A 57671-nucleotide genomic window follows, 5' to 3' on the forward strand; every position below is an offset into this window, starting at 1 on the left:
GTCTAAAATTAAAAAAACTTATCGATCGCACAATATTCATACAAAACGAGCCGGTGAAGCGTATTTTCGCCTGGTTTTTAAACAAAAACGAGCCCCGCAGGGCTCGTTTTCTTCGTTTTGTGAATTACTGCACGGCAACTATTTGCTCATCTTTAACCACCAGCTGGATGGTTTTGCCAGGAATAAGCTCCCCGGACAAGATTTGCTGTGCCAGCGGGTTCTCAATCTGCTGCTGGATGGCACGTTTTAATGGCCGCGCCCCATAAACCGGATCAAACCCATTGGCGCTGAGCAATTTCAGTGCCTCATCGGAGATATGCACATCATAGCCCCGATCTTCCAGACGCTGATACAGACGTTGCAGCTGGATCTTCGCAATAGAAGCAATATGGTTTTCACCGAGCGGATGGAAGACCACCACTTCATCAATACGGTTTAGAAATTCCGGACGGAAGTTCTGGCTGACCACGCCCAGCACCACATCCTTCATATGACTGTAGTCCAGCTCGCCGAAACGCTCCTGAATCAGATCGGATCCCAGGTTCGAGGTCATAATGACTACCGTGTTACGGAAGTCGACTGTCCGCCCCTGTCCGTCTGTCAGGCGTCCGTCGTCAAGTACCTGCAATAAGATGTTGAACACATCCGGATGCGCCTTCTCGATTTCATCCAGCAGGATCACAGAGTAAGGACGACGACGAACCGCTTCGGTTAAGTAACCGCCTTCTTCATAACCGACATATCCCGGAGGCGCGCCCACCAGACGTGATACCGAATGTTTCTCCATAAACTCGGACATATCGATACGCACCATGGCGTCATCACTGTCGAACATAAAGTTAGCCAGCGTTTTACAGAGTTCGGTTTTACCCACCCCGGTCGGCCCGAGGAACAGGAACGAACCAATCGGGCGATTCGGATCTGATAATCCGGCGCGGCTACGACGAATAGCGTTAGATACGGCTTCAACCGCTTCGTTCTGGCCGATTACGCGCCCGTGCAACTCCTGCTCCATACGCAGTAATTTGTCACGCTCACCTTCCAGCATTCTGGCTACCGGGATGCCGGTCCAGCGCGCCAGCACTTCTGCGATTTCCGCATCCGTGACTTTATTACGCAGCAGACGCATGGTTTTGCCTTCTGACTGTGTGGCGGCTTCAAGCTGTTTTTCAAGCTCAGGTATTTTACCGTACTGAAGTTCAGACATCCGCGCCAGATCGCCGACACGACGCGCCTGTTCAATGGCGATTTTCGTCTGCTCCAGCTCCGATTTAATGGTCTGCGTGCCAGAAAGCGAGGCTTTCTCCGCTTTCCACTCTTCTTCCAGTTCAGAATACTGACGCTCTTTGTCGGACAGCTCATCATTGAGAATTTCCAGACGTTTTTTACTCGCCTCGTCAGATTCTTTCAGCAGCGCCTGCTGTTCCAGCTTCAGCTGGATAATACGCCGGTCGAGACGATCCAGCTCTTCGGGTTTGGAGTCGATCTGCATACGGATGCTGGACGCCGCTTCATCGATCAGGTCGATGGCTTTATCCGGCAACTGGCGATCGGCGATATAGCGGTGTGACAGGGTCGCCGCGGCGACAATCGCCGGGTCCGTGATCTGCACATGGTGGTGCAGCTCATAGCGCTCTTTCAAACCACGCAGGATCGCAATGGTGTCTTCGACAGAAGGCTCAGCGACAAACACTTTCTGGAAACGACGCTCCAGCGCGGCATCTTTTTCAATGTACTGACGATATTCATCAAGCGTGGTCGCCCCGACGCAGTGCAGTTCACCGCGTGCGAGCGCCGGTTTCAGCATGTTCCCGGCATCCATCGCACCGTCGGCTTTACCTGCGCCCACCATGGTGTGCAGTTCGTCAATAAACAGGATCACATTACCTTCCTGTTTAGAGAGATCGTTAAGCACCCCCTTCAGGCGTTCTTCAAACTCTCCGCGATATTTCGCGCCCGCCACCAGCGACCCCATATCCAGCGCCAGTACGCGGCGACCTTTCAGCCCTTCCGGCACTTCACCATTGACGATACGCTGCGCCAGCCCTTCGACAATGGCGGTTTTACCGACGCCAGGCTCACCGATCAGCACCGGGTTGTTTTTGGTACGACGTTGTAACACCTGGATAGTGCGGCGGATCTCTTCATCACGACCGATCACCGGATCGAGCTTGCCCTGCTCCGCCCGTTCGGTCAGGTCGACAGTAAATTTTTTCAGGGCCTGACGCTGGTCTTCTGCCCCCTGGTCATTCACGCTTTCGCCTCCACGCATTTGTTCGATTGCCTGCGTCACATTAGCGGTATTCGCACCGGCGGCTTTCAGTAAGTCTGCCAGCGTACCGCGCGACTCCAGCGCCGCCAGAACAAAGAGTTCTGAGGAAATAAAATTGTCGCCGCGCTTTTGCGCCAGTTTGTCGCACAGGTTCAGTACGCGAACCAGATCCTGCGACGGCTGCACATCGCCGCCGGTGCCTTCCACCTGCGGTAAACGGCTTAACGCCTGCTCAATAGCGGTGCGCAGTTGGCCCGCATTGACGCCAGCAGAGGTTAATAAAGGACGTACCGATCCCCCTTCCTGATTCAGCAAGGCGCTCATAAGATGAAGAGGTTCGATAAATTGATTGTCTTGCCCCAGCGCCAGAGACTGGGCATCGGCAAGAGCAAGCTGGAACTTATTGGTAAGACGATCCAGACGCATAACTCCTCCCATAGAAAACAGGTCAAATTTGCTACTGGAGATTAAATGAGGTCATCCCTCAATTATTCAAGGTTAATGACCTGAATAATATGGAAAGAAAATGACGCGCACTGGATCGTCTTGATTCTTTAGGTTATCTCAGCCAAATGAAACTTGCCATACGCCCGGTGGTCTTGTCGCGGCGATATGAGTAAAATTCGTTCGTTTCTGTGAAGGTGCACCGGTCACCGCCGAAGATCTGGCTAACGCCTGCGCGCGCCAGACGCTGACGCGCCAGCAGGTAGATATCGGCAAGATACTTTTCATCGCGGGCGACAAATGCGGCGTCCGCATTCGGATCTACTGCCATGAAAGCCTCACGGACTTCCGGCCCCACTTCAAACGCCTGCGGACCAATCGCCGGGCCAAGCCAGGCCATAATATTGTCCGGGCTATCGTCAAAGCAGGCCAGGGTGTTCTCAAGCACACCGGCGCATAAACCACGCCAGCCAGCATGAGCTGCCGCGACTTCCGTTCCTGCACGGTTACAGAACAGTACCGGCAGGCAATCCGCTGTCATCACGGCGCACACGGTTCCGGGCGTATTGCTGTATGACGCATCGGCACGTTTTGAGGCATAAGGCCCGCCGTCCAGACGCAGCACCTGATCACCGTGTACCTGTTCCAGCCAGACCGGTTTCGATGGCAAACCGCCCGCGGCGAACATCCGCTGACGATTTTCCTCGACGTGCTCCGGGTTATCACCGCAATGCGCGCCCAGGTTCAGTGAGTGCCAGGGCGCGAGGCTCACGCCGCCGATGCGGGTCGAACTACAGGCCTCCACGCTCTCAGGCTGCGGCCATTGCGGGATAATCACGTGTGTCATAGCCAGTCTACGCTGTCCTTATGGATCTGGAAGTCAGCGCGCATGGCCTCGATCAGATCGACCATGTCCTGTGGGATAGGCGCATGCCATTCCATTTCGATGCCAGTGATCGGGTGATAAAGACGCAGCATGGTCGCGTGCAGCGCCTGACGGTCAAACTGACGCAGCGCGGCAATAAATTCATCCGACGCGCCTTTCGGCGGACGCGGACGACCACCGTACAGCTGATCGCCCACCAGCGGATGGGTAATGTGCGACATATGCACACGGATCTGGTGTGTACGTCCGGTTTCCAGACGCAGACGCAGACGCGTGTGCACACGGAAGTGTTCCATAATGCGATAATGCGTAACCGCCGGTTTGCCCATCGGATGCACGGACATATGCGTACGTTTGGTCGGGTGGCGGCTGATAGGCTCTTCCACTGTACCGCCTGCCGTCATATGGCCAATCGCGACCGCTTCATATTCACGGGTGATCTCGCGCAGCTGCAGCGACTCCACCAGGCGCGTTTGCGCAGGCACGGTCTTGGCGACCACCATCAGGCCGGTGGTGTCTTTATCCAGACGGTGCACGATACCGGCACGGGGAACATCAGCAATCGGCGGATAGTAATGCAGCAGCGCATTCAGTACGGTGCCATCCGGGTTACCAGCACCCGGGTGAACCACCAGATCGCGCGGCTTATTGATCACCAGAATGTCATCATCTTCATAGACGATGGTCAGCGGAATATCCTGCGGTTCAAAACGCGCTTCTTCTTCGATTTCAGCATTGATGGTGACGCGTTCGCCCCCCAATACTTTTTCTTTTGGTGTGCTGCACACCTTGCCGTTAATCTCGACGCGCTGGTCAAGGATCCACTCTTTTATTCGCGATCGTGAATAATCAGGGAACATTTCGGCCAATGCCTGATCTAAGCGTTGACCGAGTTGATTTTCGGACACCGTTGCGGTGAGTTGTACTAGTTGTGCCATAGACAGCTTCTTCGTTAACCTTGGGTTTTTACGGCTTTGCCGTTTAATATAGTGTGCTATTGTAGCTGGTCTTAATCGGGAGCAGGAACAGAGAATCCTCCCGCATAAACATTTTGAGGAAAGTCAAAACGTCATGACGCGCATGAAATATCTGGTGGCAGCCGCCACGCTGAGCCTGGCTTTGGTGGGTTGCTCCGGTTCAAAGGAAGAGGTGCCTGATAATCCGCCTAATGAAATCTACGCGACTGCTCAGCAAAAGTTGCAGGACGGTAACTGGAAACAGGCAATAACGCAACTGGAAGCGCTGGATAACCGCTATCCGTTCGGCCCGTATTCCCAGCAAGTACAGCTGGATTTGATCTATGCGTACTATAAAAACGCCGATCTGCCGCTGGCTCAGGCCGCGATTGACCGTTTCATGCGTCTGAACCCGACTCATCCGAACATTGACTACGTCATGTACATGCGCGGCCTGACCGATATGGCGCTGGATGACAGCGCACTGCAGGGCTTCTTCGGCGTTGACCGTAGCGACCGCGATCCGCAGCACGCGCGCGATGCCTTTAATGACTTCTCAAAACTGGTGCGTGGCTACCCGAACAGCCAGTATGTCACGGATGCCACCAAACGTCTGGTGTTCCTGAAAGATCGCCTCGCGAAGTATGAATACTCCGTCGCGCAATACTATACCGATCGCGGCGCATGGGTGGCGGTGGTAAACCGTGTTGAAGGCATGCTGCGTGATTATCCGGATACCCAGGCGACGCGTGACGCGTTACCGCTGATGGAAAATGCATACCGTAAACTGCAGCTGAATGCGCAGGCGGACAAAGTGGCGAAAATCATCGCCGCCAACAGCAGCAATACCTGATTTTCCTCCCCAATGTAAAACGGCAGCTCCTGTGAGCTGCCGTTTTTTTATGCGTTTTACCTGCCGCCGGAGCGGGTTTCCGTGCAGGCCATCCGGTCAACTATGCCCCCTATTATGAGTATCAACAAGGTAAAAATTCCGGGTTCACGTTTTAAATCACAAAAAGCTGTCGTTGACAAAAAGTGACGAAATAATGTGATTCAAATCACACATTTTGACACTATGCAGGTTATGCTTGTTAATACCAAGACGGAAAGACAAGAGGTAACATCTATGACAATGAACATTACCAGCAAGCAAATGGAAATTACTCCGGCAATTCGCCAGCATGTCACAGACCGTCTCGCCAAACTGGATAAATGGCAAACACACCTGATTAACCCACATATCATTCTCTCTAAAGAGCCGCAGGGCTTTACCGCGGATGCCACCATCAATACACCTAACGGGCATCTGGTCGCCAGTGCGAAGCATGAAGATATGTATACCGCGATTAACGACTTGATCAACAAGCTGGAACGGCAGCTCAATAAAGTGCAACACAAAGGTGAAGCGCGTCGCGCCACCACCTCGGTGAAAGACGCCAACTTCGCTGAAGTTGAAGAAGAAGAGTAATCCTTTACATTGAGTGTATCGCCAACGCGCCTTCGGGCGCGTTTTTTATTGACAGGGTGAAAACAGTACGGTTACTTTACTCAGACACTTGTTCAGGATCGCACCATGAAACTTGTTCCGTTTTTCTTCGCATTCTTTTTTACCTTCCCCTGACCGGGAGGCGTTTCGTCGTGTGATAAAGAATGCGAAGACGAACAATAAGGCCTCCCACACCGGGGGGCCTTTTTTATTGATAACTATAAAAAAGGCAACACTATGACACCGGAAAACCCGTTACTGGATCTGCGCATAAAGATCAGCGCTCTGGATGAGCAATTACTGACGTTACTGGCGGAACGCCGTCTGCTTGCCGTGGAAGTGGGTAAAGCGAAGCTGGCGTCCCATCGTCCGGTTCGCGATATCGATCGCGAGCGCGATTTGCTGGAGCGCCTGATTACGCTTGGCAAAGCGCAGCATCTGGATGCGCATTACATTACCCGCCTGTTCCAGCTGATCATTGAAGATTCAGTGCTGACCCAGCAGGCCCTGCTTCAGCAGCATCTCAATCAAACTAATCCGCACTCGGCGCGCATCGCGTTTCTTGGCCCCAAAGGCTCGTATTCACACCTTGCGGCACGTCAGTATGCGGCCCGCCACTTTGAACAGTTCATCGAAAGCGGCTGCGCAAAGTTTCACGACATCTTTAACCAGGTGGAAACGGGCCAGGCGGATTACGCGGTGGTGCCCATTGAAAACACCAGCTCGGGGGCGATCAACGATGTCTACGATCTGTTGCAGCACACCAGCTTATCCATAGTGGCGGAAATGACGGTGCCTATCGACCACTGCGTGCTGGTTTCCGGCCCCACCAGCCTGGATCAGATCCAGACGGTCTACAGCCATCCGCAACCCTTCCAGCAGTGCAGCCAGTTTTTGAATCGCTATCCGCACTGGAAAATTGAGTATTGCGAAAGCACCTCGGCAGCCATGGAGCGCGTGGCGCAGGCACAGTCGCCGCATGTAGCGGCGCTGGGCAGTGAAGCGGGTGGCGGGCTGTATGGATTGCAGGTGCTGGAGCGTAACCTCGCGAACCAGACGCAAAACATTACGCGTTTTGTCGTGCTGGCCCGTAAAGCGGTGAAAGTATCCGATCAGGTGCCGGCGAAAACTACCCTGCTCATTGCCACTGGTCAGCAGGCGGGCGCGCTGGTAGAGGCCCTGCTGGTGCTGCGTAATCACAATCTGATCATGACCAAGCTGGAATCCCGCCCGATTCACGGCAACCCGTGGGAAGAGATGTTTTATCTGGATATTCAGGCCAACGTCGAATCCGCCGCCATGCAAAAAGCCCTGCACGAACTGAGCGAGATCACCCGCTCAATGAAAGTGCTGGGCTGTTATCCGGGGGAAAACGTTGTGCCGGTCGATCCGGCTTAATGTTCCACGAAAAGGGACTTTTTCACCCCTGCCACCTGCACCGGCAGGGTGAAAATGGCGCCGGACAGCGGATATTGCGCCGTTTCTTCCGGGGTCATGTTTTCCCTTGTAGTGGTAATAAACAGCGTTTTCATGTCCGCGCCGCCGAAACAGACCATCGTCGGGCAGCGTACCGGCAGGCGATACTCTTCCAGTTGCTCGCCCTGCGGTGAGAAGCGCGCGATGCGCCAGCCATCATAGAGCGCGCTCCAGTAGCCGCCTTCCACGTCCACCGCCGCGCCATCCGGCATTCCCTCTCCGTCCGCAAAGCGACGCAGAACCTTACGCTGCCCGGGCTCGCCGTCGGCATCAAGCGGCGTGCAGTAAATCACCTTCTCAGGCGTATCCGAGGTGAGCATCCACTTGCCGTCAGGACTGAAGGCCAGCCCGTTAGCACCCTTGATGTCACACTGGATCACTTTCGGCGTCAGATCGTTATCGATACGCATCAGCTGCGCGCCGTTGTAATCCCCCGGCGCCCAGAAGGTTCCGGCATAGAAACGCCCGCGCGGATCGGTGCCGCCGTCATTGAAACGCGCCAGTTGCGGGTTGGACGGATTATCGCAGACTTTATTGGTCAACAGCCCGCGCTTATCGGCAAGCCATATCGCAGTGCGCATGGCGACAATAAAACCGCCCTTCTCGCGTAGCGCAAAACAGCCCACTTCCTCCTGAAAGCGCAGCACAGAATGCTCGCCCGAGGCGAGATGGTAACGATGAATTTCGCCTTCAATAATATCGGCCCAGTAAAGCGCCTGCTCCGCCTCACTCCAGGTCGGGCATTCCGGCAGATGGCCGGTATAATCAAACAGCGGTTGCGGTTCAGCCATAACAAATCCCTTCTTATAAAAAAAGCCAGCGGATCACCCACTGGCTTCAAGTATATGCAGCTTTTCAGTTATTGACGGCTGTCGTTCGCCTGGCGGAGCAATACGCGGCTTTCGCTCTGGAAACGCTCAGCGTAATCGCCGAACCAGTGCTCCACCTTACGGAAGCTGTCGATGAAGGCCTGTTTGTTACCCTGCTCCAGCAGGCCAATCGCCTCGCCAAAGCGCTGGTAGTAGCGCTTAATCAGCGCCAGATTATTTTCCGACGACATAATAATGTCAGCATACAGCTGTGGATCCTGGGCGAACAGCCTGCCGACCATCGCCAGTTCCAGCCGGTAAATCGGCGACGAGAGCGCCAGCAACTGTTCAAGCTGAACGTTTTCTTCCGCCAGATGCAGGCCATAGGCAAAGGTGGCGAAGTGGCGCAGCGCCTGAATAAACGCCATGTGCTGATCGTGCTCCACCGCGCTGATGCGGTGCAGCCGCGCGCCCCAGACCTGGATCTGCTCCAGGAACCACTGATACGCTTCCGGCTGACGGCCATCACAGTACACCACCACCTGCTTGGCGAGGCTGCCGCTGTCCGGGCCGAACATCGGGTGCAGACCCAGCACCGGGCCGTTATGCGCTGTCAGCATCGCCTGCAATGGCCCGCTTTTAACCGACGCCAGATCAACCAGAATGCAGTCATCCGGCAACGGCGGCAGTTTAGCAATAATGGATTCCGTCACGTGAATAGGCACGCTGACAATCACCATGCCCGCGTCCGCCACAATAGATGCGGCGCACGGCCAGTCTTCTTTTTCCAGAATGCGCACTTCATAGCCGGAAAGCTGGAGCATTTTCTCCAACAACCGCCCCATCTGCCCGCCACCGCCGACGATCACCACCGGGCGCAGCGTCGGATGCAGCGTCTTAAAGCCTTTGTCGTTTTCGCTGGAATAGGATTCGCGCATGACCCGGCGCAATACATCTTCAATCAGATCCGGCGGCACGCCCAGCGCCTGCGCTTCTTTTCTGCGCGATGCCAGCATCGAGGCTTCGCGCTCCGGCACGTAAATCGGCAAACCGTATTTGCTTTTTACTTCGCCTACTTCGGCGACCAGCGCCAGGCGGCGTGCCAGCAGATCCAGCAGCGCCTTATCCACTTCATCAATTTGATCGCGCAATGCGGTCAATTCTGCAACCATGACAACCTCTTAAGCGTGACGCGTCGCCAGATGCGCGCGCAGGTCCTTATCGATCTCACGCAGCAGCGCATCGGTCGTTTCCCAGCTGATGCAGGCATCGGTAACGGAAACGCCGTATTTCATTTCGCTGCGTGGCTGCTCAGATGACTGATTGCCTTCGTGAATGTTGCTTTCAATCATCAGACCAATAATCGAACGGTTGCCGTCTTTAATTTGTGCGACAACAGACTCTGCAACCGCGGGCTGGCGACGGTAATCTTTGTTGGAATTACCATGGCTGCAATCTACCATCAGCGACGGCTTCAGTCCCGCCTGCGTCATCTCTTTTTCACACTGCGCCACGTCTGCCGGGCTATAGTTTGGCGCTTTGCCGCCGCGAAGGATCACATGCCCGTCCGGGTTGCCCTGCGTTTGTAACAGGCAAACCTGTCCCGCCTGATTAATACCCACAAAACGGTGCGGCATGGCCGCGGCGCGCATGGCGTTGATCGCCGTCGCCAGGCTGCCATCGGTGCCATTTTTAAAGCCCACCGGCATGGATAGACCAGAGGCCATTTCACGGTGCGTTTGTGATTCGGTGGTCCGCGCGCCAATGGCTGACCAGCTGAACAGATCGCCCAGATATTGCGGGCTGTTAGGATCCAGCGCTTCAGTCGCCAGCGGCAGGCCCATGCCGACCAGCTCCACCAGCAGACGACGCGCAATCTTCAGGCCCGCTTCCACATCAAAAGAGCCATCCATATGCGGATCGTTAATCAGCCCCTTCCAGCCAACGGTGGTACGGGGTTTTTCAAAATAGACGCGCATCACCAGATAGAGGCTATCGCTGACCTCTGCGGCAAGGGCTTTAAACCGACGCGCGTATTCAATCGCCGCTTCCGGATCGTGAATGGAGCACGGACCGCAAACCACCAGCAGACGCGGATCGCGCCCGGCAATAATGTCAGACAGCGTCTGGCGGGATTGCTCGATTTGCGCCTGTTGTTCCGCCGTCAGCGGAAATTCCGCTTTCAGCTGATCGGGCGTGATTAATACGTGTTCGTCGGTAATATGTACGTTATTCAGCGCGTCTTTTTGCATGATGGCGATCCTGTATAGCTCGTTTGCGATAGTGTCTCGTTGTGAGAGTGGTTTAACGATACCACATTCGGTAAACATTTCAATCCAAAATACGTACACTTTAATTTACAGTATGCATAAAATAGCCATTTATATGCTTTCATAGTGTAAAGAAAATGATACATCAGAGCGTACCTTTTAATTCAGGCTACGCTTAAATAAAAAACAGGAGGACGTGATGAAGACAGGTATTGTTTTGCTATTGCCCTTTTTATTGATCGGCTGTTCCGTAGAACCTTACAGCCATGCCCCGACCTGGACCGGTACGGACTGGTACAGCGCCGGTAAAGACGATGCCCTGTCCGGCGCGGTCATAAAGAATAATGAGACGCTGGCGCTCGAGCACAACAGCAAAGAAATTAACCGTCCCCGGTACGCAGAGGGTTACGCGGATGGCCTGAAAAAGATCTGTCAGGATGATTTTCTGTATGCCTGGGGCCGCGCCGGGAAAATTTACCCGGCGGGCTGTGACACGCTTGAAAATGCCAGCACTTATCGTGCGCACTGGCAAAAAGGCATGGAAGAAGGAGCACGCGACAGCCGGCTTAATTAAGCTATCCGCGCGCGGTGTTTACTCAGCGACGGGTCGGCGGGCGCAGGCTTTGCGCCAGCGCAGCACGTCCACCGCCAGAAACAGCAGCAGGCTGACGCCCAGCACCGGTAATGCCAGCGCCAGCAGCAGCGCCACCACGCTGACCACAATACGTCCTGCCACGGGCAGCGCCAGCCAGCTTTGCATCAATGTCTGTACCGGGCTGACGTTCGCCCCGGCAGGCCTGCGCAGCCACCAGAGCCGGTAACCCATCACAATCATCACGCACAGCCCAAGGCCAAAGGCGATCAGCACCAGTTGATTGGGCAGCCCGAACAGCACGCCCATATGGAAATCCACGCCCCAACGGGTCAGTTTCGCCATCAGCGGGAAATCCTCAAACCGGGTGCTGTCGATCACCTGCATAGTATTTGCATCCACCGCCACGGCATCCACCTGGGTCGGCCAGCCACGGTCGATTTCGGTGACCGTCCAGGCGCTGTTGGCATCCCGCGGCGGACGGATCTCAAGCTTCGCCGCATTGATGCCGGCCGCACGCGCGACCTGCAATACTTCATCAAACTGTACCGAGTCCTCAACGCTGGCAGGCATCTCCATGCCATGATGATGACCATGATGTTCCGCATGGGGATCGGCTGCCTGCGCCGGGCCGTGCAACTGGGTGTTCACCTGCGGCGTCATCCAGCCGAAGGCAGCGCGCATTTTGTCAACGTTCCCGCCCGCCCACTGGGACCATGTCAGCCCGGTGGCGGAAAACAGCAGCATACCCGCCAGCAGGATCCAGCCGAGGGTGACGTGTACCCGCCGGGTGTTCTGGAAGCTATTGTTCAGGCGGCGCTTCGGGCGCGTATAAAACCACAGCACTATGCCGCCAAGCGCTGCGGCCCACATCCAGGACGCCGCCAGTTCGCTGTACAGCCGCCCGGTATCGCCAAGCAGCAGCGAGCGATGCGCGTAGTCAATGATTTGCCGGAACGGCAGGATGCCGCTGGTGCCATAGACCGTGTGATCCCCTTTCACCGCCAGCGTTACCGGATCGATAAAAATCGCCCGGTGCTCCGACACTCCGAGCGCCGGATCGGCAAACATTACGCGGGTAGTTTCCGCATCCGCGAGTCCCGGACGCACGGCATGCAGACGCAGATGGCCGCCGGTAACCTGTTCCGCCACCGCGATCTGTTCCGCCAGCGGCTGACGTTCGCCGGTAGTGGTACCGTAAAGCGTATCGGCATAAAACAGATTTTCCAGCTGTGGGGTGGCAACGTACAGCGTCCCGGTCAGGGCCGCCACAAAGATGAACGGCCCGACAAACAGACCAATATAAAAATGCAGGCGCCGCAGCAGGTTTAACCAGGCCGCGCGCGGGGTGCAGGTAGTCATACTTTTCCTTACTGAAAGCAAAGGTTCGCCTTGTGCGCAGGCACAGGCTTAATGGGTTTTAACAGGAAAAAGCAGACTGGCGCGGCGGCGCGCGGGTTTGAGGGTAAAGCCAGGGAATAAAACGCCATGCCCGTTCGGGCGGGGGAAGCGGTGCGATATAAATACGGGTAAGCGTAGCGGAGAGAAAAAGCACCGCCAGCAGGATCAGGCCCGGCACATGCGCCAGCAGTACGCAGTAGCCGCAGGCTTCGGCATGATCGACCGGAATAACGTCCGGCGCGCTGTCGTGGTGTTCAGCCATCATGCTCATGTCATGATGCATGCCCGGCATGGCTGCCATGGGATCTTTTTGCAGGCTGACAGAGATAAGCGGCGCGACCAGGATCAGCAAAATAGCAAACAGGGCGAGCCATGCTGCTTTACGCTTGATGCTGGTATGATGAAATGCGCTCTGTGTCACGGCTCCTCCGCATGCAGGGGGTCATTGTAAACGATTTATTGGTTTTTGGTTAATCTGGCGGGCAGGTTTTGGGCATGCGGGGAATAAAAAAAGGGCCGACCCGGAGGTCAGCCCTTTTCTGATGGGATGTCGCGAAAGCGATATCTTAGTTAAGACGCTCTTTGATACGAGCAGACTTACCAGTGCGCTCACGCAGGTAGTACAGTTTAGCTTTACGTACAGCACCACGACGTTTAACAGCAATGCTGTCAACTACCGGAGAGTGAGTCTGGAAGACACGCTCAACGCCTTCGCCGTTGGAAATTTTACGAACAGTGAATGCAGAGTGCAGACCGCGGTTACGAATAGCGATAACCACGCCCTCGAATGCCTGCAGACGTTTTTTGGAACCTTCAACAACCCATACTTTCACTTCCACGGTGTCACCCGGACGGAAGGAAGGTACGTCCTGCTTCATCTGCTCTTGTTCAAGTTGCTTAATAATGTTGCTCATAATTTAATCTCTTATCCTGGGTAAACTGATATTTGGGGGCTTACGCCTGCCCATCATGTTTATGCTGCTGTTGTGCGTGCTCTTTTTTGAACTCCGCCAGCAACTTTGCTTGCTCTTCAGTCAGAGCCAGGTTTTCCAGAAGTTCAGGTCTTCTAAGCCAGGTACGGCCCAACGACTGTTTCAGACGCCAGCGACGTATCTCGGCATGGTTCCCCGACAGCAATACTGCCGGTACTTCCATCCCTTCCAACACTTCAGGACGGGTATAGTGCGGACAGTCCAGCAATCCATCGGCAAAGGAATCTTCAGTTGCCGAGGCTTCATGTCCCAGTACCCCCGGAATAAACCGGGAAACCGAGTCAATCAGCGTCATTGCGGGTAACTCTCCACCGCTGAGAACGTAATCGCCGACAGACCATTCTTCGTCAATCTCGGTTTTGATTACGCGCTCATCTATCCCTTCGTAGCGGCCACACACCAGAATCAGCTTCTGATGCGTTGCCAGCTCGCTGACGCCCGCTTGATCAAGCTTGCGTCCCTGAGGTGACAGATAAATCACCTTTGCGCCTTCACCCGCCGCGGCTTTCGCTGCGTGGATGGCGTCCCGCAAGGGTTGTACCATCATCAACATCCCCGGTCCGCCGCCGTAAGGACGTTCGTCCACGGTACGGTGCCGGTCATGAGCGAAATCACGCGGACTCCAGCTCTGGATGCTCAGCAGGCCATTTTTTACAGCCCGGCCAGTTACCCCGTAATCAGTAATCGCACGGAACATCTCAGGAAACAGGCTAACGATACCAATAAACACGCGCCAATCCCCTTAGCACCGACTTTTACTATTTATCCGGAGGTTTTAAAAACCAGGATCCCAATCTACTTCAATGGTGCGAGTAGTGAGATCGACATTCTTGATAACCTGCCCATCGAGGAACGGAACCAACCGCTCCTTGATACCAAATGCATCTTTCAGGTTTGCCTTGATGACGAGAACGTCATTGGAGCCGGTTTCCATCATATCAATGACTTTACCCAGCCCGTACCCTTCGGTGGTCACTACCTGGCAGCCAATAAGGTCTTTCCAGTAGTAGTCGCCATCGGTGAGGGCCGGCAACTGCGAGGTATCTACCATAATTTCGCAATTAGTCAGTAGATTCGCGCTGTCACGATCGTCAACGCCTTTCAGCTTGATGATCAGATCCTGATTGTGGTGCTTCCAGCTTTCCAGCTGTACCTGCTCCCACTGACCCGCCTTCTGGATAAACCAGGGCTGATAGTCAAAAATGCTTTCGGCGTCTTCGGTGGAGGAAAACACTCTGAGCCAACCACGAATACCGTAGGAAGAACCCATTTTGCCCAGTACAACCGGTTCAACAGGGACTTTTGCGGCGAGTTGCTTGCTCATCATGACCACCGTGACAGATTAAGCTGCTTTTTTTGCTTCTTTGATCAGCGCAGATACGCGATCAGAGATAGTTGCGCCCTGGCCAACCCAGTGAGCGATGCGATCCAGATCCAGGCGGGTGCCTTCTTCTTTTTCGCTGGCGATCGGGTTGAAGAAACCAACGCGCTCAATGAAGCGACCGTTACGTGCGTTACGGCTGTCAGTAACAACAACCTGGTAGAACGGACGCTTTTTAGCGCCGTGACGTGCTAAACGAATAGTTACCATAACATCCTCTTGTGTGAATAAAACACCGGGCCCCCTCGGAGGGACGGAGCCCGGTGTTATATTAAAAGCCCGAAAATTTTACTGATTTCTGGGGGAAATGCAATCAAGATATAGCAAAGGGGAGATTTAAGGCCGTCGGCGGTGCAGGCAGTTTGACGTCGGCGTGCGCGGAGTCGCCGGAGCGTACACGTAGTACGTGACGGTGACGAGCACACCCCGGCGTCAAAATGGCAAACAAGCCAGGCCGGGATATTTATCGACCCGGGAATCCTGGGGGCATCATCCCTTTCATGCCTCTCATCATTTTCGCCATCCCGCCCTTCTTCATCTTCTTCATCATGCGCTGCATGTCGTCGAACTGCTTCAGCAGGCGGTTAACGTCCTGCACCTGCATGCCGCAACCGGCGGCGATGCGGCGCTTGCGGGAACCTTTAATGATTTCCGGCTTCGCGCGCTCTTTCAGCGTCATTGAGTTAATGATCGCCTCCATACGCACCAGCACTTTATCGTCCATCTGCGATTTAACGTTGTCCGGGATCTGCCCCATGCCCGGCAGCTTGCCCATCAGGCTTGCCATACCGCCCATGTTTTTCATCTGGCGCAGCTGCTCCAGGAAGTCGGTCAGATCGAAGCCGTCGCCTTTTTTCAGTTTGGTCGCCAGCTTTTCAGCCTGCGCGCGGTCAACTTTGCTTTCGATATCTTCGATCAGCGACAGCACGTCGCCCATGCCGAGAATACGGGACGCGATACGATCCGGATGGAACGGCTCCAGCGCTTCGGTTTTCTCGCCGACGCCGAGGAACTTGATCGGCTTACCGGTAATATGACGAATGGAGAGCGCCGCACCGCCGCGGGCATCGCCGTCCACTTTGGTCAGCACCACGCCGGTCAGCGGCAGCGCTTCGTTGAAGGCTTTGGCGGTATTCGCCGCATCCTGACCGGTCATGGCATCGACCACAAACAGCGTTTCCACCGGCTTGATCGCGGCGTGAACCTGTTTGATTTCGTCCATCATCGCTTCGTCAACGTGCAGACGACCGGCGGTATCCACCAGCAGCACGTCGTAGAACTTCAGCTTCGCTTCTTTCAGCGCCGCATTAACGATTTCCAGCGGTTTCTGGGCAACGTCGGACGGGAAGAAATCGACGCCTACCTGCTGCGCCAGGGTTTCCAGCTGTTTGATCGCCGCCGGGCGATACACGTCCGCCGACACTACCAGCACTTTCTTTTTATGCTTCTCGCGCAGGAATTTACCCAGCTTACCGACGCTGGTGGTTTTACCCGCGCCCTGTAAACCCGCCATCAGCACCACGGCTGGCGGCTGCGCGGCCAGGTTAAGCACCTGGTTTTCTTCACCCATCGCCGCGACCAGTTCGCCGCGTACGATTTTGATGAACTCCTGGCCCGGGGTCAGGCTTTTATTCACATCCTGGCCAACCGATTTTTCTTTAACCCGGTTGATGAAATCGCGCACAACCGGCAGGGCAACGTCCGCCTCGAGCAGCGCCATGCGCACTTCGCGGAGCGTTTCTTTGATGTTTTCTTCGGTGAGGCGTCCACGGCCACTGATGTTGCGCAACGTGCGCGACAAACGATCGGTTAAATTATCAAACATTGTCTCTCGCCTGAGTCAGAAACGTTGGCCGCATGAAGCGACACATACATACGATTTTGCCGCAGTATAACATGAAGCCGCCTTTGTTGTGATGCAACGGTTGGAGCCAACGTCACCTGACGCTATACTGCTTTTCTTTCTCTACTAGCCACTATCGACACTTATATGCCCGTTTTTGCACTGATTGCGCTCATTGCCTACTCCATCAGCCTGGCGCTGATTATTCCCGGTTTGCTGCAAAAAAACAGTGGATGGCGGCGCATGGCTATCGTCTCGGCCGTTATCGCACTGGTCAGTCATGCCGTTGCCCTTGAAGCGCGCATTTTTCCGCCAGGCGAAGGCGGCCAGAATTTAAGCCTGCTGAACGTCGGCTCGCTGGTCAGCCTGATGATTTGTACGGTAATGACTATCGTCGCCTCAAAGAATCGCGGCTGGCTGCTGCTGCCGATTGTCTACGCCTTTGCGCTGATCAATCTGGCGTTTGCCATTTTCGTGCCTAACGAATACATCACCCATCTGGAAACCACCCCCGGCATGATGGTGCATATCGGCCTGTCGCTGTTCTCCTACGCGACGCTGATCATTGCCGCCATGTACGCGCTGCAACTGGCGTGGATAGATTATCAGTTGAAGAACAAACGCCTCGCCTTCAGCAGTGAAATGCCGCCGCTGATGAGTATTGAGCGTAAAATGTTTCATATCACGCAGATTGGCGTCGTGCTGCTGACCCTGACCCTGTGCACCGGGCTGTTCTATATGCACAACCTGTTCAGCATGGAAAATATTGATAAAGCCGTGCTGTCGATTATCGCCTGGTTCCTCTATATCGTGCTGCTGTGGGGCCATTATCATGAAGGCTGGCGCGGACGTCCGGTCGTCTGGTTTAACGTGGCGGGCGCAGGTCTGCTGACGCTGGCCTACTTCGGCAGCCGCGTGTTACAGCAGCTGGCAGGCTAACGAAACAAAGGATTTTCCCCTGGAACATATATCAACCACCACCCTCATCATCACGCTGATCATCATGGTGATCGTCTCGGCGTACTTCTCCGGCTCTGAAACCGGCATGATGACGCTGAACCGTTACCGGCTACGCCATCTGGCGAAGCACGGCAACCGAGCGGCCAAGCGCGTCGAAAAGCTGCTGCGCAAGCCGGACCGTTTAATCAGCCTGGTGCTGATCGGCAATAACCTCGTCAACATTCTTGCTTCGGCCATCGCCACTATCGTTGGTATGCGCCTGTACGGTAACGCTGGCGTTGCCATCGCCACCGGGGTGTTGACCTTTGTGGTGCTGGTGTTTGCGGAAGTGCTGCCGAAGACGATTGCCGCGCTCTATCCGGAAAAGGTCGCCTTCCCGAGTAGCGTCCTGCTCGGCCCGCTGCAAATCATCATGATGCCGCTGGTATGGCTGCTAAATATGGTGACGCGCCTGCTGATGCGTATGGTCGGCATCAAGGCGGATGTGGTGGTCAGCGGCGCGCTCAGTAAAGACGAACTGCGTACCATCGTGAATGAATCGCGTTCGCAAATTTCCCGGCGCAATCAGGATATGCTGCTGTCGGTGCTGGATCTGGAAAAGGTCAGCGTTAACGACATCATGGTGCCGCGTAACGACATTGTAGGGATCGATATTAACGATGACTGGAAGTCGATTGTCCGTCAGCTGACGCACTCGCCCCATGGCCGTATTGTGCTGTGGCGGGATTCGCCGGATAACGCCATCAGCATGCTGCGCGTACGCGAAGCTTATCGTCTGATGACCGAGAAAAACGAGTTCACCAAAGAGGTGATGCTGCGTGCAGCGGATGAAATTTACTATATCCCTGAAGGGACGCCGCTCAGCATTCAGCTGGTGAAATTCCAGCGTAATAAAAAGAAAGTCGGTCTGGTGGTCAATGAGTATGGCGATATTCAGGGTCTGCTGACCGTGGAAGACATTCTGGAAGAGATCGTCGGCGACTTCACCACTTCCATGTCACCGACGCTGGCAGAAGAAGTGACGCCGCAGAACGACGGCTCGGTGATCATCGACGGCACCGCCAACGTGCGTGAAATCAACAAAGCGTTTAACTGGCACTTACCGGAAGAAGAAGCGCGCACCGTCAACGGCATGCTGCTGGAAGCGCTGGAAGAGATCCCGGCCACCGGCACGCGGGTGCGGATCGGGCAGTATGATATTGATATTCTGGATGTGCAGGAAAATATGATTAAGCAGGTGCAGGTGATCCCGGTGAAACCGCTGCGGGACAGCGTCGGGGAATAAACTGGCCGGGTAAGGCGTTAACCGCCCCCCGGCACTAAAACCCCCGCTTAAGCTTTCGCTTTAGCGACGGTAACCATCGCCGCGCGCAGCGTACGACCGTTCAGCGTATAGCCTTTTTGCATCACGCCCAGCACGTTACCGGCAGCCACCTCATCGGATTCCACCATGGCAATGGCCTGATGCACGTTGGGATCCAGCGGCACGTTAGTATCGGCCACGACGCCCACACCGAATTTACCCACCACATCCAGCATCGATTTCATGGTCAGCTCAATACCTTCGACCATCGGCGCCAGATCCGGGTTGGATTTATCGGCTACCTCGAGGGCGCGATCCAGGCTGTCGACCACCGGCAGCAGTTCGTTGATAAACTTCTCCAGCGCAAATTTATGCGCCTTCTCAACGTCCAGCTCAGTACGGCGGCGCAGGTTTTCCATTTCCGCTTTGATACGCAGCACACTCTCGCGCTCGCGATTTTGCGCTTCGGCTAATTGCGCTTCGAGGTTCGCAATCTGTTCATCGCGCGGATCCACCTGCTCAACAGAAGCGTCTGACTCTGTCGCCTCGACCTCTTCGTGCTGTTCCGTGATAATTTCTTCCGGGGCTTGCCCCTCAGGCGTTTTCTGTTCTTTACTGCTCATGAATTTCTCCGCGTTTTTTTGCATTCATCTCGCTAACTTCGCTTATTATGGGGATATGTTTCCGGGATTCAAGGGAAGCAGCGAGATTGTCATCATCATCCGGCACAAGGATCTCCAGAATATGAATAATCATTTCAAGTGTATTGGTATTGTGGGACATCCCCGCCACCCTACCGCCCTGACCACACATGAAATGCTCTATCGCTGGCTGTGCGGTAATGGCTACGATGTCATTGTCGAGCAACAGATTGCCCAGGAACTTCGTCTCAAAAATGTGAAGACGGGCACACTTGCCGAAATTGGTCAGCAGGCGGATCTGGCGGTGGTGGTAGGCGGCGACGGCAATATGCTGGGAGCGGCGCGCACGCTGGCCCGCTATGACATCAGCGTCATCGGCATCAACCGTGGCAACCTGGGTTTCTTAACCGATCTCGATCCGGACAATGCTCAGCAGCAGCTGGCTGACGTATTAGAAGGCCATTACATCGCGGAAAAACGTTTTTTGCTGGAAGCGCAGGTCTGTCAGCAGGACTGCCAGAAGCGCATCAGCACCGCCATTAACGAAGTGGTGCTGCACCCTGGCAAAGTGGCGCACATGATTGAATTTGAAGTCTACATCGACGAAGTGTTTGCCTTTTCACAACGCTCGGACGGCCTGATCATTTCCACGCCCACCGGCTCGACCGCCTACTCGCTCTCGGCGGGCGGCCCTATTCTGACGCCGCAGCTGGACGCCATTACGCTGGTGCCGATGTTCCCGCACACACTCTCGGCAAGGCCGCTGGTGATCAACAGCAGCAGCACCATTCGCCTGCGCTTCTCGCACCGCCGCAGCGATCTGGAAATTAGCTGCGACAGCCAGATCGCTCTGCCGATTCAGGAGGGTGAGGACGTGCTGATCCGCCGCTGTGACTATCACCTGAATCTGATCCATCCGAAAGATTATAACTATTTCAATACATTAAGTTCCAAGCTCGGGTGGTCAAAAAAATTGTTTTAATTTCAGCGCCAGGGCTTTACTGGATATAAAACCAGTTTATACTGTACGAAAACACAGTTATGGTTTTTCATACAGGAAAGCAGCTATGTTGGCACAACTGACCATCAGCAACTTTGCAATCGTACGTGAGCTTGAAATTGATTTTCACAGCGGGATGACCGCCATCACCGGGGAAACCGGTGCCGGTAAGTCTATTGCTATTGATGCGCTCGGTCTGTGCCTCGGCGGTCGCGCCGACGCCGACATGGTGCGCACCGACGCCTCGCGCGCCGATCTCTGCGCCCGCTTCTCCCTTAAAGACACTCCTGCCGCGCTGCGCTGGCTCGAAGCTAATCAGCTTGAAGACGGACGTGAGTGTTTACTTCGTCGCGTGATCAGCAGCGATGGCCGTTCCCGTGGCTTTATTAACGGTACGGCTGTCCCCCTCTCGCAGCTGCGCGAGCTGGGACAACTGCTCATCCAGATCCATGGCCAGCACGCCCATCAGCAGTTAATCAAACCTGAACATCAGAAATCCCTGCTCGACGGCTATGCCGGTGAGTCGGTGCTGATGCAGCAGATGGCGGAGCATTATCGTCAGTGGAATCTGAGCTGCCGCGAACTGGCGCAGCATCAGCAGCTCAGCCAGGAGCGCAGCGCGCGCGCTGAACTGCTGCACTATCAGCTGAAAGAGCTGAATGAATTTAACCCGCAGACGGGCGAATTCGAGCAGATCGACGAAGAGTACAAACGTCTGGCTAACAGCGGCCAGCTGCTCAGCACCAGTCAGAGTGCGCTCAATCTGCTGGCGGACGATGACGACGCCAACCTGCAAAGCCAGCTGTATACCGCGCGTCAGCTGGTGACAGAGCTGGCGGGTATGGACACGAAACTTTCCGGCGTGCTCGATATGCTGGAAGAGGCTGCCATCCAGATCAGCGAAGCCAGCGAAGAGCTGCGCCATTACTGCGATCGCCTCGATCTCGATCCAAACCGTCTGTTCGAGCTGGAACAGCGTATCGCGAAGTATATTTCGCTGGCGCGTAAGCATCACATCAGCCCGGAAGAACTGGCGCAGTTCCATCAGAATCTGCTCGACGAACAGCAACTGCTGGACGATCAGGCCGACTCGCAGGAAACCTTATCGCTGGCGGTGCAAAAACATCATCAGCAGGCGCTGGCTACCGCGCAGCAACTGCATGCCGAGCGCGTGAAGTATGCGCAGGAGCTGGGTGGGTTAATCACTGAAAGTATGCACTCACTTTCGATGCCGCACGGCGTGTTTAACATTGACGTCAGTTTCGATGATCGCCATTTAACCCAGGAAGGCGCGGATCGCATCGAATTCCGCGTGACCACTAACCCGGGTCAGCCGTTGCAGCCGATTTCAAAAGTGGCCTCCGGTGGTGAGCTTTCGCGTATCGCGCTGGCCATCCAGGTGATCACCGCCCGTAAAATGGAAACCCCGGCGCTGATTTTCGATGAAGTGGATGTGGGGATCAGCGGCCCGACCGCGGCGGTGGTAGGCAAACTGCTGCGCCAGCTGGGCGAATCCACGCAGGTAATGTGCGTCACCCACCTGCCGCAGGTGGCGGGTTGCGGGCATCACCACTTCTATGTCAGTAAAGAGACGGACGGCGCCATGACCGAAACGCACATGCAGCCGCTGGACAAACGCGCCCGTCTGCAGGAGCTGGCGCGTCTGCTGGGTGGCAGCGAAGTCACCCGTAATACGCTGGCAAACGCCAAAGAGCTGCTGGCGGCCTAAACTTTTTCAGCAATTCAGAGTCATAGTGAAACATTAAATCGCCGTAAGACCGGATACTGCTACACATACACCTTCAGGTAGCCAACGATGAGGCAGCCTGAAGGATGAAGTGTATACACAAAAGCATTCAGGTTGCATCAAGGCGGCAAGCGAACGAATCCCCGGGAGCATAGTTCACTATGTGACTGGGGTGAGTGAACGCAGCCAACGACGAGGCAGCCTGAAGGATGAAGTGTAATTACACAAAAGCATTCAGGTTGCATCAAGGCGGCAAGCGAACGAATCCCCGGGAGCATAGTTCACTATGTGACTGGGGTGAGTGAACGCAGCCAACGACGAGGCAGCCTGAAAGATGAAGTGTATAAAGGTTTTAATGTGACTAAAGGTCTATTATCATCGGCATATTACCAATGAGCCGCGTACTGCTCTGGCCCGAAAAGGAATGAAATCACTATGCGCTGTAAAACGCTGACTGCTGCCGCAGCGGTTCTTCTGATGTTGACCGCAGGTTGTTCCACTCTGGAGCGAGTGGTGTACCGTCCTGATATTAATCAGGGCAACTACCTGGCACCTAACGACGTATCAAAAATCCGTATCGGTATGACGCAACAACAGGTTGCTTACGCGCTCGGCACGCCGATGGTGACCGATCCGTTCGGTACTAACACCTGGTTCTACGTCTTCCGTCAGCAACCCGGCCATGAAGATGTGACGCAGCAGACCCTGACGCTGACCTTTAACAGCAACGGCGTACTGACCAATATAGACAACAAACCTGCGCTGACAAACGAGTAGCTTCAAAATCTGAAATGACGCCTGATGGCGTCATTTTTTTAGGAGACGTCATGCCTGTACCGGAAAGTAAAATCGCTTTGCTTAAAGAAATGGAAAAAACTTCGCAAGCCCTGCGTAAAAAACTTGAACGCATTCCGGCAGAAATAGCCTTTGAAAATAGGCTGGCAGGTCATGTCTCTGGCACACAAATCAGTGCTGCTCAGTTGGTGAGCTATTTAATTGGCTGGGGTGAACAGGTAATCTTTTGGCATCGTCAGGAAGCATCAGGCGAAGAAATCGACTTTCCGGCGAAAGGCTTCAAATGGAATGAACTTGGAAAGCTCGCACAGAAATATTACGCCGATTATGCCCATATCCGTTCATGGGCAGAATTGCTTTTTCTGTTGGATAACAACCAACGGCAACTTTTGGCCCTGGTTGAAAGCTGGAGCGACGAAGAGCTTTATCACAATCCCTGGTATGGAAAATGGACTCGCGGGCGCATGATTCAGTTTAACAGCGCGTCGCCATACAAAAATGCCAGCGCCCGCCTTAATCCACTATTGAAAACACTCACAGCCCGCATCTGAAAAATTACTTCTCTTTGTCCGCGCTTTTTTCTGCCCGCTTGCGACGCAGCTCTTTCGGATCGGCGATCAGCGGGCGGTAAATCTCAACGCGATCGCCATCGTGCAGCTCGTCAGCCAGCTTCACCGGGCGGCTGAAAATACCGACTTTGTTCCCGGTCAGCGAAATATCCGGACGCAGTTCCAGCAGCCCGGAGGCGCGGATCGCCTCTTCAACGGTTGCGCCCTCGTTCAGCGTAACCCGTTGCAGATACTGCTTTTCCGGCAGCGCATAGGCCACTTCTACCGCCATCTTACCCGGCACTGTAAACCTCTTTGGCGCGATGGGTAAAGGCCTGAACCATGTTCATCGCCAGCTCTTTAAAGATGCGGCCAAACGCCAGTTCAATGAGCTTATTGGTGAATTCAAAATCGAGCTGAAACTCGACGCGACAGGCCTCGGGGCTGAGTGGGGTAAACTTCCATCCGCCCATCAGCTTTTTGAAAGGGCCATCGACCAGGTGCATCAAAATGCTTTGATTGCTGGTCAATGTATTGCGTGTGGTAAACGTTTTACTGATGCCCGCTTTCGAAACATCCACGGCGGCGGTCATCTGCGTCGGACCGGACTCCAGCACGCGGCTACCGGTGCAGCCGGGCAAGAACTCCGGATAGGACTTCACGTCGTTTACTAACTGATACATCTGTTCTGCGCTGTAAGGCACTAACGCAGATCGGCTAATCTGAGGCATAGCGTTTTCCTGGGATCTACACCCTATAAATAATAACATCTCCCTCCCAGGAAAGGAAAACGCTTAGCCGCAACTCGTGCTAATATAACGCGTTACACCTCGCAGGACGGAATGGGGTGTTTTTATAACATCAGATTACCTATACTGAGCGGCATTATGACCAAGAAAAAAGCACACAAACCTGGCTCAGCCACCATCGCGCTCAACAAGCGCGCCCGCCATGAATATTTTATCGAAGATGAATTTGAAGCGGGTCTGGCCCTGCAGGGCTGGGAAGTTAAATCGCTGCGCGCCGGCAAAGCCAATATCAGCGACAGCTATGTCATCCTGATCGATGGCGAAGCTTTCCTGTTTGGCGCCAACTTTACGCCGATGGCCGTCGCCTCCACCCATGTGGTTTGCGATCCCACCCGTACCCGCAAACTGCTGCTGAACCAGCGCGAGCTGGATACGCTGTATGGCCGTATCAACCGCGATGGCTATACGGTGGTGGCGCTGTCACTGTACTGGAAGAACGCCTGGTGCAAAGTGAAAATCGGCGTGGCGAAAGGTAAGAAGCAGCACGACAAGCGTAACGATGTGAAAGATAAAGAGTGGGCGGTGGATAAAGCCCGCATTATGAAACACGCGGGCCGTTAAATCCGTGCTTCTCCCCTCACCCCGGCCCTGATTTGCCGGGAGGGGGGCGAAATTACCGCTCCCGCAACGCCTCGTTGACCTTGTTCAGCGGCTTGATGAGATAATCCATAACCGTTTTCTGTCCGGTCTTGATCTCCACGTTCGCCACCATACCCGGTAAAATCGGGAAGCTTTTGCCGCTCTTGTTATGCAGCTCGGCTTTTGAGGTGCGCACATACACCCGGTAATAAAACTGATCCCGCTTCACCTCATCCTGCAAGGTGTCCGGCGATACCACTTCCACCTTGCCGCTTAAATCCCCGTAAATTGACGAATCATAGGCCGTCACCTTTACGGTAGCCGGTAAGCCCGGACGGATATAGGCAATATCCCGCGGATTGATGCGCGTCTCAACTAACAGCTGATCTTCTAACGGCACGATCTCCATCAGCTTACCGCCCGGTTGCAGCACGCCGCCGACGGTGGTCACCTGAATGTCTTTTACGATGCCGCGCACCGGCGAAAACAGCGAGGCGCGATCCACCTGGTCCGCTTTACCGGACATCACCTGGATCTGCGCGTCCAGATCGGCATTGTTTTTCACCTGCTCCTCGCGGGCGCGCACCGCAAACTGGTTACGGGCATCGTCGATTTTGCCCTGCAACTCGGCGGCCTGCCGTTGCAGGCGGATCACCTCCACCTGGCTCGCCGCCCCTTTGGCCACCAGCGGCTGCGTCAGACGCAGCTCCGACATCACCAGCTGATAGGTTTTTTGCAGATTTGCTACCGTCTCATTGAGGTTTCGCCGCCGCGACTCATACAGCTGCCGCTCACGGGCCACCAGGTCCGGCTCGCGCATTGACTCGGCGCTAAAGCGCAGCGGCTCGCCGGTCAGCTCGGAACGCAGACGCTCGCTGGAGGCGCGCAGCGTGCGCACCCGTGACGCCGCCTCGCCGTAGTTCGACTGAAAACGGGTAGGATCGAGGCGCGCCAGCAGCTGCCCGCGTTCGACAATATCCCCCTCTTTCACCAGCAGGCCGCTGACAATGCCGCCGTCGAGGCTGTCGATCACCTGCGCGTGGCTGGAGGGGGTGATCTTGCCGGTGCCGACCGTCACTTCATCCAGCACCGCCCACCAGGCCCAGACGACAAAAAACAGCAGACCGATCAGCGTCAGCCAGATCACCGAGGAGTAAAAGCGGCCCTGGCGCGCCAGATCGTCCTGCATACTTAATTGACTCATGGCGTTCTCCTTATGCGACTGACGAGACGCTGCTGTTGCGCACCGCCTGCTTGATCAGCGTATCGCGCGGCCCGTCGGCAACGATTTTGCCGTTCTCCATTACCACAATGCGGTCCACCAGATTGAGCAGCGCCGGACGGTGCGTCACCAGTACCAGCGTGCGCCCGGTCAGCCACTGGGAGAGCTGGCGGATCACCCAGGCTTCCAGTTGCTCATCCATCGACGCGGTGGGCTCATCCATCAGCACGATTTGCGGATTGCGCACGATCAGGCGGCTTAACAGCACCATCTGCCGCTGTCCGCCGGACAGCCCGCGCCCGCCTTCGTTGATCAAACGGTCGAGGCTGGCGGCATCCTGCTGCACCATGCCGATCGCCCCGCTGATGCGCAGCGCCTGGATCAGCTCTGCTTCGGTGGCGTGGGGATGGCCGAGCATCAGGTTTTGTCGCAGCGTGCCAAAAAACAGCCGCGAATCCTGGGAAAGGTACCCCAGCTGGCGACGTACATCGCCAGGATCGATATGCGCCATATCCACGCCATCAATGATCACTTTGCCCTTACTGGCCTGCGCCTGACCGGAGAGCAGTTTCAGCAGGGTGGATTTTCCGGCGCCGGTTTTTCCGAGGATCGCCACGCGTTCCCCCGGTTTGATCTCCAGTTCGGGGATCTGCACCGCCTGCTCGCCCTTTTCCACATCGTAGCTGTACTGCACCTGCTGCATCTGGAAATGGCCTGCCAGCACCGGGCAGTGCGCCATTTTTTCCCCCGCGGTTTTATCCAGCGGTTTTTTCAGCAGATCGTTCAGGCCGTTCATCGCCGTTTTGGCGTGCTGCCAGCGGGAGAACACCATAGTGAGCTGCATCAGCGGCGCGATGGTACGCGACGACAGCAAGCTACAGGCCACCAGCGTCCCGGTGGTGATACTGCCTTCCATCACCAGATAACAGCCGAACACCAGCATTCCGGCGTAGGTAATTTGCTGCACGGTGGAGGCCCAGCCGCTGAGCCGTGCGCCCCACACGCGCTGCTTCATGCCGATCCCCGCGCCTACCGCATGAGTGTGTTCCCACTGGCGCTGGAAATAGGGTTCCGCCTGGAGCGCTTTGATGTCCTCCACCCCTTCGATGGACTCCACCAGCACCGCGTTACGAATGGCGCTTTCGCGCATCCCCTCTTTGGCCAGTTTCGCCATTGGCCACTGCACCAGGATGCCGGGGATGACGATCAGCGGAATAGCGATCAGCGGGATCGCCACCAGCGGGCCGCCCACCAGCGTCATAATGCCGAGGAACAGCAGCACGAACGGAATGTCCATCGCCGCACCGACGGTGGTGGAGGTCAGCAGCTCGCGCACCTGATCGATTTCACGCAGCTGGGAAATAAACGAACCGGTGGATTTCGGACGGGCATCGTTTTTGATCGCCAGCGCGCGGGCAAAAAACAGCGACGAGACGTTGAGATCGATATGCTTACCCATAATGTCCGACACATGGGTACGGGCGAGACGAATAAAAAACTCCAGCATGGCGGCGAACAGCACGCCGATAAACAGCACCCACAGCGTGGGGATCGACTGGGCCGGGATCACCCGGTCGTACACCTGCATAGAGAATAAAATCCCCGCCAGCGCCAGCACGTTGCCGAGCAGTGAGGCGAGCGCGATCTCCGACAGCTTGCGTCCGCTGTGGCGAAAGTGCCGCCAGAACCAGTGCGCTTCCCAGGGTTTGGTGAAATCATCAATGCGTGCATCGCGGCCACGGGCGGCAATGCCCAGCATCACCACCTCCGGCCTGACGCGGGTGAGCAGCGTTTCCAGCGGCTCTTCGCGCACCAGATCGCCCCCTTCCGACAACCAGTAGGTCGCCAGCCCGTCGGCGTCAATAGACTCCAGCAGCATCAACTCCCCGGACTCCAGCTGGACGATCACCGGCAGGTTTTGCGCGTTCCAGCGCATACGCTCCAGCGGCACCGTGCGCACCTGTAGCCCCATCAGGCCGCTTAAGCGCTCCAGCCGGGCGCTCTGCGGCAGCGCTTCAAACCAGCGCATTTGCTGGCGCACCGCGGGGGCATCGGCAGGCAGGCCGAATCGCCCCGCCGCGCGCACCATGACATTGATCCAGCTTTCGGTATCAGGCTCTTGCATTACTGCTCCTTAAAGTGAAGGCAGGGTATCGCCAATAGTGCGGCTGCGTTCAATGCCCAGCATATCCAGCAGATTATCTGCGGCGCCGGCATAACGGACGGCGGCGTCCCAGGCGTCATAGCGCGCGGTGATCGAGGCCGTGTCTGCCTGAAAGACATCCTGTTCAATACTCAGAAGATCGTTGAGGCTGCGCTTGCTGAGACGATATTCATCGCGGTACACCTCGCGGGCGCGATCGGCGCTGATAAACTGCGCGTCTCCTGCCCGCTGGCGCTGCTGCGCCCCGGTGAGATCCGCCCAGGCAGTGGCGGCGCGCTGATTCATCTCCAGTTTGCTGGCCTCCACCTGGGCGCGGGCATTAGCGCGATCGCCTTCCGCCGCATCCACCCGCGCGCTGACCGCACCGCCCTGATAGAGGGGCGCGTCCACGACAAGCTGCACCTGATCATCCCAGTAGCTGCTGTTTTCGTTCTGATAACGGGTTCGCCCCGCCTGTACCGACACCGTCGGCCAGTGCTGGGCCTGCACCTGACGGATGCGCTGTTCCGCCGCCAGCTGTTTCGACTGGGCGCTGCGCACGGCATTGCTGCGCTCGTACGGCAGCGATTTGAGGGTGATTTTTTGTTTCATCAGATCGTCGGGCAGATCCGGCAGCGTATCCGACACCACGCCGGTCAGCACGCTCAGCGCAGCCTGCGCGGAGCGGGTCTGGGCTTCGTATTGTGCGAGCGTGGCGTTCAGCCCGGCGATGCGCGTCTGCGCCTGTAAAACGTCAGACTGCGAGCTCAGCCCGGCCTGGGCGCGCAGATCCGCCATCTCCTGCACCGCCTTCAATGAGGCGATATTTTTACGCGCCGCGTCCGCCAGCGCCTGATGACGCTTAACCTGCAAGTAGGTTTGCAGCGTCTCCATGCCGACTTCATTAAGCGCATTGTAGAGATCGTAACGGTAGGCATCCGACAGCTCATGCTGCTCGTCAATGCTGCCGCCGGTTTTACCAAAGTCGTAAATCAGCTGTTTTAAGCTGACGCCCCCCGCGCCGTTACTGCTCAGCGATCCGGCCGAATCGGTACGGTGCGAACGCCCGACGTTCCCCTGTAAAGACACCTGTGGAAACCATGCGCTTTCCGCTTCGGAAAGATTGGCTTTCCCCACCTGGATTTGCGCCGCCGCCTGAGCAATTTTTGGATTACGGGCGAAGGCGCGCAAAATAGCCTCTTTGATGGTCAGCTGCGCCTGGAATTGCTCCCCGGGCGCAGTCTGCCACTGATACTCCTCAGCCCAGGCTGGCAGTATCGCTGTTCCGGGCACTGCCAGCAGTAACAGCCCTATCGTTGCAAATTTCATGATTCCACCTTTGGCTGCCCGTGGTGATATTTTACGTTCCCTCGCCTCGTCCCTGAGGCCGCGATCCGGTCATCAGACCATATTGACGTGCAGACCCTGCTGCACCAGTACATCGCCTAAGGTGTTGCTTTGTGAACTGTTGTGGTAGATGTCGAACTGCATACCATCCACCTCCCGCTGGCCGCTGATCGCCCAGATGTCGCTGTTGCCATGCACCAGATTCACGCTGTCGCCTTTACTCCCCTTGATGATCAGGTCATCTTCCGGTTTATCGGTCACCGTCAGCGCCTCGTTCAGATCCAGCGTGATGCTGTTGGTGCCCGATTTGCCCAGATCGATGATCTCGATGTTGTGCACACGGGTGGCGGCGTCGATCAGGTTAAGTACCAGATCCACGCCGTCGAGCATCAGCGTATCGGTGCCTGCGCCGCCGTCGATTTGTACAAAGCCCAAAGTAGCAAGGTGAATGGTGTCGTTGCCCTCGCTGCCCTGCACGCTGTCGCCGCTGGCTTCGGTGCCGTCCGCCAGGGTGATGCTGACGCCTCCAATAGTGTAGGCCGCCTCCTCCGTCTGGTTGAGCGTACTATCACTTTCGGTAGCGGCGGCCGTCGCGGTAGCGCGTGCGGTCAGCGTGCTGGCCGGTGCGCTGTCAGTCTCCTGTACAGTGTTGATGCTGTCTGAATGCAGCACAAAGCTGGAGTCATCCACCGCCAGCGCCATCAGAGTGGCAGGCGGCGTGGTGGAGATGATATTCCCGCCCAGGCCGACGTTCAGATAGCCGGTGTTGCCAGCGGCATCGGTGGCGTACAGGTTAACCACGCTGGTGAGCGACAACAGGTTCAGGATGTTCAGACCGAGGCTCAGTGTGGTGGACCAGTTGCCGTTGGCGTCCGTTATCGCGGTGGTGCTTACCGTGCCGTTGAGCAGCGACAGATGCACCACGGCATTTGCTCCCAGATTGCGCGAACCGCCGCTTAAGGTTAACCCTTTGGTCAGCAGCGTCAGCGGGTTCAGGGTCGCCAGCGGGTTCCAGGTCAGCTCCGGCGTGGTCAGTTTGACCGTCACATCCGTACTGGTGCTGTTGGTATTGCCGACTTTATCAATGACCGACACACCCACTTTCAGCGCGCCGCCGGTCAACCCTTTCAGCACGGTGCTGCTGACCGGTAACGACCAGCTGCCGTCCGGGTTCACCGTGGCGTTATAGCTGGTGCCGCCCAGCGATACCACAACCCGGGAGCCGTCGGTGATGCCACCGTTGATGCGCCCGGAAATGGTCTGCGTACCATTCGACTCCGCCACGTTCAGGAAGCCATCGTTGCCGAACAGCGAGGTCAGCGAAATAGACGGCAGGCTGTGGGTGATCACGTTCAGCAGTCCGCTGGTGCCGGCGACGTTGCCCGCCGGGTTGGTCAGCGAGGCGTTAACCGTCAAGGTGCCGTCGAGCAACGCGCTGAGATCGGCTTTCGGCACCGAGACCGACCAGTTGCCATCGGATCCGACCAGCGCCTGGTAAACCTTGTTGCCGAGCGTCACGTTTACCAGCGAGCCGACCGCATTGGTCGCCGAGCCGGTAATGGTCTGGGCGCTGAGAATATCCGTCGCGTTCAGCCCACCGTCGCCAAACAGTGAGTTGATCACCAGCGTCGGCGCCTGCTGGATGGCTACCAGCAGATTTTTGGTATCGGTGGCGACGTTACCCGCCACATCCCGCGCGGTGACGCCCACGGACAACGTACCGTCCGTCAGCCCCTGCAGGGTGGCGGTCGGCAGCGGTAAACGCCAGGAGCCATCACTGCCGACGGTGGTGTTGAAGGTCAGGCCGCCGAGGGTGACAGTCAGGGCAGTGCCTGCCGCCAGGTTAGTGGTGGTACCGTTAAGCACCTGCGCACCCAGCAGATCCGAGAGGCTCAGATTCCCGTCGCCGAACGGCGTATTGAGGCTGACAGAAGGCAGCGCGTTGATCACGGCGTTAATCAGTTGCGAGCTGGAGCCAGGGTTTCCAACATCATCACGCACGCTGGCGCTGACGGTGACGTTACCATCCGCCAGTCCCTGCAATACGGATGGCGGAACGTTCACCGACCAGGTGCCGTTGTTGATGGTGCCCGTCAGCGTGGCAGTGCCGACGCGCACGGTCACCGTGCCGCTGGCAAGACTGGTGACGCCGCTGATGATCTGGCCTGCATCCGCTTCCGCCCGGCTCAGATAACCGTCGCCGCCAAACAGCGTGCCTGTATTGACGCTCACCGTCGGCAGACCGGTCAGCCCCACTTTGATGGCCGGGCCATTGGTGGTGGTGGTATTGCCATCCGGCGTCTGAATGGTGATCACTGGCGTCAGCACGCCGTCCGCCAGCGAAGCTAAATCCGCCGCGCTGACATTAATGCTGAAGGTACCGTTACCCGCCAGCACACCGGCGAAGGTTTTAGTGCCGATCTGCACGCTCACCGTGGAACCGACCGGGGCCTGCCCGACGCTACCGGTAATGGTCTGCGTCAGCAGCGCATCGGCGGCGTTCAGCAGTCCATCGCCAAACAGGGTGACGGCATTCAGCACCGGCGCAAGCAGATCCAGCGCCACGTTTGCGCCCACAGCCGCATTGTTGCCGTACTGATCCGTCGCCTGCACGCTTACCGCCACGTTACCGCTGCCCAGCCCCTGAAGCGCTGCCTGCACCGCCTCCGGTAGCGCAACGGACCATTTCCCGTTGCCGTCCACATTGGTAGTGAATGCTGCGGTATCGCCGACTTTGATGCTCAGGGTGCGGCCATTCAGTCCGGTCGCCGTACCGCTGATCACCCCGCTTAACAGTTCCGGAATGCTCAGCATACCGTCGCCAAACAGCGGGTCGAGCACAATAGAAGGCTGTGCTTTTACCGCCACCGTCAGATCGGTACTGCCATTTACTACGTTGCCAAATTTATCCGTTACGCTGACCGCAACCCCTACGGTACCGTCCGGCAGCGCGCCGAGTAACGACGGCGGCAGCGTGGCGATCCAGTTCCCCAGCGCATCCTGCGTTCCCTGAATGGTGCGCCCGGCAATGGTGACCACCACGCCCGCGACGTTGGCCGCATTATTCAGACCCAGCGACACTACCTGGCTGGTGGTACTGTCGACCAGGTTGATGATGTTATCTGCCGCCACCATGATATCGCCGATCACCGGCAGATCGGTCAGCGCCGTGCCGACGTTGATGATCTGATTAGTGGAGTTACCGTAAATATCGGTGACATCCACCTGCAATTGCAGGGTTTGCTGCGTCAGCCCGGTCCACAGATCGGGCGGCAACTGGATGCTGAATTTGCCATCGGCGCCCACCGTGGTGGTCGGGATAGTGGCGCTCACCCCGGCGATGGTCACTTTCACCGTCGCGCCGCGATAATCGCCGCTTACCTGCCCGGTCACCAGCTGCGTGAGCAGCGATTCCGCCACGTTCAGCACGCCATCGGTACCAAAGACATCGTTAACCAGCACGCCAAGGCCCTGGTTGAGGGCGACGTTCAGCCCGACATTATTACTGGACGTATTACCTGCCGCATCGGTGGAGGTTATGTTAATCACCTGCGCCCCGTCGGTCAGCGTGCGCAGATCCAGTTCCGGGAAGGTATGGCTCCAGTTACCTTCACTATCGACCGTACTGCTCCAGCTGAGCGGCCCGAGCGTCACTGTTACAGTATTCCCCGGCTCGCCGCGTCCCGCCACCAGCATACCGGTGGCGGCTTCCACGGTATTCAGCACCGCCGGCACACTAAGCGCGTTGACCTCCAGCAGCGGCTCATCGCGTTGCACGCTGAGGATCCTGCCGTCCACCGCCGGGTTGCCTGCGACATCGCTGATCTGTGCCGTCACCGGCGTACTGCCCGACGGCAGCGCGGCGACATCCGCCTGCGGTACCACCGTTGACCAGTTGCCGTCCGATCCCACTACCGCATAGTAAGTCTTGCCGTTGAGGGTCACCGACACCGTGCGCCCGGCTTCCGACAGGCTGGCAGTACCGCCCAGCGTCAATGGCTGACCGCTTTCGGCGGCGTTGATAATATCGTCACCGGACACCGGATTCAGGGTCAGCGTCGGGGCGAGCGTATCCACCTGCACCACCACCGAGGAGGTGGAGTTCGGCGCAGCCTGACTGGTGGCTTCAATGGTATAGCTCGTCTGGTCCGGGAAGGCGCTGACCGGCACGCTGGTCGTCCAGGTGTTGTTGCCGTCCACCGTTGCCGTTCCCACCAGCACGCCATTTACGGTGATGTTAAGCAGCGTACCTGCCGGGTACCCATTGCTCTGGCCGTTGACCGTGATCGCAGGCCCGGCGCTGAACTCGCTGGCGTTGATAATGTTATCGCCCGCCACCGGGTTGACCGTCACGCTGAAGGCTGGCGGTACGGTATCAATGGTGACGCCCACCGGCCCGGTGGTGGCCGGGTTGCCTGCGATGTCCTGCACCGTTGCCTCAAGGGTCGTACTGCCGTTGGCGAGCGTCGCCATCTGCAACGGCGTGAGCTGTAGCGCCCAGGTATTGCCTGGCTGTACGGTGGTGGTAAAGGTCTGCCCCCCCAGCGTCACGGTGATGGTGCGCCCCACCTCCACATTACTGGTGGTACCGGTGAGGGTTTGCAGTTGCTGACTTTCCGTCCAGTCGAGATCGCTGTTGCCGAACGGCGCGTTCACCGAAATGGTCGGCTGGTTAAGGGCGATCACCACCGGCGTGCTGGTGTTGCCGGTATTCTGGGCATCGTCAGTGATGGTGACGATAACGCTCTGCTGACCGCGATCGACACCGATCCAGCTGTCGCTGTCCAGCGCCAGCGTCCAGGTGTTGGTCAGCGGATCGACGGTAGCGTCAAAGATTTTACCGCCGATGGTGACCTGTACCGTGGTGGCCGCCGGATCCCGTGAGGTAAAGGTGCCCGACAGGCTGGCCGGCGCGGTGGATTCGCTGATGTTGAGATAATTATCGCCAAAGATCGGCGTGTTCACCGTCACGGTCGGCGCGGTAAAGGCGACGTCAAATGGCACCTAGGCGGTCTGCACGTTACCGTACTGATCTTCGGCACGCACGACGATAGTGTGCGCCGTCGCCGGATCCAGCCCCTGCAGGGTGCCAGCCGGCAGCGACACCGTCCACTGCCCCGCGGGATCGACATCAGCCACATAGGTGACGCCGTCAACATCAATGGTCACGGTGACAAACTGATTGCCGCCGCTCAGACCCGTGCTGCCGGTCAGCGTCAGCGGGCCTGCCGCCTCGCTGATATTCAGCGTCTCATCGCCGCCGAACAGGTTAGTCACGCCCGGTGTCGGCAATGCCAGCTGCGGCACAAATGTCTGGGTGGCGGAATCCACGTTGCCATAGGCATCGCTCACCGTCACCACCACGGTCTGCGTCTGGCCGTTGGTTAAGCCGGTTAACGCCGACGGCGGCAGGGTAACGCTCCACTGGCCGTTTGCATCCACAGTCGCGCCGGTATTGTAAGGCACGCCGTTCAGGGTGACGGTGACCGTCTGCCCTGCACCAATGACCCCGGTGTTGCCGGTCAGCACCTGGCCTGCAGCCGCTTCCGAATTATTCAGCACGCCATCGGTAAAGAGCGTGCCCAGCGTCACCTCCGGCACATTATTGATCACGGCCTGGAAGTTACCGTCGCCATTTACGATATTTCCCGCCGTATCGGTGACGATGATTTTCACCGGAATGGTGCCGTCCGGCAATGTGCCCAGCGTCCCGGCACTGACCGGCAGGGTCCACTCGCCGTTCGCGCCAATATTCGCGTCGGTGATGGTGATAAAGGGACCGTTATTAATACTGACCTGGATGGTCTGAATACTGGCTTTATCCAGCCCGGTGGTGCCGGTGAGCGTACTGTCTGCCACTTCACTGCTGATCAGCACGCCATTACCGAAGGCCGTATCCAGTGTCGGCGTCGGCAGCACATCCGCGCGGACGTCAAAGTCCTGAGCCGGGCTGGTGTCGCTGTTGCCGGCTTTATCCGTTACGGTCACCGCCAGGGAGTAAGCGCCGTCGCTCAGCCCGGTTAAGACCGTCGATGGCAGCTGTACCGTCCAGTTACCGTTATTATCCACGGCGCCGTCAACCGTGATCGGATCAGTCAGGCCATTGCCGGTAATGGTGATCGCCACGGTCTGCCCGCCGCCGGTGAGGCCGGTGGTGCCGGTAAGGATCTGTCCGGTGCTGGCTTCCAGCTGGTTGATGGTGCCGTCAGTAAAGAGCGTCGCAGGCAACGTCGCATCCGGAGCCGCGCGTACCACTTCGATCCCCAGATTGCCGCTGGCCGGGTTAGCATAGGCATCGGCGGCGCTGGCGGTAATGGTGTACGGACCGTTAGCAAACTGGTCAAAGGTGCCCGGCGCGATGGTCGCCGTCCAGTTGCCATCACTGCCAACCGAGGCAGTACCAATCTGCACGGTACCAATAAACAGCGTGATCGTCGCCCCGGCAGGCAGCCCCGATGACGTACCGGTGATCTGTCCCACATCGGTCGCTTCTGCGGTGTTTATCATGCCATCGGTCAGCATCAGCGTATTGCCGATGGTGATGGCAGGCAGCGTCGTGTTGCCCACATTAATGGGCAGCGGCGTGCTGGAAACGTTGCCGTCCGGATCCGTGGCGGTAAGGGTCAGCGTGGACGGGCCCTGCGGCAGCGCCTGCAACTCTTCTGCCGGAATGACAATGCTCCACTGACCCAGCTGATCGGCCCGGGTTTCGACAGGGGTACCGTTGATCGTCAGCGATACGATGGAGCCTGGCGTGGTGGTGCCGCTCAGGGTCTGGGCGACGGTGGATTCACTGATGTTAACCAGCCCATCGGACAGGAAGCTGGGATCCAGATTGATGTCCGGCCCGACGGTATCGACACGCACCTGCTGCGTGCTGGTGGCCGGGTTGCTGGCCGCATCGCTGGCGGTGGCGGTGACCGTATAAGTCTGATCCGCCAGCCCGCTGACCACGCTGGCGGGCACCTGCACCGACCATCTGCCGTCCGCGCCAATGCTGGCGGTATAGCTGCCTCCACCCGGCGCCAGGGTCACCGTCACCAGTGTGCCCTGCGCCAGATTGGTGGAGACGCCGGTAATGGCAACTGCGCCGCTGCTTTCCGGATCGCTGATAACATTATCCCCCGCCACGCTGTCGATACTGAGCGTCGGCTGGCTGCCTGGCTGGGTGATAAAGGTGACGTTCTGCGTGGCGTCGTCGACGTTGCCCGCCGCATCGGTGACGGTCACGCGGATCGGCTGCACGCCGTCCTGCACCGCCGCCAGGTCAGTCGCCGGAACAGCCACGCTCCAGCTGCCGTCGGCCTGCACGGTGGCCGGATAGTCAACGCCATTCAGCGTAACGGTAACGATCTGCCCCTGTTCCACATTCACCGTCGAGCCGGACACCACCAGCGGCGAACCGGCTTCGCTGGCGTTAACATAGTTATCCGTCGAGATACTGTTCATGGTGACCTGCGGCGCATTCACCGGCGAGGCGTCGAGGGTAAAGCTCTCTTTGATGACGGCACTGTTGCCTGCGCTGTCAGTCGCGATGACCGTCATGCTTACCGGGCCATCCGGGATGCCGCTCAGCGCCCCGGCAGGCAGCGTCACGCTCCAGTCGCCGTTGGCCTGGATCAGGGCATTATAGGTCTGGCCGTTAATCTGCACGACGACGGTTTGCGGCTGCGCCGGATCGTAAGGCGTGGCGGTGCCGGTCAGCACTATCGGTCCTGCCGCTTCGGCGGCATTCACTGTGCCGTCGGCCGCCACATCGCCCAGGGTGAGTACCGGCGGCGTTTTGTCCACCAGGATGCTGCTCTCCAGCACCGCCGCGTTACCCACGCCATCCGTAGCGGTGATCACCACCGGCACGGTGCCGTCGGTTAAATTGTTCAGCAAGGTGGAAGGGACGTTCACCGACCAGTTGCCGCTGGCATCGACGGTGGCTGTCAGCGTCTGCGCCTGCGCGCCGGAGCCGATCTGTACCTGTACCAGCTGGCCTGCGCCGCTGACGCCGGTCGTACCGCTCAGCGTGCCGCCCGTCAGCGCTTCGCTGCTGTTCACAATACCGTCGGTAAACGGCTGATTCATGGAAACGGTCGGCAGGGTGGTGGTGACAATAGTGAACTGATGACTATTACTCACGACATCGCCGCTGCCGTCCTGGGCCGATACGGTGAGGGTGGCGGTGCCATCGCTGATGGCGCGCGCCTCTTCTGCCGGGACGGTCACGCTCCACGCCCCGCCTGCGCCAACGGCGCCCGCGTATAGCTTGCCGTTCAGCGTCACCGTGATCGGCGTTCCTTCCGCCAGTCCGACGGAGCTGCCGCTGACCACCAGGCCACTGGCGTTATTAATATCGCTGAGGCTCACCCGATCGTCGCCGGTGAGCGGCGCAATGGAGATCGAGCTGACGGTGGTGTCAACGGTAAACGGCCGGGTAGCGCTGGTGCTGTTACCCGCCGAATCGCTGACCTGTACGCTCAGCGCATAGTCACCGTCAAGCAGACCGGCCAGTTCGCCCGGCGGAATGGTGACCTGCCAGCTGCCATCGGTGCCCACGGTGCCGGTCCAGCTGGAGGTCCCCTGGGTGACGGTCACCGTCTGGCCTGCTTCAACGTTCAGCACCTTACCGGTGAGGGTAATGGCTTCGCCGCGTTCGGCGGCGTCAATCACGTTATCCCCGGCGACCGGATCCACGGTAAGCAGCGGCTGTTTCTGTGGATCGATGCGCACGCTGATGTTATGGCTGGCGGTGGTGCTGTTTTGCGCCGCATCCGTCACGGTAACGGTAAAGGTCGCCTGCCCGTCCGGCAGCGCCTGTAGCGCCGAAGACGGAATATCGACAGACCATACGCCGTTCGCGCCTGTCGTGGTGGTGTAGGTCTGGCCGTTAAGCACAACAGTGACCGGCTGGTCTGCGCCCGCGCCGCTGGCGACGCCGGAGAGCGTCTGGGTCGCGCCCGCTTCCGCCAGGTTAAGCGTGTCGTTAGTGGCAAAAGGATCAAAACTCAGCACCGGCGGTTCAACATCAATGTTGACGTTGATCGGCGTGCTGGTGGCGGTGTTACCGGCAATATCAGTCACCGTTACCGTCACCGGCAGCGGCGAATCGGTATTGGTTAAGCTGTCCAGCGCGCCGGACGGAATGGTCACGCTCCACTGCCCGTTCTCATTCACCGTGCCGGTATAAGTGTTACCGCCAAGATTGACGCTGACCGTCTGCCCCGGCCCGGTGACGCCGGTTTCCCCGGTCAGGGTCTGGTTCTGCTGAATTTCCGCGCCGTTCAGCACGCCATCGCCAAACAGCGGGTCATTGTTTGCCTGCGGCAGCGCATTGAGGATGAGATTAACCGTATGGGTATCGCTCACCGTCACGCCGTTAACCACGGCGCTCGCCGTGATGGTCAGCGGACCATCCGCCGATCCGGAGAGCGCGCCCGGGGCCAGCGTAATACTCCAGTTGCCGTTAGCATCGACAAAACCAGGATAGGTCACGCCGTTCACCAGCACCTGCACCTCGGTGTTGAGCGGCAGACCGGCGCTGGTACCGTTGATGGTCACCACGCCCGCTGCTTCCTGCACGCCAATATAGTCATTGCCGGAGATGATGCTGATCGCCACCGCCGTCGGGGCGCTGTCCACCGTCACCGGATAGATGCTGTTCGTTGTCTGGCCGTAAATATCGGTGACGCTGATCTGCACCGGGTTTTCCCCCGGCGTCAGCTGATAGAGCGTGCCGGACGGGATCAGTACCGTCCAGCTACCGTCGCTGGCCACCACAGACTGGTACGTATTACCGCCCAGCGTCACCACTACCCGGCTGCCCGGCTCGGCATCGGTCGTGGTACCGCGCAGTAACTGGTCGGTTTTAATTTCTGCCGCGTCCAGCCCGTTATTACCGGCAAAGGAGGTGACGGTGGCGGTCGGCGGCGTGGTTTTGACATTGATGGTTTGCTCAATGACACGGGGGTTACCGGCGGCGTCCGTCAGGGTGACGGTGGCTAAATTCGCGCCATCGGCCAGTAGCTTAAGATCGTCAGACGGCAGGGTGACGCTCCAGTTGCCGTCGCTGCCCACCGTTGTGGTGTAGGTTTTATTGTTCAGCACCACGGTAACCGGACGCCCGGCTTCCTCCACCGATGAGATACCGCTCAGCACCTGTGCGGTATTCATATCTTCGAGGCCCAGACGTCCGCTACCGGCAACCGGCAGCACCGCCAGATCCGGCGCCAGGGTATCGACAATGGCGCTGCCCGGCAGCGTTGCGGTATTGCCCGCCGCATCCGACGCGTTGACCGTCATCGATACCGTTCCCTGCGGCAGGGTTTGCAGATCGGCAGGCGGCACGGTGATCGCCCAGTTGCCGTCACTGTCGACGGTGGCTGTATAGGTTTTACCGCCAAGCAGCACCGAGACTTTTTGCCCCGGCCCGCTGATGCCGGTATTGCCCCCGATCGTCTGCGCCACATCCCGCTCGCCTGCGCTCAGTATACCGTCGGCAAAGGGCGTGTTCAGCGAAGGTTGCGGAACATGGTTAACCGCCACGTTCAGAATATGGGAGTCGGATGCGTTTTCTGTTCCGAGCGTAACGGTGGCGGTGATTTCGCGCGGGCCGTCTTTCAGCTCAGCCAGATCTTCAGGGGGGATCACGGCACTCCAGTTACCGGCGCTATCCACCACGGCGTCGTAAACTTTGCCGTTAAATTCCACCAGCACTGACACCGCTGGTCCAAATACGGTAGTGACGCCGCGCACCTCCAGCGGCTGGGTCACTTCCGCCGCATTCAGGTAGTCATCGGTGGAGACGATGGCGATAGCAATGCCGGTCTGTGCGGTATCAACCGTGATCGGATGATTGCTGGTAATCGTCTGGTTATTTTTATCCACCACGCTGACGGTGATGGTGTTGCTGCCATTGGCAAGCGCCAGCAGATCGCCTGAGGGCAGCGTTACGCTCCAGCTGCCGTCGCCCTGCACCACCGCATACCAGGTTTGTCCGCCAAGGGTAATAGTGACCGTCTGCCCGGCGGCGATATTTTGCGTGTTGCCGGAGAGCGTTTGATCCAGCTGGACCTCTGCGCCGTTCAGGACATCATCGCCAGTGAGCGGGTTAACGCTGATAGCCGGTGCGGTGAGATTGACCGTGAAGTCGCTGCTGCCGGTGGTAACGTTACCCGCCAGATCGGTGATTTCGTAGCTGATGGTGTAGCTTTCGCCATCGCTCAGCGCCTGAAGAGCAGCCAGCGGAATAGTGGTTTGCCAGTTGCCGTTACTGTCGACGATGGCGAAGTAATTTTTACCATTAAGGGTAATTAAAACGGTGCTGCCTTCATCAGCAGCCTCTGCATAGCCGCGCAGGATTTTATCCCCGCCAAGCTGGGAACTGTCAAATACCTGGTTCGGTACGAACGGCACCGTGTCCAGCACAGGCGGAACAGTATCCACCATCACATCCATTGATGTTTCAACGGTGCGTCCCCTGAAATCAAGCAGCCGTACGCGCAGCGTGCCCGGCCCCTGGGAAAGGCTTTGCAGCACCTCCGGCGGGAACATAAATGACCAGGATCCATCCGGATTGACCGTCGTGGTCCAGACGTTGTCGTCCCACATGATCGTAATGACACTACCGGCGTTCGCCGCCTCAGTCGAACCGCTCAGCACCTGATTGCGCGCCACCAGTAGCTGATTGAGCAGGTTATCCTCAGCCAGGGGTTCCACTGTGAGGGTTGACGTCCCGGGCGTGGTACCGCCGCCATCAGGAGGTGTGGTACCGCCGCCGTCAGGGGGAGTCGTACCGCCGCCATCCGGCGGAGTGGTGCCGCCGCCGTCAGGCGGAGTGGTTCCGCCGCCGTCCGGAGGAGTGGTGCCGCCGCCATCAGGGGGAGTCGTACCGCCACCGTCCGGCGGTGTGGTGCCGCCATTGTTATTGTCGTTATCCCCACCACCGCCACCGCCGCCGCCACCGGAAGCGGCAGCAATACCTACAATACCCCCTACGGCAGCCAGCCCACCCAGTACCGCCAGCGCTGAAATACCGCCTGCGCCAATCAACGAGTCGACTGCGACCTCTGACATCGCCGGGACAATGGCTTCAGCGGTCATTGGTCCGGCTTCGGCGGCAAACGGGAACACTGCGTGGTGCGCACCGAGATCATCCTCAAACACCAGTTCACTGTGCAGACCATTTTCATCAAGGAAAAAGAAGCGCTGATAGCGAACCGTAGAGCCATCTTTCATATGGACGATCAGGTCATTGCCTTCGCGCTCGTAAAAGTTTACCGAGGCGGGAGAAGCATTTACGCGCACAATACTTGTCTGCGAGAGATTAACGACGCGATCGGCGTTTTGCGGATATTCCATCACGATATCGCCGGTCTTTTGATTTATAATATCAACGTTTCCGGGAAGGCCATTTTTCGGCGCCATATTATATTCCTCTTGCAGCAAGTGCCTTATGTCACGCACTTACGTATTTATTTTGGGTAAGCCAATGGCAGCCAAAGTTATCTGGCAGAATTGGGCTCGGTATGGTTTTCTGGAGCGATTTATGAGGCAAAGCGTTGATTTTACTGGGCTTGATTTTTCATCCATTGCAGAACCACGAAAATCATCTGCTTAAAATATATAATCACTTTTTCGTAATAGGCAAATTCCAATATCACAAATTCATACATATTTTTTTGAAAAACAGGATATATCCTCAGCCACTAAAATAAATGTTAAGCCCTGCTTAAATGAACACTGAAGTGATTACTTAGAATTTGAATAATGCAATGTGAAGCTAAAAATTAAATTAGAATATATCCTGTATTCTCTTATTATGATGATTACCGTCATTTATTATTTAATATTCAGGAGCGCTTCAGACGGATGAAGCGCTGCTTACACTCTGTCACTACCGTGCTGTTCACACTTTGAGCGAACGCGCGTCTCCAGCGTCCGACAGACTTATGGAGTGGTGTGCTGGGTCAAAAATCTGTTATACTCTGTTCAACACATTGGGGCTGATTCTGGATTCGACGGGATTTGCGAAACCCAAGGTGCATGCCGAGGGGCGGTTTGCCTCGTAAAAAGCCGCAAAAAAATAGTCGCAAACGACGAAAACTACGCTTTAGCAGCTTAATAACCTGCTAAGAGCCCTCTCTCCCTAGCCTCCGCTCTTAGGACGGGGATCAAGAGAGGTCAAACCCAAAAGAGATCGCGTGGATGCCCTGCCTGGGGTTGAAGCGTTAAAACTAATCAGGCTAGTTTGTCAGTGGCGTGTCTGTTCGCAGCTGGCAGGTGAATGTAAAGACAGACTAAGCATGTAGTACCGAGGATGTAGGAATTTCGGACGCGGGTTCAACTCCCGCCAGCTCCACCACTTTTGATAGGACTGCAACCGGAAGACGGCAATAAAAACAGCCACTTACGGACACTGACCAGACAGCAGGCAGACCGAGAAAAGACAAAAATATGCACGTGCAATGCACGTGCACTATAAAAGAACCCCAGATTTAACGGTCTGGGGTTTTTCTATTTGTAACTAAGGGTAACAAAAACACATCCCATCCGCGCGCTCCGCTCACCTTGATACTGTTTATTTTTATAGCAAAATACTGCATGTAAATACAGTACTTACCCGGGGCTTTTATATTCGTTGAACTGATTTATGAAAAGCGTAATGTTGAGGGACTTGAAGGGGCCAGAGAGATCATCTTGGCTGAACTGAAGAAGCGAGTGCACCAGATTTTCCCTGATGCCGAAGTGAAGGTGAAACCGATGCAGGCGAACGGCTTGAATACCGATGCCAGCAAAAAACGATCGGGAAAAGCTGAACCGCATGCTGAGGGGCTATGTTTGAAGAGTCCGCGCATTGGTTAAATAATATTTAAATTCAATGACTTAATAATTATGGAATATTTTTAGGAATATTTTGTTGTCATATTTGTTGTTGATGGTACTCTAATCATTATTATCAATAACAGAGTGCGAGTTATGTCACTTATCTCTAAAGAAGAAGCGTTGCTGGAACTTGAACCCTATTTCCCTCTGTTGCGAAAAGCTGTACATGCCGCATGGAACTCTTGGGTTACGGGTCCTATAGCACCTCGCATGCAGCACAAGCGCGTCCGTGCAAATCTCGTATGGAATGATTATTTTTTCGAGATGATAAAAGAACTTTCCACGGGTGAATACAACGGCATTAAGTTTGCAAAAATACCTTACAATCAAGGATTTGCAGTTAATGATAGATTCTTCATTAAGTTTAAAAAGGCAGACTCTAACTTCCTTTCCTCCAACCTTCAGACTCAATCAGCTATGAAATATCATGACCCAGAGATTGATATGTTTGGCGGAGAGGTGCGCTTAGAATTGCTGTATGTTTTAGACGATGATGGGATTAACATTGACAAAATTGCAATTGTTCAAAGAAAGGACAAATTTGTCGCTTGGGCAATAGATATTGAAGCTGATAATGTTACTGAAATTCCTCAGACATTTGAACCAAGCACAATTGAGCCAGCTAAAACTGTCGCTAAAAAAGTTATCAAACCTCGCAAACATGCAAAAGAAAACGTGGTAAACAAAGATGGCACAAATTCCTGAATCTCTCTCTTTGATTAGAAATGAGATGATCGAGCTTCGCCGCAGAATGCTTGGAATCAGCCAAAAAGTTTTATCAGAAAAAGTGGGAATGTCCCAAGGAACCCTTTCGAAGATAGAACAGGGACTTAAAGCTGTAACGCCAGAACAAGCTCAGAAACTTTCGGAGGCATTATCATGCCCACTAAGTTTCTTTACGATGTCTGAACGCTTATACGGTGGGCCAATCAGCGCGGCTCCAATGTATAGAAAAAAAGCATCTGTGGGGATAAAGGTCTTAGATCGCCTCATAGCAGAAATTAATGTACGAATAGCTCACATTAGAAAACTTCTTCAGTTCGTTGATTTTGAACCAGAGTTTGAATTACCTTCTTATGATCCTGATGACTACAACGGTGATGCAACTGAAATTGCAAGAAATACCCGAAAAAGTTGGTATATGCCGGCAGGTCCGGTGAAAAACTTGATCGAAGTTCTAGAACGGGCTGGATGCTTAATAATCGAGTGTGACATGGATGATACTGGCTTATCTGGAGTTAGCTACAATCTTCCAGGATTACCTCCGATTATTTTCATCAACAGAAATCAGCCCCTTGACAGATATCGTTTTACACTAGCGCACGAGCTTGGTCATTTAGTCATGCACAAATCGCCTAATCCAAACATGGAGAGCGAGGCTGATGCTTTTGCAGCAGAATTTTTAATGCCTGCACGTGACATATCTCCTTATCTTCGTGATATGAGTATTGAAAAAGCTGCGACCCTGAAGCCTTATTGGAGAACCTCAATGGCCTCCTTAATTTTTAGAGCTAAGACTTTAGGCTATTTAAAACAGGGACAAAATGAATATATCTGGCGTCAGATGTCTGCACGCGGATACAGGCTCAATGAACCAGTACAATTATCTTCTGACAGTGAAAAGCCAACATTGTTAAAAGAGATATTTGACCACGTCAAGCAAGAGCTTGATTATGACGAAGGCGAATTGTCGCAAGTATTTTCTATATATTACAATGAAATAGAACAGCTTTATTCCATTAACAAAAAAACGGGTTTAAGATTAGTAAAATAGAACCACCCCGGCCACCGTGCCGGGTTTTTTCAATCTTTTTCAGGCATACCAAGCATCCGGCGCAATTTTTTATTCACATCTTTCTGGCGTCGAGTGAACGCCACCTCAGCTTCAACCTTTCGCTCTTTTTCTCTGAGCTTGGTAGGTTCGACCTCCACAGCTAACAAAGCAGCCTGACAATCCTCTTTTGTAAACAAGTACGGTGACTTGGGCCTATCGCTGACCCGGTAGGCTTTGAGCCTGCCTTCAAGAACCCACTGAGTCACTGCGGCAGTTGAGATGCCCAGAAGTTTTGCTGCTTCCTTTCTTGTCAGTGTTAACTTTTCCATCAACTTCAAAGCCATCATTTACCAAGCAGTAGCTAATGTAGATTTCCGTGCCCCTGATACTGTAATCCTATAGCCTGTCGCACTTTTTGGCTTGCCAAGCCTTGCAACTGGCATCTATGTTATAAGTGAACTTGGCACCTTCTGCGTGGTCAAAGTTGTAGGAATGAACGGGCTACTTTTAACCTCTGTATAGGTTATGCTACAATCCCGCGCCCTTTTTCATTCGGGGTCTAGGAATCTCAAACGGAGCATTTGAGATCAACAAAAGGAGGTCTTTATGTCAGAACTGGTCATGAAGATGTTTGGTTTGAGTGGCTTTGTCAAAGGCGGACAAGCGATGGCTGAGCGCTTGAACAAATCGGGTGTGAAGAACATTAAAGTTGTTGGTCGGGGTGCTGTAATCGTTGACGGTTCAGCAAATCCTGAAAAAATTAATCGCCTTAGAAAAGCTGCGCGTAAGTTTATAGAACAGGATGCAGAGGCCGTGGCCGCTGCCAAAGCTAACACTAAGGATAGCGACGATTAACTAATGTTTGCATTACTGATCATACCGCTGTTAGTCAGTGGTTCTTTGCTAGTAACTTCGCCTCATAACATCAAACTTTTCTTCCGATTACACCGATACGATGGCCAGCTTCTTTATATGAAGGTGGCCACGTACGGTTTCTATGCATGCCTTGCGGCCGTCATCGTTGCCTATTCGATCAAGTACCTTGCCCCTGGCTTGACCTTTGCTACATGGCTATCTCATCTCATTGATAGCAGTTCCGACCCCAAAGAAAATCGTATAACCTCATGGCTCATTCTGCTATCAGTGACAACGGTGGGTCTTGCATGGCTGTGGTTGCAATACTGCCGGCTTCGCATTTACATTGCTGCTTGGCTAATCACTCACGAACCAAAAGATGACGTGAGCATCAGCTTTTCAAAGCAAGTCATTAGGTTAAATGAGTTGGGGAAATTGCTTTCTGATGGTTCGCTTGGACAGTTGTTTTTCGATTCGGCGACCGAAGACAGGCCTGTGTTGGTAAGCCTAAAGTGTCGAAAGGTCTATGTTGGTACCGTTAATATGATAAGCGAGCCCAACGAAAAACAAGGACCAAACCTCGAAATTTCGATTAGTCCCATCATGTCGGGATACAGGGATAAAGATACGCTCAGAGTGCTGTTCTCAAACGACTACAATGACCTTGAGGATGTTGACACCAGTATCATTTTTCCACTCAATGAAGTATCACATGCGTCTTGGTTCAATATGGACATACACGAGAAAGTTGATAACAACCGTGAGGCGAAGCCGGTAAGCAATAGAAAGGCAAAGAGGAAGTACGGCAGAAATCGAAAATAAAGATCGCGAAAGCGGTCTTTTTTTTGCCTAACATCGCAATTTTTTATCCTAAACATTTCAAAATATTGGACAGAATCAGGACGTTAGAGGTACCAAGATATGCACGTAAAATGCACTTGAGTACTTTTAAAAGATAGAAAGTATTAATATTCAATTGGTTAAGGATTATTCGGACGCGGGTTCAACTCCCGCCAGCCCACCAAAATTCTTTGTTGATGGTCACCAGAGCCTGAGATGAAGTCCTGAAAGCCCGCTAACGCGGGCTTTTTTGCATTCAAACGCTTAGCAACAAGTAACTAAGCCTAACATTCTTACGTATAACGCTGATTCAAAAGCGATATGCGCTTTTCCCCGTTTCCTCAACACCCCATTTCCTCAACTACTCCTGGCGCCCGAGTCGGGTCGTGTAATTCCCCGGCACCCAGCGATAGCCGCTACCATCATGCTGTACATGTCCTAACCCCGGAAAAGAGATATGCGCGGCGGCCACCCAGTAACCCTGATCCGCAGCCTGCTTGAGTATTTTTTCACGTGTGGCGATAGCCTGCTGTTGGTTGACGTCAAAATGAATTGCCACGTGCGGATCGGGCATCTGCACCGCTTTCGCGTGAATAATGTCGCCCCACAGCACCAACGTCTGGCCTTCACTTTCCACGCGATAAAGCACGCTCCCCGGCGTATGACCTGCAGTAGACTCCGCCCGTATTCCGCCCGGTAATATGGCCGGTGCCAGGAAGGTCTTCAACCGCCCCGCTTTGATGACCGGGCGCAGGGTGCGCTCGGATTCAGCAAAAGTATGCCCCTGACTGGCCTCAACCTTGTTTTCGTTAGCCGGATCAAGCCAGAAATCGACGTCTCTTTTATCCACGTACACTTCCGCATTTGGAAAAGCAGGTTTGCCCGCCCGGGAGACGCCGCCCGAGTGATCCGCATGAATGTGGGTCAGCAGTACGGTATCAATCGTCTCCGCCGGATAACCCGCCGCGGCCAGATTGGTCAGCAGATGTCCGCCGTTGTGTCCGAAAAGCTCCCCGGCACCGGTATCCACCAGAACACGTGTTTTACCATCATCGATGACGTAGGCATTAATTGATGTCTCGGCCTGCGGCGTCATTGCATCTTTATCCATGGCATTACGCAGTTTTTCCGGAGAGATATGGGTTAACAGTGTGTTCAGGGGAACATCCACCGTGCCGTCAGATACGGCGGTTATGCGCACTTTTCCCAGCATCATCCGGTAATAGCCCGGCGCCTGTTGATCCAGGGCGGTAGTTTGTTCAGCGGCCACTAGCGGACCGGAAAAAAGAAGTGAAGCGACCAGCGTCAGTACAATTTTCATCAAAAACCTTCCTAAAAAGTATCACCAGAACGTGGTTCACAGTATCCTCAGGCAATAAACATCACTCAAATTGATTAAAGTAATGTTCACTATCAATGAAAATGATTTTCATCGTATCGATCTGAATCTGTTAACAGTGCTGCTGGTGCTGAAGCGCGAAGGCAGCGTGTCCCGCGCGGCAGAAAAGCTGCATCTTGGTCAGCCTGCGGTCAGCAATGCGCTGGTGCGCTTACGTGGCATGTTCGACGATCCACTGTTTGTACGCACGGCACGTGGCATGGAGCCAACGCCGCGTGCCGAAGCGCTGATCGCTGAGCTGGGTCCTTTAATGGAACAGATGCAGAACGTGCTTTTTCAGCCAGCGTCATTTACGCCAGCCGGGGCAACGCATGTTTTTCGTCTTGGGATGAGCGACTGGGTTGAGCGCTGGTTGATGCCGGAATTGCAGGCGCGTATCACCCGCGATGCGCCAGGCGTTACTCTTCAGGTCACGGCCAGCGATCCCTTCCGGGATGCTGAACTCGTCGCGCGCGGAGAAGTCGATCTTGCCATTTCGGTTGGCGAGAGCACGCCCGCTACGCTGCGCCGTGAAAAGATTGTGTCACATCATTTCTGTACGCTCTGGCATCCTGAACAGCTTTCCCTGCAGGCGCCGCTGACGCTGGAAAACTACGTGGCACATGACCATGTGCTGGTTTCCTATCGCGGGGCAACCTCGAGCGCGGTGGATGACCAGCTGGCAGCCCTGGGTAAAGCGCGTTCGGTTCGCTATGTGACACCACACTTTTCCTCACTCCCGCCTTTGCTGGCGCGCATACCAGCGTTAGCCACAGTTCCGTCCGGGCTTGCAGACGACTGGGTGACGCATTACGGATTAGGGTGCAGTCCCGTTCCGGTGGAAACACCGGAAATTGCCCTTTCGCTGCTGTGGCATAAGCGGTGCGACAAGGATATGGCGCTGATCTGGTTGAAGGACGTCCTGCGCAAGGTGATGGCAGATCTTACTTAAGCCGTTGCGCAGGATCTGCTTCAGAACAGAAGGCTACTGCTTCACCCACACCAGCTGATCCACCCTGAATCCCAGCTCGCGGGCGGTCTTCAGATAATCCTGCTTCACTGCTTCCGGAAGGGTTGGCGTGCGCGAGAGGATCCACAGGTAGTCGCGGTTCGGGCCGCTGACCAGCGCATACTGATACTTATCATCCAGCTTGATCACGTTATAGCCGCCATAGAAGGGGCCGAAGAACGACACTTTCAGCGCGGCGGTATCCGGCGCACCGGTGAAATAAGCTTTCCCTTCGCTCTTATTCCACTCTTTCTTCACCGGATCGTATCCCCGGTTGAGCACGCGGATCCCGCCGTCGCTGCGCTTGCTGTAGTTCGCGGTGACCTGCTCCAGTCCACGTTCGAAGCGGTTTTCCAGACGGGCGACTTCATACCATTTGCCAAGATAGCGGCTGGCGTCAAAACCGCTAATGGGCTGTACGCCTTTTGGCGGCGTGGGAGATTTACAGGCGACCAGCGTCAACGCAATCGCCACACCAGTCACTACAGGCCATAACTTCATAAGCGCTCCTTTTATCTGCTTAAGTGGATAAAAGTTTAGTGTAAACCGCCAATTATGCCCTGCTTTCAACTTTCCGACTGATTATTAAACTATCTTTTGCAAGGAAACATATAGAAACATTTATTTTGTCAGCTTAGGAATGTTTATTAAAGCACCCTCGACACTGAACGCTCAGTCGTTATCCTTGGCGCGTGGGATAAAAGAATAATCCTAAGAGCTTACCTAACTGGCTCGAAATAAGTTATGGAGAATTTACTTAATATGGAATGGTTTGTTAAACAGGCTCTCGCGTGTCCCAAAACGGGAACGGCATTCGCAGTTGTATCTGGCGTGCGGAATTTAAATCTCATCTTATGGTATCGCGGAGATTATTTTTTGCACAAAGGCAACACCTTATCCACTACCGCTTTCGGCATCGTTGCTAACGACCGTAAGCGCGATATCAACGTCATTCATGCTTTTCCCTTCTCACCCTCGCTGTGGGCGTCCTTCAGCAATAATATCCAGTGCCCAGGAAATACCGAGCCGTTTATTCATGGCTGCACAAAAAAACCCGACTGTCGTTTTAAACACTGCCCCTATGGTGCTATGCCGGAACATTAGCATTAAGCCTTAAGGCTTAAATGTTCTTTTATCCCATGCTGTTAAGGATATTCATGATCAGGAAACTACGACTGCCTCCCCGTAAACGCCGCAAAAAGCAATCGTGAGACAACTCACAATTAATAAATCCCGCCGTGGACAAAGGATGCGGATGTAATACTGTAGTATCATGTTTAATGTGAGTTGATAAACTATGATTATCTTAAATTTCACATATATGACCGCAAAGTGGTTTAACCTCGATACCGTTATTGTCAATCACCGCCCTTAATCCCTCCTTTTTTGCCATGACTTACCGCGCAGGATAGATCCGTCTGCTGCGTGTGTGTCCGGCATATTCTGAATAAATCTTATCCGAGGCCGCGCCCTTTATCCGGCAGCGCTCCGTCATGTCTGCGCATAATTAAAGCGCAGGCATTAGCATCGCCATAAATACAGGATTGAACAATGAACAATTTTCAACACTTACCTGAACCTTTCCGCATCCGCGTTATTGAACCGGTAAAACGCACCACCCGCGAACATCGGGAACAGGCCATTCTTAAATCGGGCATGAATCCCTTTCTGCTGGACAGCGAAGATGTGTTTATCGATCTGCTGACCGACAGCGGCACCGGCGCGGTCACGCAGAATATGCAGGCCGCCATGCTGCGGGGCGATGAAGCCTACAGCGGCAGCAGAAGTTATTATGCGCTGGCGGAAGCGGTAAAAAATATTTTTGGCTATCAGCACACCATTCCCACCCATCAGGGGCGCGGCGCTGAGCAGATTTATATTCCGGTATTGATCAAAAAACGTGAGCAGGAAAAAGGGCTCGACCGCAGCAAAATGGTGGCCTTCTCTAACTATTTCTTTGATACCACTCAGGGCCACAGCCAAATTAATGGTTGTACCGTGCGCAATGTTTATATCAAAGAGGCGTTTGATACCTCCGCCCGCTGCGATTTCAAAGGCGACTTTGACCTGGACGGACTGGAAAAAGGCATTCAGGAAGTGGGGCCCGCTAACGTTCCCTATATTGTCGCCACCATTACCTGTAACTCCGCTGGCGGCCAGCCGGTGTCCATCGCCAACTTAAAAGCCATGTACGCCATTGCCCGTAAATACGATATTCCGGTAGTGATGGACTCGGCGCGCTTTGCGGAAAATGCCTGGTTTATTCAGCAACGTGAAGCGGAATACCGCGACTGGTCGGTTGAAGACATTACCCGCGAAACCTATAAATATGCGGATATGCTCGCCATGTCGGCAAAAAAAGATGCCATGGTGCCGATGGGCGGGCTGTTATGCATTAAGGACGACAGCTTCCTTGATGTCTATACCGAATGCCGGACGATCTGCGTGGTGCAGGAAGGTTTCCCCACCTACGGCGGGTTAGAAGGCGGCGCAATGGAACGCCTGGCGGTTGGCCTGACTGACGGCATGAATCAGGACTGGCTGGCCTACCGTATCAAACAGGTACAGTATCTGGTGGACGGCCTGGAAGCCATCGGCGTTACCTGCCAGCAGGCCGGGGGACACGCCGCCTTTGTGGATGCGGGTAAACTATTACCGCATATTCCGGCAGAACAGTTCCCGGCACAGGCGCTGGCCTGCGAATTATATAAAGTGGCAGGGATCCGCGCAGTGGAAATTGGCTCCTTCTTATTAGGCCGCGATCCTAAAACCGGTAAACAATTACCCTGCCCGGCTGAACTACTGCGTCTGACCATTCCACGCGCCACCTATACGCAATCGCATATGGATTTTATTATCGAAGCCTTCCAGCATGTGAAAGAAAACGCGCCCAATATAAAAGGCTTAACCTTCACTTATGAACCCAAAGTATTACGTCACTTTACCGCGAAATTAAAAGAAGTCTGATATTCCTTCCCGCAACGCGCCGGGCTACAGCATCCCTGTAGCCCGCTGCTGACTGTGCACTGCGTTTTCATAATAAATTATGGGCGATCATAATATGAATACATCCGGGCAAGTGGTCATCATGGACGATAAATATGAGGCAAAACACTCCTCCTTCTGGGGGATCATGGTGATAGCGGGAACCGTCATTGGCGGGGGGATGTTTGCGTTACCTGTCGATCTCGCCGGGGCGTGGTTTTTCTGGGGGACGTTCATTCTGATCATCGCCTGGTTTTCCATGCTGCATTCCGGGCTGCTGTTATTGGAAGCGAATCTCAATTATCCCGTCGGCGCGAGTTTCAATACCATTACCAAAGATCTGCTGGGCAGCCGCTGGAATCTGTTCAGCGGGATCACCGTGGCCTTTGTGCTTTATATTCTGACCTACGCGTATATCTCAGCCAACGGTGCCATCATCAGTGAAACCCTCGCCATGCAATCCGGACATGAGGTGAACGCCCGCGCCATTGGCATCGGTACTGCGCTGTTTGTCGCCTGCGTATTATGGTTCAGCTCGCTGGCGGCCAGCCGCATCACCTCACTGTTTCTCGGCATAAAAATTATCGCCTTCGTGGTGGTGTTTGGCTCCTTTTTCTTTCAGGTGGATTATTCCATTCTGCGCGATGTCAGTAACGTTGCCGACCATTCAGCCGGTTACTTCCCCTATATTTTTATGGCGATACCGGTTTGCCTCGCCTCTTTTGGCTTTCACGGCAATATTCCCAGCCTGATAATTTGCTATGGCAAACGCAAAGATAAGCTGGTTAAAAGTCTGGTCTTTGGTTCGCTTTTGGCGCTGTTCATCTATTTATTCTGGCTGTACTGCACCATGGGCAACATCCCGCGCGCAGATTTTAAAGGCATTATCGCCTCCGGCGGCAACGTCGATTCGCTGGTGAAATCCTTTTTAGGCACGAAGCAGAACGGCACCATTGAGTTTTGTTTGCTGGTGTTTTCCAACCTCGCCGTCGCCAGTTCATTTTTTGGCGTGACGCTGGGGCTGTTTGATTACCTGGCCGATCTCTTCAAGATGGATAATTCTCCCGGCGGACGCTTTAAAACCCTGCTGTTAACTTTTCTGCCGCCCTGCGCGCTCTATCTGATCTTCCCGAACGGCTTTATTTATGGCATCGGCGGCGCTGGCCTGTGCGCCACCATCTGGGCGGTAATAGTCCCGGCCTGTCTGGCGCTGAAATCACGGCAAAAATTCCCGCAACAGCAATTCACGGTGTGGGGCGGAAAAATCATTCCTGGGCTGGTGATTTTATTTGGCCTGGTGGTGATCCTTTGCTGGTTCGGCAATACCCTCAACCTGCTGCCAAAACTTGCTTAAGCCGCTTCTTATTTCACCTGTGCAGGCTGGTTTTACCTCCTCCTACCAGATTTGGGGATAGTCCTGAGGCGCAATCTGCGGTCTTTAGGATTAATCCCCCTTTTCTTGAGTCGTCGATTTTTAAACAATTTTACATATCTTCACATTGCTTCCTTTTTTATTACACAGCGCGGAACGTCCGATGAATTCGTCACATAAAATAGCGATAATAATATCGGCTGTTAGCAGCCTGCCATTTCCGTTTTCCGTCTTTGCCGCTGAGCCTGATAATCAATTTATTATTCAGCAGCAGCGTCAAAGAGCGATTGAGCAGCAGCTAACGCCACAGACCCCGGACGTTCGTTTATCCGAACCCTCTACCGGTTATGGGCGCATTAATTTCCCGACCGAAACGCCCTGCTTTGCCATTAACCGCGTTGAAATCAGCGGCAAAGATGCCCTGCCGCGCTGGTTGCCGTTACAGCATATCGCCAGCCAGGCGGAGGGTCGCTGTCTGGGCGGGAAAGGCATTAACCTGCTGATGAGCACCCTGCAAAACCGCATCGTCGATCACGGCTGGATCACCACCCGTGTCCTTGCCCCATCGCAGGATCTGAAAAGCGGAACCCTGAAGCTGGCTATCGTGCCGGGCAATATTCGTCACGTAGCACTGACTGATGACAGCGACGACTATATCCAGCTTTACAGCGCCTTCCCGGCGCACGAAGGCAAACTGCTGGATCTGCGCGATATCGAGCAGGGGCTGGAAAACTTACAGCGTCTGCCTACGGTCGAGGCGAGCATGGAGATTGTCCCCGGCGAGAAACCTGGCGAGAGCGATGTGGTCATCACTCGTAAGCAATCGAAAATGTGGCGTCTGGGCCTGTCGCTGGATGACTCGGGCACCGAAACCACCGGACGCTATCAGGGCGGCGCGACCCTGTCGCTGGATAACCCCTTCTCGCTGAGCGATCTTTTATACTTCTCCGCCAGTCACGATCTGGATAACAAGGGTGGCAAAGGCAGCAAGAACTATACCGCGCACTACTCCGTGCCCTTCGGTTACTGGATGCTGGGGGTCACCGGCAGCGATTTTGATTACCATCAGACGGTTGCCGGTGAGAACGCCGATTACCGCTACAGCGGCAAAAGCAAAAACCTTAACGTGCAGTTAAGCCGTGTGCTGCACCGCAGCGGCTCGCAGAAAACCTCATTTAGCTATGAGATCCTGACCCGCGAAACCCGCAACTATATCGATGATACGGAAGTCGGTGTACAGCATCGCCAGACCGCCGCCTGGCGCGCCGGCTTGCAGCACCGCCACTATATCGGTCAGGCGACGCTGGATGCCGGGATCAGCTATCAGCGCGGCACCCGCTGGTTTGGCGCGCAGCCTGCGCCGGAAGAGTATTTTGGTGACGCAACCGCCCTGAGCAAAATCATTCAGCTCAGCGCCGGGCTGGATCTGCCGTTTGAGCTTGGCTCGCAGCAGTTCCGCTATAACGTCCAGTATCAACGTCAGATGAGCAACACGCCGCTGACGCCGCAGGAGCAGTTCGCCATTGGTAACCGCTGGACGGTGCGCGGCTTTGACGGCGAACGTACGCTGAGCGCCAGCCACGGCTGGTATGTGCGTAACGATGTCGCCTGGCGCACGCCCGTTCCCAATCAGGAACTCTATCTTGGCGCAGATTACGGCGAAGTGGGCGGCTACAGTTCGGAATATCTCATCGGCAAGCATCTGGCGGGCGGCGTGGTCGGTCTGCGCGGTAGCGCGTTTAACACCGGTTATGACCTGTTCGCCGGACGTCCGTTCTCGAAGCCGGACGGATTCCGCACCAGTTCCACCACCCTCGGGTTTAACCTGAACTGGAGCTGGTAATGCGCGTTGGCGAGTATGACATCAAAGCGCCGCTGATCCTCGGCGGCGATGAGAACGAAGCCGAAGTCCTGGGCGCCAGCGTCTGGCTGTGGATGCACTCCCCGCTGCACCGGGATGCGCCTCTGCACGCGCTGCCGACGCTGCTGCTGCCGATCATTAAACGCCGCCAGTACGTACTGGTGGCGAAAGACGAACAGCCGATTTTCTTTTTCAGCTGGGCCTGGCTCGATCGAGAGTCGGAAGCCCGCTACCTCACTCGCCCGGCCATTGAAATGCGTGATGAAGACTGGGCCTCCGGCGATCGCATGTGGTGTATCGACTGGATCGCCCCCTTTGGCCATACCGCGGCGATGGGCAGCCTGATGCGCCGCGATCTCTTTCCCGATCACTGTCTGCGCGCCCTGCACCATCGCGGGCAGCAACTCGGCAAACGCGTGGTGATGCTGCACGGCAACCACGTCAGCCGCGAACAAGCACAAGCCTGGCAGCACGCCCATCCGTTAAGCGTCAACCTGCCGGAAGTTTTTAAAGGAATGCACCATGAATAAGAACCTGTACCGCATCGTTTTCAACAAAGCACGCGGCATGCTGATGGTGGTGGCCGACATCGCCCGCTCAGGCCGTGCGGGTTCTTCCCGTTCTTCCGGCATCGGCCATACGCACAGCCGTCTTGTCGGCAAAGTCAGCGCGCTGAGCTTCAGCCTGTGGCTGGCGATGGGCGTGGTGCACACGGCGCAGGCGGATATTATCGCCGACGCCGGCGCGCCGAAAAACCAGCAGCCGACGGTGCTCAACAGCGCCAACGGCACCACGCAGGTCAATATCCAGACGCCGTCGGCGGCGGGCGTGTCGCGCAACAATTACAGCAAGTTTGACGTTAACCAGCAGGGGGCGATCCTTAACAACTCCCATAAAAATGTGCAGACGCAGCTGGGCGGCATGGTGTCTGCCAACCCGTGGCTGGCGAGAGGCGAAGCGAAGGTCATCCTTAACGAGGTCAATTCCCGGGATCCGAGCAAGCTCAACGGCATGATCGAAGTCGCCGGGCAAAAGGCCCAGGTGGTGATCGCCAACCCGGCAGGCATCACCTGTAGCGGCTGCGGCTTTATCAACACCAACCGCGCCACCCTGACCACCGGTCAGGCGCAGATGAACAACGGCAACCTGACCGGCTATAACGTTGAACGCGGTGAAGTGGTGGTGGATGGCGCAGGCATGGACACCTCAGGCGCGGATTACACCGACATCATCGCCCGTTCGGTGAAAGTGAACGCCGGCCTGTGGGCTAAGGATCTGAAAGTCACCACCGGGCGCAACCAGGTGGACGCCGCCCATGAGCAGATCAGCAAAGGCAGCGACGATGTCGCCACCCGTCCGCAGCTGGCGGTGGATGTCTCCAGCCTCGGCGGGATGTACGCCGGTAAGATCCGCATGGTCGGCACCGAACAGGGCGTCGGCGTGCGTAACGCCGGAGCCATTGGCGCGCAGGCCGGTACCGTTACCCTGACCGCCGATGGACGCATCGAAAACAGCGGCATCACCCGCGGCAGTGAAAACGTCGCCGTGCAGACGGCGGGCGAATTCAGCAACAGCGGCGTACTGACCGCTGGTAACAACGTGCAGGTTCGCGCCGCCTCCCTGTCCAGCAGCAAAAACAGCGTGCTGGCGGCCGGGGTGAATAACGACGGTAAACTGGCGGATGCCGGTGATTTACAGCTGGATACCAGCGGACAACTGACCGCCAACGGGCAGACGCTGGCAGGCGGCAACCTCAGCGCGCGCGGCCAGGGTGTGGACGTCAGCGGCAGCCAGACTCAGGCAAAACGCGTGGTGCTGGATGG

General features: G+C 55.7%; 48 protein-coding genes, 1 other RNA gene, 1 pseudogene and 1 other annotated feature (1 of these 51 running past the window's edge). Of the genes and pseudogenes, 26 read left to right on the forward strand and 24 right to left on the reverse strand.

Annotated features, from left to right (window positions below; translation table 11 throughout):
* Positions 1-124 precede the first annotated feature (124 nt).
* From clpB to rluD, 3 genes are all read right to left on the reverse strand, one after another.
* The gene (clpB, locus tag ACQUTD_RS00005; RefSeq protein WP_473276544.1) at positions 125-2698 is read right to left on the reverse strand and encodes an ATP-dependent chaperone ClpB; all 2574 of its coding nucleotides are present in this window, start codon (positions 2696-2698) and stop codon (positions 125-127) included.
* Positions 2699-2831: 133 nt separating this feature from the next.
* On the reverse strand, positions 2832-3563 hold the full coding sequence (gene yfiH, locus ACQUTD_RS00010; protein ID WP_473276547.1) for a purine nucleoside phosphorylase YfiH: 732 nt from the start codon (positions 3561-3563) through the stop codon (positions 2832-2834).
* The gene (gene rluD, locus ACQUTD_RS00015; RefSeq protein WP_072571519.1) at positions 3560-4540 is read right to left on the reverse strand and encodes a 23S rRNA pseudouridine(1911/1915/1917) synthase RluD; all 981 of its coding nucleotides are present in this window, start codon (positions 4538-4540) and stop codon (positions 3560-3562) included. Before rluD ends, yfiH begins: the two co-directional genes overlap by 4 nt.
* A 133-nt stretch (positions 4541-4673) precedes the next feature.
* On the opposite strand from rluD, the gene bamD reads away from it, so the two are divergent.
* From bamD to pheA, 4 genes are all read left to right on the forward strand, one after another.
* A complete protein-coding gene (gene bamD, locus ACQUTD_RS00020; protein WP_072571520.1) occupies positions 4674-5411 on the forward strand; it encodes an outer membrane protein assembly factor BamD in 738 nt (245 codons plus the stop codon).
* Between the two features lie 273 nt (positions 5412-5684).
* Complete coding sequence (gene raiA, locus ACQUTD_RS00025; protein WP_072571521.1) at positions 5685-6026, forward strand: ribosome-associated translation inhibitor RaiA; 342 nt, start codon at positions 5685-5687, stop codon at positions 6024-6026.
* Positions 6027-6130: 104 nt separating this feature from the next.
* Positions 6131-6256: a sequence feature (Phe leader region), on the forward strand.
* Positions 6132-6179: a pheA operon leader peptide PheL gene (gene pheL / locus ACQUTD_RS00030; RefSeq protein WP_100250063.1), complete on the forward strand. Its 48-nt coding sequence runs from the start codon at positions 6132-6134 to the stop codon at positions 6177-6179. (Overlaps the previous feature by 48 nt.)
* A gap of 25 nt (positions 6257-6281) precedes the next feature.
* On the forward strand, positions 6282-7442 hold the full coding sequence (pheA, locus tag ACQUTD_RS00035; protein ID WP_473276552.1) for a bifunctional chorismate mutase/prephenate dehydratase: 1161 nt from the start codon (positions 6282-6284) through the stop codon (positions 7440-7442).
* On the opposite strand, the gene ACQUTD_RS00040 is transcribed toward pheA, so the two are convergent.
* From ACQUTD_RS00040 to aroF, 3 genes are all read right to left on the reverse strand, one after another.
* Positions 7439-8311 (reverse strand): SMP-30/gluconolactonase/LRE family protein, encoded by an 873-nt coding sequence (locus ACQUTD_RS00040; RefSeq protein ID WP_473276554.1) that lies wholly within the window; start codon positions 8309-8311, stop codon positions 7439-7441. The genes pheA and ACQUTD_RS00040 overlap by 4 nt on opposite strands.
* Positions 8312-8379: 68 nt before the next feature.
* Positions 8380-9501, reverse strand: coding sequence for a bifunctional chorismate mutase/prephenate dehydrogenase (gene tyrA / locus ACQUTD_RS00045; RefSeq protein WP_473276556.1), 1122 nt, complete (start codon positions 9499-9501; stop codon positions 8380-8382).
* Positions 9502-9510: 9 nt separating this feature from the next.
* On the reverse strand, positions 9511-10581 hold the full coding sequence (gene aroF, locus ACQUTD_RS00050) for a 3-deoxy-7-phosphoheptulonate synthase AroF (RefSeq protein WP_072571525.1): 1071 nt from the start codon (positions 10579-10581) through the stop codon (positions 9511-9513).
* 217 nt (positions 10582-10798) lie between these two features.
* Here aroF and ACQUTD_RS00055 point away from each other — a divergent pair, with 217 nt between their 5' ends.
* Positions 10799-11173: a DUF2799 domain-containing protein gene (locus ACQUTD_RS00055; RefSeq protein ID WP_473276562.1), complete on the forward strand. Its 375-nt coding sequence runs from the start codon at positions 10799-10801 to the stop codon at positions 11171-11173.
* Between the two features lie 18 nt (positions 11174-11191).
* On the opposite strand, the gene ACQUTD_RS00060 is transcribed toward ACQUTD_RS00055, so the two are convergent.
* The 7 genes from ACQUTD_RS00060 to ffh all read right to left on the reverse strand — a co-directional run bounded on the left by ACQUTD_RS00060 (position 11192) and on the right by ffh (position 16790).
* A complete protein-coding gene (locus tag ACQUTD_RS00060) occupies positions 11192-12553 on the reverse strand; it encodes a PepSY domain-containing protein (protein ID WP_473276564.1) in 1362 nt (453 codons plus the stop codon).
* A 58-nt stretch (positions 12554-12611) separates the two neighbouring features.
* Positions 12612-13013, reverse strand: coding sequence for a DUF2946 family protein (locus ACQUTD_RS00065; RefSeq protein WP_473276568.1), 402 nt, complete (start codon positions 13011-13013; stop codon positions 12612-12614).
* 145 nt (positions 13014-13158) lie between these two features.
* On the reverse strand, positions 13159-13506 hold the full coding sequence (rplS, locus tag ACQUTD_RS00070) for a 50S ribosomal protein L19 (protein WP_002914145.1): 348 nt from the start codon (positions 13504-13506) through the stop codon (positions 13159-13161).
* Positions 13507-13546: 40 nt separating this feature from the next.
* Positions 13547-14314: a tRNA (guanosine(37)-N1)-methyltransferase TrmD gene (gene trmD, locus ACQUTD_RS00075; RefSeq protein ID WP_072571529.1), complete on the reverse strand. Its 768-nt coding sequence runs from the start codon at positions 14312-14314 to the stop codon at positions 13547-13549.
* Between the two features lie 45 nt (positions 14315-14359).
* Positions 14360-14908 carry a ribosome maturation factor RimM gene (gene rimM / locus ACQUTD_RS00080; protein WP_072571530.1) on the reverse strand — a complete coding sequence of 183 codons (549 nt, stop codon included), beginning with the start codon at positions 14906-14908 and terminating at the stop codon, positions 14360-14362.
* Positions 14909-14926: 18 nt separating this feature from the next.
* Complete coding sequence (gene rpsP / locus ACQUTD_RS00085; protein ID WP_072571531.1) at positions 14927-15175, reverse strand: 30S ribosomal protein S16; 249 nt, start codon at positions 15173-15175, stop codon at positions 14927-14929.
* Between the two features lie 253 nt (positions 15176-15428).
* Positions 15429-16790, reverse strand: coding sequence for a signal recognition particle protein (gene ffh / locus ACQUTD_RS00090; RefSeq protein WP_072571532.1), 1362 nt, complete (start codon positions 16788-16790; stop codon positions 15429-15431).
* A gap of 165 nt (positions 16791-16955) precedes the next feature.
* Here ffh and ACQUTD_RS00095 point away from each other — a divergent pair, with 165 nt between their 5' ends.
* Both ACQUTD_RS00095 and ACQUTD_RS00100 read left to right on the forward strand, forming a co-directional pair.
* The gene (locus ACQUTD_RS00095) at positions 16956-17747 is read left to right on the forward strand and encodes a cytochrome C assembly family protein (RefSeq protein ID WP_318376778.1); all 792 of its coding nucleotides are present in this window, start codon (positions 16956-16958) and stop codon (positions 17745-17747) included.
* Between the two features lie 19 nt (positions 17748-17766).
* Positions 17767-19053, forward strand: coding sequence for a CNNM domain-containing protein (locus ACQUTD_RS00100; RefSeq protein ID WP_473276763.1), 1287 nt, complete (start codon positions 17767-17769; stop codon positions 19051-19053).
* A gap of 47 nt (positions 19054-19100) precedes the next feature.
* Here the strand turns inward: ACQUTD_RS00100 and grpE are convergent, their stop codons facing one another.
* Positions 19101-19694, reverse strand: a complete 594-nt coding sequence (gene grpE / locus ACQUTD_RS00105; protein WP_158684906.1) for a nucleotide exchange factor GrpE — start codon at positions 19692-19694, stop codon at positions 19101-19103.
* 121 nt (positions 19695-19815) lie between these two features.
* Here grpE and nadK point away from each other — a divergent pair, with 121 nt between their 5' ends.
* From nadK to ACQUTD_RS00125, 4 genes are all read left to right on the forward strand, one after another.
* Positions 19816-20694 (forward strand): NAD(+) kinase, encoded by an 879-nt coding sequence (gene nadK, locus ACQUTD_RS00110; protein WP_072571539.1) that lies wholly within the window; start codon positions 19816-19818, stop codon positions 20692-20694.
* Between the two features lie 85 nt (positions 20695-20779).
* Positions 20780-22441 (forward strand): DNA repair protein RecN, encoded by a 1662-nt coding sequence (gene recN, locus ACQUTD_RS00115; RefSeq protein ID WP_321987895.1) that lies wholly within the window; start codon positions 20780-20782, stop codon positions 22439-22441.
* Positions 22442-22894: 453 nt separating this feature from the next.
* Positions 22895-23236: an outer membrane protein assembly factor BamE gene (gene bamE / locus ACQUTD_RS00120; protein ID WP_473276585.1), complete on the forward strand. Its 342-nt coding sequence runs from the start codon at positions 22895-22897 to the stop codon at positions 23234-23236.
* Positions 23237-23286: 50 nt separating this feature from the next.
* Positions 23287-23805 carry a ClbS/DfsB family four-helix bundle protein gene (locus ACQUTD_RS00125; RefSeq protein WP_473276589.1) on the forward strand — a complete coding sequence of 173 codons (519 nt, stop codon included), beginning with the start codon at positions 23287-23289 and terminating at the stop codon, positions 23803-23805.
* A 4-nt stretch (positions 23806-23809) separates the two neighbouring features.
* On the opposite strand, the gene ACQUTD_RS00130 is transcribed toward ACQUTD_RS00125, so the two are convergent.
* Positions 23810-24106, reverse strand: coding sequence for an RnfH family protein (locus ACQUTD_RS00130; RefSeq protein ID WP_473276591.1), 297 nt, complete (start codon positions 24104-24106; stop codon positions 23810-23812).
* Positions 24096-24533, reverse strand: a complete 438-nt coding sequence (locus ACQUTD_RS00135; RefSeq protein WP_199775938.1) for a type II toxin-antitoxin system RatA family toxin — start codon at positions 24531-24533, stop codon at positions 24096-24098. Before ACQUTD_RS00135 ends, ACQUTD_RS00130 begins: the two co-directional genes overlap by 11 nt.
* A gap of 156 nt (positions 24534-24689) precedes the next feature.
* On the opposite strand from ACQUTD_RS00135, the gene smpB reads away from it, so the two are divergent.
* Positions 24690-25172: an SsrA-binding protein SmpB gene (gene smpB, locus ACQUTD_RS00140; protein ID WP_072571551.1), complete on the forward strand. Its 483-nt coding sequence runs from the start codon at positions 24690-24692 to the stop codon at positions 25170-25172.
* A 52-nt stretch (positions 25173-25224) separates the two neighbouring features.
* Here the strand turns inward: smpB and ACQUTD_RS00145 are convergent, their stop codons facing one another.
* From ACQUTD_RS00145 to ACQUTD_RS00165, 5 genes are all read right to left on the reverse strand, one after another.
* Positions 25225-26394, reverse strand: a complete 1170-nt coding sequence (locus ACQUTD_RS00145) for a beta-barrel domain-containing protein (RefSeq protein ID WP_072571544.1) — start codon at positions 26392-26394, stop codon at positions 25225-25227.
* A 10-nt stretch (positions 26395-26404) separates the two neighbouring features.
* Positions 26405-28537, reverse strand: a complete 2133-nt coding sequence (locus tag ACQUTD_RS00150) for a type I secretion system permease/ATPase (protein ID WP_318364496.1) — start codon at positions 28535-28537, stop codon at positions 26405-26407.
* 9 nt (positions 28538-28546) lie between these two features.
* Positions 28547-29884, reverse strand: coding sequence for a TolC family outer membrane protein (locus ACQUTD_RS00155; protein WP_318364497.1), 1338 nt, complete (start codon positions 29882-29884; stop codon positions 28547-28549).
* A gap of 72 nt (positions 29885-29956) precedes the next feature.
* Positions 29957-34906 (reverse strand): Ig-like domain-containing protein, encoded by a 4950-nt coding sequence (locus ACQUTD_RS00160; protein WP_473276593.1) that lies wholly within the window; start codon positions 34904-34906, stop codon positions 29957-29959.
* On the reverse strand, positions 34907-42316 hold the full coding sequence (locus ACQUTD_RS00165; protein WP_473276596.1) for an Ig-like domain-containing protein: 7410 nt from the start codon (positions 42314-42316) through the stop codon (positions 34907-34909).
* Positions 42317-42890: 574 nt separating this feature from the next.
* On the opposite strand from ACQUTD_RS00165, the gene ssrA reads away from it, so the two are divergent.
* From ssrA to ACQUTD_RS00185, 4 genes and pseudogenes are all read left to right on the forward strand, one after another.
* Positions 42891-43253: a transfer-messenger RNA gene (gene ssrA / locus ACQUTD_RS00170) on the forward strand.
* Positions 43254-43522: 269 nt separating this feature from the next.
* Positions 43523-43764 (forward strand): annotated as a pseudogene (locus ACQUTD_RS00175) (DinI-like family protein).
* 103 nt (positions 43765-43867) lie between these two features.
* Positions 43868-44479 (forward strand): hypothetical protein, encoded by a 612-nt coding sequence (locus ACQUTD_RS00180; RefSeq protein ID WP_473276598.1) that lies wholly within the window; start codon positions 43868-43870, stop codon positions 44477-44479.
* The gene (locus ACQUTD_RS00185; RefSeq protein ID WP_473276600.1) at positions 44463-45548 is read left to right on the forward strand and encodes an ImmA/IrrE family metallo-endopeptidase; all 1086 of its coding nucleotides are present in this window, start codon (positions 44463-44465) and stop codon (positions 45546-45548) included. Before ACQUTD_RS00180 ends, ACQUTD_RS00185 begins: the two co-directional genes overlap by 17 nt.
* Before the next feature lie 29 nt (positions 45549-45577).
* Here ACQUTD_RS00185 and ACQUTD_RS00190 read toward each other — a convergent pair whose 3' ends face one another.
* Positions 45578-45895, reverse strand: coding sequence for a helix-turn-helix domain-containing protein (locus ACQUTD_RS00190; RefSeq protein ID WP_473276602.1), 318 nt, complete (start codon positions 45893-45895; stop codon positions 45578-45580).
* A gap of 259 nt (positions 45896-46154) precedes the next feature.
* Between ACQUTD_RS00190 and ACQUTD_RS00195 the strand changes: the two genes are divergently transcribed.
* Positions 46155-46403 carry a hypothetical protein gene (locus ACQUTD_RS00195; RefSeq protein WP_473276603.1) on the forward strand — a complete coding sequence of 83 codons (249 nt, stop codon included), beginning with the start codon at positions 46155-46157 and terminating at the stop codon, positions 46401-46403.
* A gap of 3 nt (positions 46404-46406) precedes the next feature.
* Complete coding sequence (locus ACQUTD_RS00200; RefSeq protein WP_473276605.1) at positions 46407-47225, forward strand: hypothetical protein; 819 nt, start codon at positions 46407-46409, stop codon at positions 47223-47225.
* Positions 47226-47604: 379 nt separating this feature from the next.
* On the opposite strand, the gene ACQUTD_RS00205 is transcribed toward ACQUTD_RS00200, so the two are convergent.
* On the reverse strand, positions 47605-48564 hold the full coding sequence (locus ACQUTD_RS00205; protein ID WP_473276607.1) for an MBL fold metallo-hydrolase: 960 nt from the start codon (positions 48562-48564) through the stop codon (positions 47605-47607).
* Between the two features lie 82 nt (positions 48565-48646).
* Here ACQUTD_RS00205 and ACQUTD_RS00210 point away from each other — a divergent pair, with 82 nt between their 5' ends.
* Positions 48647-49573, forward strand: a complete 927-nt coding sequence (locus ACQUTD_RS00210; protein WP_473276610.1) for a LysR substrate-binding domain-containing protein — start codon at positions 48647-48649, stop codon at positions 49571-49573.
* A gap of 33 nt (positions 49574-49606) precedes the next feature.
* On the opposite strand, the gene ACQUTD_RS00215 is transcribed toward ACQUTD_RS00210, so the two are convergent.
* Positions 49607-50131, reverse strand: coding sequence for an outer membrane lipoprotein Blc (locus tag ACQUTD_RS00215; RefSeq protein WP_473276612.1), 525 nt, complete (start codon positions 50129-50131; stop codon positions 49607-49609).
* Between the two features lie 261 nt (positions 50132-50392).
* Here ACQUTD_RS00215 and ACQUTD_RS00220 point away from each other — a divergent pair, with 261 nt between their 5' ends.
* The 7 genes from ACQUTD_RS00220 to ACQUTD_RS00250 form a co-directional block, all read left to right on the forward strand.
* Positions 50393-50734: an anti-adapter protein iraM gene (locus ACQUTD_RS00220; RefSeq protein WP_072570074.1), complete on the forward strand. Its 342-nt coding sequence runs from the start codon at positions 50393-50395 to the stop codon at positions 50732-50734.
* Positions 50735-50951: 217 nt separating this feature from the next.
* On the forward strand, positions 50952-51005 hold the full coding sequence (locus ACQUTD_RS00225) for a tryptophanase leader peptide (protein WP_412175883.1): 54 nt from the start codon (positions 50952-50954) through the stop codon (positions 51003-51005).
* Between the two features lie 176 nt (positions 51006-51181).
* Complete coding sequence (gene tnaA / locus ACQUTD_RS00230) at positions 51182-52597, forward strand: tryptophanase (RefSeq protein WP_473276614.1); 1416 nt, start codon at positions 51182-51184, stop codon at positions 52595-52597.
* A 121-nt stretch (positions 52598-52718) separates the two neighbouring features.
* Positions 52719-53969, forward strand: coding sequence for a low affinity tryptophan permease TnaB (tnaB, locus tag ACQUTD_RS00235; RefSeq protein ID WP_473276616.1), 1251 nt, complete (start codon positions 52719-52721; stop codon positions 53967-53969).
* A gap of 181 nt (positions 53970-54150) precedes the next feature.
* Positions 54151-55830, forward strand: a complete 1680-nt coding sequence (locus tag ACQUTD_RS00240; protein WP_318364508.1) for a ShlB/FhaC/HecB family hemolysin secretion/activation protein — start codon at positions 54151-54153, stop codon at positions 55828-55830.
* Complete coding sequence (locus ACQUTD_RS00245; protein ID WP_318374260.1) at positions 55830-56378, forward strand: toxin-activating lysine-acyltransferase; 549 nt, start codon at positions 55830-55832, stop codon at positions 56376-56378. The genes ACQUTD_RS00240 and ACQUTD_RS00245 overlap by 1 nt, the downstream gene beginning before the upstream one ends.
* Positions 56371-57671, forward strand: the beginning of a protein-coding gene (locus ACQUTD_RS00250; protein WP_473276620.1) for a two-partner secretion domain-containing protein. 7066 nt of this gene lie beyond the right edge of the window; the window shows 1301 of its 8367 coding nt (coding positions 1-1301); the start codon lies at positions 56371-56373; the stop codon falls past the right edge of the window. Before ACQUTD_RS00245 ends, ACQUTD_RS00250 begins: the two co-directional genes overlap by 8 nt.

The sequence above is a fragment of the Enterobacter sp. K510 genome, assembly GCF_055804875.1.

Coding starts and splice junctions, on each gene's coding strand:
- clpB (WP_473276544.1), bottom strand. CDS start 2,698: ATGCGTCTGGATCGTCTTACCAATAAGTTCCAGCTTGCTCTTGCCGAT.
- ACQUTD_RS00150 (WP_318364496.1), bottom strand. CDS start 28,537: ATGCAAGAGCCTGATACCGAAAGCTGGATCAATGTCATGGTGCGCGCG.
- ACQUTD_RS00095 (WP_318376778.1), top strand. CDS start 16,956: ATGCCCGTTTTTGCACTGATTGCGCTCATTGCCTACTCCATCAGCCTG.
- ACQUTD_RS00240 (WP_318364508.1), top strand. CDS start 54,151: ATGAATTCGTCACATAAAATAGCGATAATAATATCGGCTGTTAGCAGC.
- ACQUTD_RS00135 (WP_199775938.1), bottom strand. CDS start 24,533: ATGCCTCAGATTAGCCGATCTGCGTTAGTGCCTTACAGCGCAGAACAG.
- ACQUTD_RS00145 (WP_072571544.1), bottom strand. CDS start 26,394: ATGAGTCAATTAAGTATGCAGGACGATCTGGCGCGCCAGGGCCGCTTT.
- tyrA (WP_473276556.1), bottom strand. CDS start 9,501: ATGGTTGCAGAATTGACCGCATTGCGCGATCAAATTGATGAAGTGGAT.
- ACQUTD_RS00040 (WP_473276554.1), bottom strand. CDS start 8,311: ATGGCTGAACCGCAACCGCTGTTTGATTATACCGGCCATCTGCCGGAA.
- ACQUTD_RS00180 (WP_473276598.1), top strand. CDS start 43,868: ATGTCACTTATCTCTAAAGAAGAAGCGTTGCTGGAACTTGAACCCTAT.
- rplS (WP_002914145.1), bottom strand. CDS start 13,506: ATGAGCAACATTATTAAGCAACTTGAACAAGAGCAGATGAAGCAGGAC.
- smpB (WP_072571551.1), top strand. CDS start 24,690: ATGACCAAGAAAAAAGCACACAAACCTGGCTCAGCCACCATCGCGCTC.
- ACQUTD_RS00185 (WP_473276600.1), top strand. CDS start 44,463: ATGGCACAAATTCCTGAATCTCTCTCTTTGATTAGAAATGAGATGATC.
- ACQUTD_RS00190 (WP_473276602.1), bottom strand. CDS start 45,895: ATGATGGCTTTGAAGTTGATGGAAAAGTTAACACTGACAAGAAAGGAA.
- bamE (WP_473276585.1), top strand. CDS start 22,895: ATGCGCTGTAAAACGCTGACTGCTGCCGCAGCGGTTCTTCTGATGTTG.
- pheA (WP_473276552.1), top strand. CDS start 6,282: ATGACACCGGAAAACCCGTTACTGGATCTGCGCATAAAGATCAGCGCT.
- tnaB (WP_473276616.1), top strand. CDS start 52,719: ATGGACGATAAATATGAGGCAAAACACTCCTCCTTCTGGGGGATCATG.
- recN (WP_321987895.1), top strand. CDS start 20,780: ATGTTGGCACAACTGACCATCAGCAACTTTGCAATCGTACGTGAGCTT.
- ffh (WP_072571532.1), bottom strand. CDS start 16,790: ATGTTTGATAATTTAACCGATCGTTTGTCGCGCACGTTGCGCAACATC.
- ACQUTD_RS00205 (WP_473276607.1), bottom strand. CDS start 48,564: ATGAAAATTGTACTGACGCTGGTCGCTTCACTTCTTTTTTCCGGTCCG.
- ACQUTD_RS00155 (WP_318364497.1), bottom strand. CDS start 29,884: ATGAAATTTGCAACGATAGGGCTGTTACTGCTGGCAGTGCCCGGAACA.
- bamD (WP_072571520.1), top strand. CDS start 4,674: ATGACGCGCATGAAATATCTGGTGGCAGCCGCCACGCTGAGCCTGGCT.
- ACQUTD_RS00245 (WP_318374260.1), top strand. CDS start 55,830: ATGCGCGTTGGCGAGTATGACATCAAAGCGCCGCTGATCCTCGGCGGC.
- rpsP (WP_072571531.1), bottom strand. CDS start 15,175: ATGGTAACTATTCGTTTAGCACGTCACGGCGCTAAAAAGCGTCCGTTC.
- rimM (WP_072571530.1), bottom strand. CDS start 14,908: ATGAGCAAGCAACTCGCCGCAAAAGTCCCTGTTGAACCGGTTGTACTG.
- nadK (WP_072571539.1), top strand. CDS start 19,816: ATGAATAATCATTTCAAGTGTATTGGTATTGTGGGACATCCCCGCCAC.
- ACQUTD_RS00055 (WP_473276562.1), top strand. CDS start 10,799: ATGAAGACAGGTATTGTTTTGCTATTGCCCTTTTTATTGATCGGCTGT.
- ACQUTD_RS00165 (WP_473276596.1), bottom strand. CDS start 42,316: ATGGCGCCGAAAAATGGCCTTCCCGGAAACGTTGATATTATAAATCAA.
- ACQUTD_RS00215 (WP_473276612.1), bottom strand. CDS start 50,131: ATGAAGTTATGGCCTGTAGTGACTGGTGTGGCGATTGCGTTGACGCTG.
- ACQUTD_RS00125 (WP_473276589.1), top strand. CDS start 23,287: ATGCCTGTACCGGAAAGTAAAATCGCTTTGCTTAAAGAAATGGAAAAA.
- ACQUTD_RS00220 (WP_072570074.1), top strand. CDS start 50,393: ATGGAATGGTTTGTTAAACAGGCTCTCGCGTGTCCCAAAACGGGAACG.
- tnaA (WP_473276614.1), top strand. CDS start 51,182: ATGAACAATTTTCAACACTTACCTGAACCTTTCCGCATCCGCGTTATT.
- raiA (WP_072571521.1), top strand. CDS start 5,685: ATGACAATGAACATTACCAGCAAGCAAATGGAAATTACTCCGGCAATT.
- rluD (WP_072571519.1), bottom strand. CDS start 4,540: ATGGCACAACTAGTACAACTCACCGCAACGGTGTCCGAAAATCAACTC.
- ACQUTD_RS00210 (WP_473276610.1), top strand. CDS start 48,647: ATGTTCACTATCAATGAAAATGATTTTCATCGTATCGATCTGAATCTG.
- yfiH (WP_473276547.1), bottom strand. CDS start 3,563: ATGACACACGTGATTATCCCGCAATGGCCGCAGCCTGAGAGCGTGGAG.
- ACQUTD_RS00200 (WP_473276605.1), top strand. CDS start 46,407: ATGTTTGCATTACTGATCATACCGCTGTTAGTCAGTGGTTCTTTGCTA.
- ACQUTD_RS00060 (WP_473276564.1), bottom strand. CDS start 12,553: ATGACTACCTGCACCCCGCGCGCGGCCTGGTTAAACCTGCTGCGGCGC.
- grpE (WP_158684906.1), bottom strand. CDS start 19,694: ATGAGCAGTAAAGAACAGAAAACGCCTGAGGGGCAAGCCCCGGAAGAA.
- aroF (WP_072571525.1), bottom strand. CDS start 10,581: ATGCAAAAAGACGCGCTGAATAACGTACATATTACCGACGAACACGTA.
- ACQUTD_RS00195 (WP_473276603.1), top strand. CDS start 46,155: ATGTCAGAACTGGTCATGAAGATGTTTGGTTTGAGTGGCTTTGTCAAA.